29 protein-coding genes (1 of these 29 running past the window's edge) are annotated in these 57671 nt (G+C 45.3%); 4 read left to right on the top strand and 25 right to left on the bottom strand.

The annotated features are described in order from the left end of the window. The 10 genes from ACLI09_RS07805 to ACLI09_RS07850 all read right to left on the bottom strand — a co-directional run. The coding region (locus ACLI09_RS07805; RefSeq protein ID WP_411419044.1) for a beta strand repeat-containing protein at positions 1–5535 on the bottom strand (5535 nt) is incomplete at its 3' end. Between the two features lie 507 nt (positions 5536–6042). Next, a complete protein-coding gene (locus tag ACLI09_RS07810; protein ID WP_411419045.1) occupies positions 6043–11874 on the bottom strand; it encodes a T9SS type B sorting domain-containing protein in 5832 nt (1943 codons plus the stop codon). Positions 11875–12048: 174 nt separating this feature from the next. Next, a complete protein-coding gene (locus tag ACLI09_RS07815; protein ID WP_411419046.1) occupies positions 12049–16056 on the bottom strand; it encodes a gliding motility-associated C-terminal domain-containing protein in 4008 nt (1335 codons plus the stop codon). Between the two features lie 350 nt (positions 16057–16406). Further along, positions 16407–17843: a TolC family protein gene (locus tag ACLI09_RS07820; protein ID WP_411419047.1), complete on the bottom strand. Its 1437-nt coding sequence runs from the start codon at positions 17841–17843 to the stop codon at positions 16407–16409. After that, positions 17833–21033, bottom strand: a complete 3201-nt coding sequence (locus tag ACLI09_RS07825; RefSeq protein ID WP_411419048.1) for an efflux RND transporter permease subunit — start codon at positions 21031–21033, stop codon at positions 17833–17835. Before ACLI09_RS07825 ends, ACLI09_RS07820 begins: the two co-directional genes overlap by 11 nt. A gap of 23 nt (positions 21034–21056) precedes the next feature. Continuing rightward, the gene (locus ACLI09_RS07830; RefSeq protein WP_411419049.1) at positions 21057–22139 is read right to left on the bottom strand and encodes an efflux RND transporter periplasmic adaptor subunit; all 1083 of its coding nucleotides are present in this window, start codon (positions 22137–22139) and stop codon (positions 21057–21059) included. 168 nt (positions 22140–22307) lie between these two features. Then, positions 22308–22751: a hypothetical protein gene (locus ACLI09_RS07835; protein WP_411419050.1), complete on the bottom strand. Its 444-nt coding sequence runs from the start codon at positions 22749–22751 to the stop codon at positions 22308–22310. A gap of 191 nt (positions 22752–22942) precedes the next feature. Further along, the gene (locus tag ACLI09_RS07840) at positions 22943–24415 is read right to left on the bottom strand and encodes a carboxypeptidase-like regulatory domain-containing protein (RefSeq protein WP_411419051.1); all 1473 of its coding nucleotides are present in this window, start codon (positions 24413–24415) and stop codon (positions 22943–22945) included. A gap of 138 nt (positions 24416–24553) precedes the next feature. Then, entirely contained in the window at positions 24554–25405 is an 852-nt protein-coding gene (locus tag ACLI09_RS07845) for a fumarylacetoacetate hydrolase family protein (protein ID WP_411419052.1), read from the bottom strand. 181 nt (positions 25406–25586) lie between these two features. After that, positions 25587–27503, bottom strand: coding sequence for an SPFH domain-containing protein (locus ACLI09_RS07850; RefSeq protein WP_411419053.1), 1917 nt, complete (start codon positions 27501–27503; stop codon positions 25587–25589). A 349-nt stretch (positions 27504–27852) separates the two neighbouring features. Here ACLI09_RS07850 and ACLI09_RS07855 point away from each other — a divergent pair, with 349 nt between their 5' ends. Continuing rightward, positions 27853–29235, top strand: coding sequence for an exonuclease domain-containing protein (locus ACLI09_RS07855; protein ID WP_411419054.1), 1383 nt, complete (start codon positions 27853–27855; stop codon positions 29233–29235). A gap of 5 nt (positions 29236–29240) precedes the next feature. Here the strand turns inward: ACLI09_RS07855 and ACLI09_RS07860 are convergent, their stop codons facing one another. Beyond that, positions 29241–29639: a VOC family protein gene (locus tag ACLI09_RS07860; RefSeq protein WP_411419055.1), complete on the bottom strand. Its 399-nt coding sequence runs from the start codon at positions 29637–29639 to the stop codon at positions 29241–29243. Between the two features lie 213 nt (positions 29640–29852). Here ACLI09_RS07860 and ACLI09_RS07865 point away from each other — a divergent pair, with 213 nt between their 5' ends. After that, entirely contained in the window at positions 29853–30215 is a 363-nt protein-coding gene (locus ACLI09_RS07865; protein ID WP_411419056.1) for a hypothetical protein, read from the top strand. Between the two features lie 58 nt (positions 30216–30273). Here the strand turns inward: ACLI09_RS07865 and ACLI09_RS07870 are convergent, their stop codons facing one another. The 14 genes from ACLI09_RS07870 to ACLI09_RS07935 all read right to left on the bottom strand — a co-directional run bounded on the left by ACLI09_RS07870 (position 30274) and on the right by ACLI09_RS07935 (position 54420). Further along, on the bottom strand, positions 30274–32937 hold the full coding sequence (locus ACLI09_RS07870) for a T9SS type A sorting domain-containing protein (protein ID WP_411419057.1): 2664 nt from the start codon (positions 32935–32937) through the stop codon (positions 30274–30276). Positions 32938–33157: 220 nt separating this feature from the next. After that, entirely contained in the window at positions 33158–35515 is a 2358-nt protein-coding gene (locus ACLI09_RS07875) for a beta-L-arabinofuranosidase domain-containing protein (protein ID WP_411419058.1), read from the bottom strand. A gap of 29 nt (positions 35516–35544) precedes the next feature. After that, the gene (locus ACLI09_RS07880) at positions 35545–37578 is read right to left on the bottom strand and encodes an NPCBM/NEW2 domain-containing protein (protein WP_411419059.1); all 2034 of its coding nucleotides are present in this window, start codon (positions 37576–37578) and stop codon (positions 35545–35547) included. Positions 37579–37642: 64 nt separating this feature from the next. Then, positions 37643–39004: a glycoside hydrolase family 43 protein gene (locus ACLI09_RS07885; protein ID WP_411419060.1), complete on the bottom strand. Its 1362-nt coding sequence runs from the start codon at positions 39002–39004 to the stop codon at positions 37643–37645. Between the two features lie 87 nt (positions 39005–39091). Beyond that, entirely contained in the window at positions 39092–39847 is a 756-nt protein-coding gene (locus ACLI09_RS07890; RefSeq protein WP_411419061.1) for an alpha/beta fold hydrolase, read from the bottom strand. Positions 39848–39885: 38 nt separating this feature from the next. After that, the gene (locus tag ACLI09_RS07895) at positions 39886–40128 is read right to left on the bottom strand and encodes a DUF5110 domain-containing protein (protein ID WP_411419195.1); all 243 of its coding nucleotides are present in this window, start codon (positions 40126–40128) and stop codon (positions 39886–39888) included. 34 nt (positions 40129–40162) lie between these two features. Then, positions 40163–42778: a xylan 1,4-beta-xylosidase gene (gene xyl3A / locus ACLI09_RS07900; RefSeq protein WP_411419062.1), complete on the bottom strand. Its 2616-nt coding sequence runs from the start codon at positions 42776–42778 to the stop codon at positions 40163–40165. A 48-nt stretch (positions 42779–42826) separates the two neighbouring features. After that, positions 42827–43690 (bottom strand): sialate O-acetylesterase, encoded by an 864-nt coding sequence (locus ACLI09_RS07905; protein WP_411419063.1) that lies wholly within the window; start codon positions 43688–43690, stop codon positions 42827–42829. 13 nt (positions 43691–43703) lie between these two features. Next, positions 43704–45617 carry an alpha/beta hydrolase-fold protein gene (locus ACLI09_RS07910; protein ID WP_411419064.1) on the bottom strand — a complete coding sequence of 638 codons (1914 nt, stop codon included), beginning with the start codon at positions 45615–45617 and terminating at the stop codon, positions 43704–43706. Between the two features lie 9 nt (positions 45618–45626). Then, positions 45627–47267, bottom strand: coding sequence for a DUF5597 domain-containing protein (locus ACLI09_RS07915; RefSeq protein WP_411419065.1), 1641 nt, complete (start codon positions 47265–47267; stop codon positions 45627–45629). Positions 47268–47274: 7 nt separating this feature from the next. Then, on the bottom strand, positions 47275–48624 hold the full coding sequence (locus ACLI09_RS07920; RefSeq protein ID WP_411419066.1) for a family 43 glycosylhydrolase: 1350 nt from the start codon (positions 48622–48624) through the stop codon (positions 47275–47277). A gap of 3 nt (positions 48625–48627) precedes the next feature. Further along, positions 48628–50202, bottom strand: coding sequence for a glycoside hydrolase 43 family protein (locus ACLI09_RS07925; RefSeq protein WP_411419067.1), 1575 nt, complete (start codon positions 50200–50202; stop codon positions 48628–48630). 3 nt (positions 50203–50205) lie between these two features. Next, entirely contained in the window at positions 50206–51915 is a 1710-nt protein-coding gene (locus tag ACLI09_RS07930; RefSeq protein WP_411419068.1) for a glycoside hydrolase family 43 protein, read from the bottom strand. A 36-nt stretch (positions 51916–51951) separates the two neighbouring features. Continuing rightward, positions 51952–54420 (bottom strand): glycosyl hydrolase family 95 catalytic domain-containing protein, encoded by a 2469-nt coding sequence (locus tag ACLI09_RS07935; protein WP_411419069.1) that lies wholly within the window; start codon positions 54418–54420, stop codon positions 51952–51954. A gap of 394 nt (positions 54421–54814) precedes the next feature. On the opposite strand from ACLI09_RS07935, the gene ACLI09_RS07940 reads away from it, so the two are divergent. Together ACLI09_RS07940 and ACLI09_RS07945 are read left to right on the top strand one after the other, a co-directional pair. Beyond that, on the top strand, positions 54815–57340 hold the full coding sequence (locus tag ACLI09_RS07940) for a glycosyl hydrolase 115 family protein (protein WP_411419070.1): 2526 nt from the start codon (positions 54815–54817) through the stop codon (positions 57338–57340). Between the two features lie 47 nt (positions 57341–57387). Continuing rightward, positions 57388–57671 carry the start of an alpha-glucuronidase gene (locus tag ACLI09_RS07945; RefSeq protein ID WP_411419071.1) on the top strand. It continues 1789 nt past the right edge of the window, so only the first 284 of its 2073 coding nucleotides appear in the window; the start codon lies at positions 57388–57390; its stop codon lies off the right edge, out of view.

Genomic DNA, 57671 nt, shown 5'->3' on the forward strand with positions numbered 1-57671 from the left:
GTAGCCCTGTACATACGCGGTGCCGTTGAAGGCATAGTCATATATATAAAAACGGTTGTTAGAGGTACCCATAGAGAACGTGCGAAGCGTTTGGCCCGTTATTGGCGCAGACCACAGGGTGTAGTCCAGCCTGTAAAGCGGGTTGCTCAGCTTATGGAACTCTATTTTACCGGTGTTATTATTTGCGGTAGCAGCGGTGCCCTGTACTATGGCGCCGTTGTTTTGTACTGTAAGTGTAGCAGTATCATCTACATGAAGGTTTCCTTCTACACTAAGGGTTGCGCCCGTATTTACAGTTAATTGCGCGTTCGCGTTTAACGTAAGGTTATTGGCATGTGCCATACCAGCGCTGATAACCGGGTTATGGCTGCCAGGGTTAATAATGACTTCGCTATCGGCAAACGGCACAATCCCATTACACCAGTTAGCAGGGTTGTTCCAGTTACTATCGTTTGTACCCAGCCAGGTAAAGCAAGGCGCGCCAACGGTAATATTTATAGTTTGAGTAACGGGGTTATAAACATCATTACCATCATTCGATGCTGTAATAACAGACGTACCCTCGCTTACAGCAGTTATAATACCGCTGGCACTTATTGTTGCCACACTCTCGCTAGAACTTGCCCACACTATAGGTAACGGGGCACTGTTGTTGTATTCAAGTAATAGTGGTTCATTACCTACGTATTGTAAAGGTATAGGATCGGGGTCAAAGGTTATAACCTGATTTAGCTTGTTAACTGTGTATACAAGGGTTTTACTATCAGAGCCATAATAGCTCGTTACGCCTATTGTTATTGGATAAATACCGGCAGGTGTAGTTCCGTCAAAACTTATAAGCCCTGTGTTACCAATAGTGGCGCCTGTAGGCAGGTTAGTAGCGCTATAATTAAGCTGTGGTGTACCTGTAGCAGTAATCTGGTACGTATCGGTACTCAATATATCAGAGCTATCGGTAAGCGAACTGGTTATTACAGGCTTGTCAGATAAAGTACCATTAACTACGAAAGTTGATGGAGAACCGGCACCATTTATATAAAAAGTACCTGTGGTAGCTGCTGTTCCAGGATTAAGCCTGATTTTTACAGTATAGCCCCCCTGTATGTTTTGCAGTCCCGCTGCACTTGCAAGGTTAAGGGTAACTGAGTTACCATTAGCAGCAGTTGAAGGCACTGTTAATCCTGCTTGAGAGGCCGCAAGGCTGAACGTTGAAGGTACAGCGCTGCCTGTAGGATATACAGCATAATAGACATATATATCTGAAGGGCCAGTATTAGACCTCCTAAAATTTCCAACAATACCTGATAAACTTAAAGACTTTCCAGCGGGTACAGCAAGTTCAAAGTTAAAGCTGTTGTTATCGGTAGTGGCGCCGTTATTTATCCAGCTGTTACCACCGCCATTGCCACCGCCCCAGGCACTGCCTGCGGCAGTACCGCCTGATAAGATACTGCTGCCCTTTATCATTTGTGTGTTAAGGCCTGCGGCTATAGTAGTGGGCGCCCACGGGCTCACACCGAAACCGCTTTGCTGAGCAGGGCTCCATGTTATAAGTGCTGTACTGGCAGGATTAACACTAAGCCAGCCATTGTTTAAAGCAGAAAAAGTATAGTTTGTTGCCGAACCACCACTTAGTGTTATAGGATAAGCACCTACTGGTGATGCCGTTATAGCGGTTGTGGCAATTGAAGGGGCAACAAAATTGAGTGCGCTTGCAGCGGTTTGGCTTCCTGCAAAACCTGAATATGTAATGGTTAAAGCCGGGTTAGCCGCGCCTTGTACTTTGGTTTTATTATCTGCGGTAGCAGTAAGCGCTTTTTTATTAATAATACCTGTAACAGGCGTTTCAGGCTGGGTTAACGTATAGTTACCGGCATCGGTTCCTGTAAGCAGTATCGTTACGGCATTGTCAATGCCTGCATTAGCTGAAGCAAATGTACCTGTTGTGGCAATTACGTTATCACCGGGAAGGATTCCGCTAAGAACCGCACCAGTAATTGCAGCTGTAGTAGTGGCATCATACGTTTTTGTTGTAACCGCAGCATTGGTTACATCTACTGTAAGGGTAACCGGTGTAATGTTTGCCGGGTAGGTTTGTACTATCACAGTATAATTAGCTGCTTTTTCTCCCGTAAGGGTAAACGTAGCCGATACCGGTTTGTTAGTACCTACCGTGGCGTTATTGAAGGTACCCGGTACCGTGGTAGCTTCAAGCAATACCTCATCATCGCCTAATACACCAGCTGTAATAGCAGCATCGGTAACTGTAGTGGTTGTTGTATCGTCATATAATTTAGATTGTGCTGTGGCAGTAACTGTAACACCTTTTGGTGTTATATTAGCAGTAAGGCCTGTAGGCTGTGTGAGTACATAGTTACCCGCGCCGGCGCCTGTAAGTACTATGGCCGGGGTAACGGCAATGCCGTTAGCTACAAATATGCTTTCAAATGTACCCGTACCGGTATAGCTAACCGCAGGGGCACCTGCTATAACGCCGGCAAGGGTACCGGTAATGTTGGCGGCATCAGTACCGTCGTATACTTTATTTTGTGCAGCCGCACTGTTCAGCGTAAGCGTAGCAGGCACAATATTGCCCAGTAGCGTATCTACAGGCTGAGTAAGGGTATAATTGGCTGCAGCAGTGCCGGAAAGTACAAAATTGCTTACCACAATATCATTGCCTGCTGCGGCCTGTGCAAATGAGGCGGTGGTTACCACTACATCGGCTTCATCTCCGGCTAACACGTCGTTAAGTACCACACCGTTTACTACCGCGGTAGTGGTGTTGTTATATGTTTTATCTGCAACTGTTGCAGCGCTAATATCGGCAGTAATGGCCTTTTGGGTAATATTGGCTACTAAGCCTGTTGGCTGTGTAATGCTGTAGTTGTCAGCCTGTGCACCACTTAATATAAGGGCAGTGGTTACCGGTTTGTTATTACCGGCTGCGTACGTATTAAAAGTACCACTTCCAGCTACCGTTACTTCATCCGGCGAAATTACCCCGTTTATGCCTGTTACAGTAATCTCGGCAAGGGTTGTACGGTCATATACTTTACTTGTGGCTGTAGCTGTAACGCTAATACCCTTAGTGGTAATATTAGCGCTAAGGCCTGTAGGTTGTGTAAGCGCATAATTAGCTGCATCAGCGCCACCAAGTGTAGCAGTGGCCGTAACCGCAATACCGGTATCTGCATTTACATCGGCAAACGTACCTGTACCTATTAGGGTGACTACATCACCGCTAACCACACCGGTAAGGGTACCTGTAACTGTAGCAGCATTTGTAGTATCATAAACTTTATTTGTAGCAGCGGCACCGCTTACCGTTAATTCTTTAGGGTTTATAGTACCTGTTAGTGAAATAAGGTCTACCGGCAGCGTGTAGTTATAAGCTCTTGTACCGGTAAGGTTAAATTCGGCAACGGCATCTTTATCTACACCTACATTTTTATCTTCATATATAGCTTCGTAGGTGTAGGTAACATCATCGCTACCTACTACACCATCCAGTGTAGCGGTAACGGTTGCCACATCTGTGCCGTCATATATCTTTGTTACTACAGCAGCATCGGCTACAGTTAGCGCTTTAGGCATTACGGTAAGGTTTTGGGTTACCGGTATGGCCGGGCTGTGGGTTGCGTCTCCATCCTGGCTGGCTATTATGGTTGTAGTACCTACACCGGTTATGGTAACAGTGTTGCCACTTACTGTGGCTACGTTTTCATTAGACGAAGTGTAGGTTATCGTTAAGGGGGCATCGGTAGTTGCTGTAAGTGCAAACGATGCATCGCCATATACCACATTGCTTAACGGGTTAAATGTAATGGTCTGGTCTGTCAGGCCATCATCGTTTATCGTTGCCGTAAGCCCTGTAGGCTGCGCTAGTGTATAGTTGCCCGAATCAGTACCGCTAAGGCTATAGCCTGATACTGTAACCGGTATATTTTCTCCGGGTTCAACTTGTATAAACATTGCTGAAGCACTGGTGCTGTTAAGTGTCGCATCGTCGCCGGAAATAATGCCGTTTAAAACCGGTGTGCCTGATATAGTTGCAGTTGTATTACTGTCAAAATCTTTATCATCTATAGTAATACCGGTAATTGTTGCCGTAATGGGGGTAATATCTGCTGTAAGATCTGTGGGTTCTTGTGGGTATATTAGGGTATAGTTACTATTGTCTACAGCATACCCGCCCGTAAAACGTACCTGGCGTGTACCTGCATTTTTAGTAACAAATTCAGCAACAGGGGTTCCTGTAAGGTTAACCACATCGCCATTTATGATGCCTGATAATAGTGGTTCTGTAAGAAATGTCACTGTAGTAGTACCGTCATATATTTTATCGTTAGCGTCACCGCCCGTAAGTGTTAGCGGCTTAGCGGTGCGGGTATATGCCAGGGTTTGGGCAGTACCCGGGCCACCTCCGGCATTAGAAGCGTTTATTTCAATATTGTATATGCCTACAGCTACCGTTGCCGCAACGCTTATAAGCCCGGTAGATGCATTAAATGTTATTCCTTCCGGTAATGCACCACCATCATAGGTAGCTGTATAAGCATTCGGAGAGTTAGATGCGGCTATCTGATAGGTATCGGTTGCACCATACGTGGAAGTGTCGGTTAAACTGCTTGTTACTGAAGGAGGATTTACCGCTACCCCGTTACCATTAACATTTACCGTACGGTTAGTTACCGTGCCGCCATTAGTTTCTTTACTCACTACTATCTGCCCGGAAGCCGCTCCTGCTGTGGTAGGGGCAAACTTAGCATATATGGTTTTTGCGGTTGTATTGTTTGCAAACGCTATGGTCTGGGTATAGGTACCTCCGGATGTCTGGCTAACAAGGAATCCTGCCGGAGCGGTTACTAAAATGTTACTTCCGGCTATGGCACTAGGCTGTAAAACAAATGATGATGCATTACTGGTGCTGGCCACATTTACATTACCAAAGTTAATCGAGGTTGGCGCTACAGTACCTATACCGGTTATTGTACCCGTTATGGTAAGTTCCTTTACCGCAGTATATCCGTTACCGGAGGGGGTATTACCGTTAGTACAAATGTTACGTACAACATTTACTGTTGAGCCTGCAGCTACAACAGTTTGATTTGTAGATATTGTGGGTATTGTTGTAGTACCATTACAACTACTTGAAGAAGGTATGCAGGCTGTACTACCATTTAGGGTTGTGCCACCGTTTACTAATTGCCAGTTAATTTGGTTCTTACCGGCACTACTTCTCGTAGCATTTCCGGAAACGCTTGTTATTGTTATAACATAACCCGCTTGCGGCGTAATTGTCATGTAATAGTTTTGTGAAGCATTATCCCCGGTAGGGCATGAACTGGGAATATTTTCTGTAACGGCAATTCCGGGAACAGCTGAAATATTTGCCCCTCCTAGGGTGTTACTGTCACCGCTTGAGCCACGTGTAATGGTAAATGTTGCCTGCCCCCATGCAAAAGCAAATGGCATGAGCAGCGTTAGTATTAAAATGCACCGTCGCATTTTTTGCAGTGTAGATTTCTTCATAGAAATTGGTTTAGATTACTTTTTAATTGATTTTTTTAAATTTTATGTTCATAATTTTAGGGCACAAGAGGGTATTAATAGCTTGTGGATAAGCTATTTTTACCGGTTTTATATTTTTGTTTTTTATCCTGTTATGTTAGCGACAGAAAGCCCACAAACCAATATTGCAGCAGGTATCCGGGCGTTTAAGAATTATAATAGGGCTATTCAAAGGTATTGCTGCTTTGCGTGCAGCCATTTATTGACTTTACTTGTGTTTTAGTTATTTGTTTTCTGAATATTTGGACATTGCAAATATTGTAATCTATTGTTAATTAGATATTTGTTATTAATGAAGTATTGATTAAGGCTGTGTTAACGTGTAAACATAATGCAAAGCCCTCCGCTATGGGAGGGCTCTGCATTATAAGAAATTTTATATTAAAATATGAATTTTAAGAATTTAACTCATTTTAAAATATTCATTTTTTTAATAAATGATAATTCAATCATTTTCAGTGGTTAACATTAGCGTAATAGAGAAAAGTGGGCTTTAAATTCTTTTTTATCTCCTGAAGATGCGGTATATAAAAGTGTAAACCAATAATCTGTGGCAGGAAGCGGGTAACCGTTAAGCGTGCCATCCCATCCGCGGCCCGAAGGGTATACCGATGTGATGATTTTCCCAAACCTGTCAAATATAAATATCACAGCATCACGCTGGCCTGCAAGGTCCTTAATGTTCCATGTGTCGTATGTGCCATCGCTGTTTGGTGTAAAGAAACGCGGGTAATTTAATGCAAATACGCTTAGTTCTATAAAACCGCATGCGTGCCTGTCTCGCACCCTAACGGTGTATTCGCCCGGGCTTACCCCACGGAATACCGGTTCATCCTGGTAGGGCATACCTGACAGGCTGTACTCATAATCGCCCGAACCGCCGGTTACCGTTACGGTAATGGTTTGGCTGTTCGTAAAATCAGTACCTACTACAACATCGGCAACAGCAAGTGATGATATACCTACGTTAACTGTGGCACTATTGCTGCATCCGGATATATTATTAGTTACGGTAACAGTATAGGTGCCTGTTTCATCCACATCGAGTGTTGATGAGGTATCGGGCAACACTGTGCTCCCTTTGCTCCATACAAAAGTGTAGTCGGTAGCAGATAAACCTGTATTTAGTTCTTTAGAGGCAATGATAAGGCCGGTGGCAGGGTCTTCGCACAGCCATATATTTGTAAGGTTAAGCTGGGGCAGGTTATAAACCGTTACCGTGTGTTGCGGGGCACTTGCGGTACACTGTGTACCTACGGTATATGTAATTTGTACCGTACCCGTACTAACAGGGGTTACCACGCCTGTAGCATCAACCGTGGCAATAGCATCATTACTGCTGGACCATATGCCTCCGGTAACCGATTCTGTAAGCGATATCGTATCGCCCATGCATACAAGGCCATTACCCGTTATGACACCCGGGCTTGGCGCGGGTGCCGGGGGTGCATCTATCAAAATGAATGTTGAGGTGGCAGTGCATCCGGCTGCATTTTTAACGGTAATATAGTACGTACCTCCGCCAAGGCCGTCGAATACCGGGCTGGTTTGGTATGAAGTGCCGCCATCTATGCTGTAGGTGTAGCCTGGGCCAACCGGATTTATAACTGTTATTTTACCCGCTGGCGCGCTGCACGTAGGCTGTACAGGGGTAACCGTTGGCACAGCAGGTTGTGCCGGCGCAGGGCTTATAACAACTGTAGTGGTTAGCGAAATACATCCGGAACCATTTTTTGCAATAACCTGGTAGGTGCCCGGCGCAAGCGTGGTATATGTGGTGGCTGCCTGGTAAGGCGCACCGTTAATACTGTAGGTAATATCGCCCGCAACGGGAGAGTTAATGATAAAGCTCCCTGTTGCTGTGGTGCAATCCGGTTGCGTAGGTGTAACTACCGGCTTCGTGGGTGCGCCGGCAAAAGCGCTGATAACTTCTGTTTTGGGCGTAGAAACGCATCCGGCAGTGTTTTTAACGAGTATGCTGTAAGTGCCGGGTTCAAGGCTTGCGAATGTAACGCCGGTTTGGTAGGTTAAACCTCCATCAATACTATAGGACAGCCCTGTGCCGGTGGGCGATGTTACAGTGATGCTCCCCAGCGGATGTGTGCAATCCGGTTGTATGCCAGACAATGTTGGCTCGGCGGGAGCGCCATTGCTACCGTCTATAACTTTTATATTGGCTACAGAAACACAGCCTGCCGTATTTTTAACCGTAACAGGATACGAGCCCGCCGGAAGGCCGGTAAACAGGGTGCCTGCCTGGTAGTTTACACCATCAATACTATAAGTAAGGCCATTGCCTGTGGGCGATAAAATGGTCAGGCTACCTGTAGATGAAGAACAATCGGCAGGGCTTTCGGCTATCACCGATGGTGCCGTAGGCCCTGTAGGCGCAGCGTTTATTACCCTTACAATAGCCGGGGAAACACAGCCAGAGCTATTACGCACAGTAATATTATAACTTCCGGCAGCAAGGCCGCTAAATACGTTTGATGTTTGGTAATTACTACCGTTAACGCTGTACATAAAACCGGTTCCGGCGGGTGTTACTGTAATAGTACCGGTGGGCAGGCTGCAGTCGGGCTGTTGCGTAACAGAGGCGTCCGGTGCGGGCGGTGTTGACGGTTGCGAAACAATAAGCTGCACTGTAGCTAAGGATATACAGCCCGTGCTGTATTTTGTAGTAACGCTGTACGTGCCGGGCGTGAGGCCTGTAAAAACAGTTCCTGCCTGGTAATTAGACCCGTCTATACTGTAACTAAGCCCTGCCCCGGTGGGTGAAAGTACGGTTATTGTACCCAATGCGGTATCGCAGTCGGGCTGCTCAATATCAAGGTCAGGCGGTAAAAATGTTGGTGCAGATGCATTAATAAAAAATGGCCCGGCTACCGATGTGCACCCGTCGGCGTTTTTTGTAGTTATCGAATAGCTTCCGGCAGGAAGCCCTGTAAAAGCAGTTGCGGTCTGGTACGTTCCGCCGTTAAGGCTGTATTGGTATCCCGTGCCTGTGGGTGCGGTAATGGTAAGGCTTCCGGTTGGGGTATTGCAATCGGGTTGGGTAGGTACAACAGTGGCTATTGCCGGGGCGGCAGGCGCAGGGTTAATGGTTACCGATGTAGCGGGAGATACACACCCTGCTGCATTTTTGGCTGTAACGCTGTAGGTGCCGGGAGTAAGGGTAAAGGTGGTACCTGCCTGGTAATTCGTTCCGTTTGTGCTGTATGTAATACCTGTTCCGGTAGGGGCTGTTATGGTGATGCTGCCCGTAGGCGTGGCGCAGGTAGGCTGTGTTGTCGTACCAATTAGCGGTGCGGTGGGGGCACTTGGTGCAGGGTTAATGGTTACCGATGTAGCTGGAGATACACACCCTGCCGCGTTTTTGGCGGTAACGCTGTAGGTGCCGGGAGTAAGGGTAAAAGTGGTACCCGCCTGGTAATTCGTTCCGTCTGTGCTGTAGGTAATGCCTGTGCCTGTAGGGGATGTTATGGTAATGCTGCCCGTAGGCGTGGCGCAGGTAGGCTGCGTTGGCGTGCCAAATACAGGTGCGGTAGGGGCACTTGGGGCAGGGTTAATGGTTACCGATGTAGCGGGAGATACACACCCTGCCGCATTTTTAGCGGTAACACTGTACGTGCCTGGCGTTAGGGTAAAGGTGGTACCTGCCTGGTAATTCGTTCCGTCTGTGCTGTAGGTAATACCTGTGCCTGTAGGCGCTGTTATGGTGATGCTGCCCGTGGGCGTGGCGCAGGTAGGCTGCGTTGGCGTACCAACTACCGGTGCCGTAGGTGCACTTGGTGCAGGGTTAATGGTTACCGATGTAGCAGGAGATACACACCCGGCGGCATTTTTGGCGGTAACGCTGTAGGTGCCGGGAGTAAGGGTAAAGGTGGTACCTGCCTGGTAATTCGTTCCGTCTGTGCTGTATGTAATACCTGTTCCGGTAGGGGCTGTTATAGTAATGCTGCCTGTAGGCGTGGCGCAGGTAGGCTGTGTTGGCGTACCAACTACCGGTGCCGTAGGTGCACTTGGTGCAGGGTTAATGGTTACCGATGTAGCGGGAGATACACACCCTGCCGCGTTTTTGGCGGTAACGCTGTAGGTGCCGGGAGTAAGGGTAAAAGTGGTACCTGACTGGTAATTCGTTCCGTCTGTGCTGTAGGTAATGCCTGTGCCTGTAGGGGATGTTATGGTAATGCTGCCCGTAGGCGTGGCGCAGGTAGGCTGCGTTGGCGTGCCGACTACCGGTGCAGTAGGTGCACTTGGTGCAGGGTTAATAGTTACTGATGTAGCGGGAGATACACACCCTGCCGCGTTTTTGGCGGTAACGCTGTAGGTGCCGGGAGTAAGGGTAAAGGTGGTACCCGCCTGGTAATTCGTTCCGTCTGTGCTGTAGGTAATGCCTGTGCCTGTAGGGGATGTTATGGTAATGCTGCCCGTAGGCGTGGCACAGGTAGGCTGCGTTGGCGTACCAAATACCGGTGCCGCGGGAGCACCTGCACCTGGCTGTATGGTAAAGTTAAGCGGTGCTGAGGTACACCCGGCGGCGTTTTTAGCAATAATACTATAATTTCCCGCAGTAAGATTTGGGAATGTAACTGATGACTGATAGGTTCCTCCGTTTATGTTGTAGGTTATTCCCGCGCCAAGCGGGCTGGTTACAATGGCCTGGCCTAATGCGGCACAGGTGGCGTCGGTAACAATAGCCTGTGGGGCGGCCAGTACACCACCCACGGTAAGCAGGGCTGCATTGGTAACAATATCGCAGGTGGTAGAAGTAATTACGCAGTAATACTGGTTGCCGTTAAAAGTAGCAGGGATATTGGCAACGCTAAGTGTAGCCGTTGTAGCACCGGAATAGTTAGCGTTATTAGTAACGTTATTCCAGGTGCTGCCTCCATTAACTAATACTTTCCATTGATAGGTATATCCCGTTCCTGTTGCCACAGCCGTTGTAAAAGTGGCGGTTCCGCCTTCGCATACCGTTTGAGGCTGCGGTTGGGTCACGGCCGGGACAGGGCTTATTGCGGGGTGTATTCCTAAATTAGAGCAATCCGGGTTTGAGTTATTGTTCCAGTCGTTTATATTATATACCGGTACCGGCGCAACTGCATTTAGGTTTCTTATAAGTGTGAACCCCGCTGCCGAATAAGGAACATCTACACGGTCTATTACCACATTGTTCTTTAACAGGTCAATCCTGTCGTCTCCGTTAAATCCGGCGCCTAACGTTACAGAGGATATAGGGGTAACGCACTGTGATTGGTCTGGAGGTCCGCAATTAACCAAATAAGTAGAATGCGCGGCGATAGACCCGGGAAGCGTGAGTGTATAAGATAACGGCCCGCCAACATCGCCATAACGGTTCATAACATATTCGGCGTTAAACGTAACTGTATTATTTGATGGGTTGTACAGCTCTATCATGCCGCCGCTGCCGGGAGTTTGGTCGTATAGTTCTGATATATAAATTTCGCCTGAACCACATTGCGATTCAAATGTGGTAAAACCACTATCTGCTATACTTTGGCAGCCATCGGTAGCCTGTACCGATGGTATACCTGATGTAATGCCAGGCGGTACTATGGCTTTAATCTCTGTATTAGAAACAGCAGTAAAGGGGGTGGTTATACCGTCAAATTTTACTGTAGCTGCATTAGTAAACCCGGAGCCTATAATGGTAACCTGGGTATTTTCGGGCCCGCTTGCAGGGCTAAAAGACGTTACCGAAACCGTATTACAGTTTGAATACACGCTGCCGTTCAGCGTAAAATCATCGAGGCGGATATTTCCGCCATTCGCGTTAGATAAGGATAGCGTAACCGTTACTGTACCTGTAAGCCCGGTTATGGGCGTGCTTACGGGGGTAGTGCCCAGTGCTGTGCCGCTCCCTGAAGTCAGGCCGCTGCCTACGGTAGTGCCGTTAATGGCCAGTTGCCAGTTTTGCGGGCCGGAGTTACTGCGCCTGGTCCAAAAGTCAAACGATGTAATATCGGCTGCAAAGCCTGCCGCTACATTAAAAGTTAATGTTATGCCGGAAGAACCCGCGGGAGTGGTCATCTGTATGGCCTGCCCCGTGGCACCGGTATTACTGCTCCAGGCGCCTGCGCTGTTTATCCATGACGATCCGCTGAGGTTAGCATTTAACACAGGTGGTGCAACGGTGTATGGGTGCGTGGTTATGGTAGTGTTGCCAAAATCGTGCTTGTAAATTTGTGATAGTGCTCTTAGAGGCAGGCCTATGGCTGCCAGCACCAGCAATAAAAATTTTAAAGCAGTGAAACTTAAAGGGGATTTATTTCGCATTAGTTAACAAAAGTTTAGGACAAGTTTAACAAAGCAAATTTATATGTAATTATTATTCAATGTTTTTTCCGGTCGTTAAATAATAGTAACCAATACATTTTTTAACTATCGGAATTCTGTTTCGCAATATAAGCCGCTCGTGGCGGCTTATAAAAATTTATTTACTGCTGTTTATCAGTTCGTTTGCCTGTTAATGTATACCCATCCGGTCTTGGTAGTGTCGGCAAGGTCTATTACATAAAAGTAGCTTCCCGTAGGCAGCTCGTCACCACCATTTGTCTGGCCAAACCACTCGTTGCTGTAGCCGGGTTTACTATACACTTCAAGTCCGTAACGGTTAAATATTTTAAGATTACGGACATTAAGCCCGGTAAGGTCAAAATTATCGTTCATAGTGTCGTTATTTGGCGATATACCCCTTGGGATATCGCAAAAGATGCCATCAACGGTAAAATTAAGTAACGCTTCGCAACCTCCCGTGGTTGTTACGGTAAGTTCAAACGTTACAGGAAACTCTAGGTTAAGGTTGCTTAACGCATATTGCGTAACATTAAGGGTAGCCTCGTCGCCTATAACAACCGGCGAACCTAATACCCTCCATTCATACGTAACCTGTGATGGGTCGAACGAATCATCAACAGGGAAGCCAGTAAGCAAATAATTACGGCCATTGATGGTAGGTTCGCATCCTTGTGTACCGGTAAGCTGCGGCAGGTCGGAAGGAGTATTAATAGCAATATCGGCAGTTGTTGATGTACATCCTCCGGTGGTTTGTACCGTTACGTTATATGTACCCGTTGAAAGGTTGCCGAATACAGGCGAGGTTTGGTAGGCCCCTCCGTTAATGCTGTAGCTGTATTCACTTCCTAACGGGGCAGTAACAGTAATGCTGCCCACTCCGGTGCTGCAATCAGGTTGTGTTTGCACAGTGTTAGCCACAGCCGGGTTAACAGGTGCCGGGTTTATGGTTATAACGCCGGTAACTGTGGTACACCCGCCCGAAGCGCTTTGTACCCTGATTGTATAGTCGCCGGGCACGAGGTTCAGGAACTCCGGCGCATCCTGGTAAAATCCGTTATTAATGCTGTACTTGTAATTGCCCAGCGGTGCTGTTACGGTAATGCTGCCAAATGCGTTGCTGCAATCGGGGTGCGTTTGCGTGGTTACAGGTACCGGCGGTACCGGCGGCGCGGCGTTTATAGTAAGCGGGCCGGTATCAGCTGTACATCCGCCGCTGTTTTGCACTGTAATGGTATAATTTCCTGCGGCAAGTCCGTCAAAAGTAGTGTTTGTAACAAAAGGCCCGTTATTAAGGCTGTAGGTATACCCTGCGCCCAGAGGTGCTGTTATGGTAATACTTCCTGACGGAATATCGCAGTCGGGCTGTACTAAAATAGTGGTAGCTGCATCCGGCGCAGATGGCCCGGCGTTAATAGTTATAGGCGCGGTAACCGATGTACATCCCACCGTGCTTTGTACGGTAATGGTATATAAGCCACCTTCAAGCCCGGTGAATACAGGGGTAGTAACATATGTGTTTCCACCGTCTATGCTATAGGTGTATGCTCCGCCAAGAGGGGAGGTAACTGTTATGGTCCCACCCAGGGTGCTGCTGCAGCTTGGGTCTGTAGCTATTACGGTAGCAACAGCAGGTGCGGTAGGAACAGGGTTAACGGTTACAGTAACAATCGAGGTACATCCTGCAATATTTTGCACGGTTATAGTGTGGTCGCCGGGTGCAACACCGGTAAACACTGTCCCTGCCTGAAAGGTGCCACCGTCGATGCTGTAAAGGTAGGCTGCTTCCACCGGCCCGGTAACGGTTATAGTGCCTGTGGTAACCGTACAGTCAGGATGTATTATATCAGTAGTTGCCAGTGCAGGGGCGTTAGGCACATCTGCTATGGTTATTGGGGCAGTGGTTGCCATACAACCGTCAGCATTCTGTACGGTTATAGTATAATCTCCCGCTACCGTAGTAGAAAAAACAGGTGAATCCTGTAAGGTGCCACCGTTAATGCTATATTGGTATCCTGTCCCTACCGGGGCTGTTACAGTAATAGTAGCAACGGGGTTAGTACAATCCGGCTGTACAACCGTAGTGGTTATGGCCGGTACCGGTAACGGTGCAGCGTTTATAATAATAGGCGGGGTAACCGATGTACACCCGGCGGCATTTTGTACGGTTATAGTATAGCTTCCGGCTGTAAGGTTAGGGTAGGTAAGGTCCGGGCCAAACGGGCCGCCGTTAATGCTGTAGTTTGTGCCAACGCCCGGTTCTGTCGTCGGTGTTATGGTTATGCTTCCGGTAGGTGTGTTACAATCCGGCTGGGTTACCGTGGTAATTGCTATTGCAGGGGCACCCGGCGCGGGGTTTATGGTGATGACAGGCGTAACCGAAGTACATCCGGCAGCATTTATGGTAGTTATGGTATACGTGCCCGGGATTAGGCCTGAAAATACGGTTTCCGGCTGGAAAGGACCTCCGTTAATACTATAGCCATAACCAATAGTAATCATACCAGATATTGTAATGGTACCCGTGGGCGTGGTACAGTCCGGCTGTGTTACTATAGTTGTAGCTACCTCCGGCGCTGCCGGGGCAGGATTTATTACTATAGTAGGAGTAACCGATGTACAGCCCAGGGCATTTGTTACCGTTACAGTGTAGTTGCCCGGCGCAAGGCCCGAAAACACAGAGCTTGACTGTGCAGTACCGCCGGGAAGGAGCGTATACGTATACTCAGCTCCTAATGGCGAAGTTACCGTAATTGTGCCTGTAGGGGTAGCACATGTGGGATGTATAACAGCTGTTTCGGCTACATCGGGCGTTCCCGGTGGATCATTTACAACTATGCTGAGTGTCGCGGTACATCCGCCGTCTGTTTTTATCGTTACGTTATACGTTCCCGGGTTGAGGGTACTAAATACAGGGTTGCTTACAAAAGGCCCTCCGTTAAGGCTGTAGGTAAGTGTAAGGCCCGCGCCGGGTATAAGCGTAATAATGCCGGTAGGTAACAGGCAGGTAGGCTGTACTATGGTAAATGTGGCGGTAGGCAGAGGTGTTACGGTAAGCTGTACGGCCTCGGTAAGCAGGGTACAGGCAGGCGATACCGTTACTTCACAATAATATTGTGTGTTGTTTTGCAAAAGGGTAGCGCCTGTTACCGTAAGTGTGGCCGAGTTTGCACCGCTATAATTACCACCTGATACATTTACCCATATTCCGGCTACAAGGGTTTTCCATTGGTAGGTAACACCGGTGGTGTTGCTTAATCCCACAGTAAAGGTTGCATTTTCACCCAGGCAGGCAACATCGTCCTGCGGCTGCGCTGTAATGGTTACTGCCGGAGGCGTAGGGGCGGCATTATGGCTGCCCAGGTCGGCACAGCTTTGAGTATTGAAAAAATTCCAGTCAGATGCGCTGTACGATACATTTGGGGCTATTGCATTTGGTTTGCGGATTACACTATATCCTATGTCACCGGGAGCGCGGGCTTCATCAATTACCGCTCCGTTTTTTTTCAGAAGAAACTGGTCGTTATCATTAATACCGCTACCCATAGATGCATTAGTTACTACGCTACATCCCATTTCACCGGTACCGTAAGACAATACAAGATACGTTTCTTCTGGGCCAATTGAACCGGATAATGTAAGCGTATACGATAATGACCCATTTACATCGCCATAACGTTCCAGCACATATTCTCCGTTAAAGGTAATAGTATTGGTTGGGGACGGATTATAAAGCTCAATAACCCCATAGCTTCCGGGAGTATGATCGTATAATTCAGAAATATAAATTTCGGGCTCATTGTTGCTGCAGTCGTTTTGCAGGTAGGTAAATACCGGCCCGGATGCCTGGCAGCCATTTGTAATAATGGTAACGATACCATTTGTACCCGTAGCCGGAGCTACCGCTGTTATTTGCGTATTAGAAACCACAGTAAACGCTGCTGCCTCTACACCGTTAAATTTAACAGATGTAGTACCTGCGCCAATGTTAAAGCCGATGCCGGTTAAGGTTACTACCGTTCCAGACGGGCCTGTAATGGGCGAAATGCTGCCAATTGCGGTACTTACACAGGGTGGCTGCGCGTAAGCACTGATAAAAGATAAAAAGAAAACTACGATGAGGCTCAGTGTAAATTCCTGACGGGTATTATTTTTTTGCATCATTTTTTTTGTTTGATTTTCGCATTCAAAATGCCGCGCAATCTACATTAAAATAACGATATGCACGTTATGCGGGTTTTAATAAATGGTTATTCTCAATGTATTTTTACGGGCAATTATTATTAAAGCTAAAATACTGAAAATTATACTGTTAATTATGTTTTTAAATGAAGTAAATGCACCGTATTGCTTAAAGTAACGAGCCAAAAATTCCTATTAATCTTTTAAAATTCATAAGAATTACCGGCTATTTTAGTTTTTAAAGCCGTTTCCCAAATAAAAATCCCCCAAAAATATATCACTTTTGAGGGACTTAAAGTTATTTTTATGTACTTTTTAGCAAGTTTAGTTGCTTAATTCCATCCGCCGCCCAGCGCACGGTATATTTGCACCATGGCACTCATCTGCTGCATTTTTGCTTCCACAAGGTCAAATTTAGATTCCAGTGCGTCGCGCTGCGTTAGCAATACTTCCATATAATCGGCCCTTGCCGAACGGAAAAGGTTATTAGAAATATCAACCGACTCGTTTAGCGCGTTAACCTGTTGCGCCTTAAGGTCGTAGGTTTTTTGCATGTTGTCTATCTTCGCCATCTGGTTTGCCACTTCTATATAAGCGTTCAATATGGTACGCTCATAGTCGTAAACCGCCTGTATCTGCCTGGCATTAGCCGTGTAATAGGCTGCTTTAATAGCATTCCTGTTCACTAACGGCGCAGCAAGGTCGCCCGCAAGCGAATAGATTAGCGACTCGGGCTTTACAAGGTAGCTCGGGTTAAAGGCCTGGTAGCCCACACCTGTTGAAATACCCAACGAAGGGTAAAAACGTGCTTTAGCTACTTTTACATCAAGTTTAGATGCGGCAAGGTCAAGTTCGGCCTGTTTTACATCAGGCCTGTTTTCCAGTAATTGTGCCGGTATACCTGCCTGTACCGCGTTTGGCACCATATCTACAAGGGGCTCGCTGCTGCGCACTACCTTTTGCGGGAACCTGCCCACCAGGTAATTAATGTGGTTTTCCGCCTCAACAATCTGCTGCTGTATGCCATACTGCATGGCCTGTGTGTGCAGCACCTGTGCCTGGAACCTGCGTACCGCAAGTTCTGTAACACGGGCCGACTCCTTTTGCAGCTTTACAATTTCAAGCGCGTTGTTTTGTATGCTTATGTTTTGCTGTACTATGGCCAGCTGGTTATCAAGCGCCAGCAGTTCGTAGTAGGTGTCGGCAATTTCAGATATCAGGTTAGTAACCATAAAGTTCCTGCCTTCAACCGAAGAGAGGTAGCGTTGCACCGCAGCCTTTTTAGCATTGTGCAGTTTGCCCCATATATCGGCTTCCCAGCTTGCAGAAATTCCCAGCCTGTAATCCTGTAACGGCTCCGGGTTTTCTTTACCGGGAACGATATCTATATTATGTTCCAGCGCGCCTATGTTTGTATTGCGCGAAACTTTATCAAAACCTGCACCTGCCTTAACATCGGCAAACGGAAGGTATTCCCCTTTGCGGGCCCTTATTTCGTTTTGCGCCACCCTTATTTCCTGTAAGGTTATGTTCAGCTCCTGGTTGTTTACCAGCGCGGTATCTATAAGGGCAATAAGGTTAGGGTCGGTAAAATATTCCTTCCACTTTGTTTTAGCCGAGTTAGCATCGCTGGTGCTGCCGTTGTTATAGGCAGCAGGCACGTTTTTGTTTTCGTCCCTCTTAACGGTTTCCGGCAGTTTGCAGGCCGTAACGCTTAATGCGATTACGGCTGCTACTGCTGTATATTTTATACTCTGTTTACGCATCATGGTGTTCGTCATTATGTGAGAAATTATCTATTTGATGCACAAACTCTTCTGATAATGAGCTGTCATCTTCAAACTGAATCAGCTTCCTGCCACCGGCAAGTGTACCGAATATATAATACAATCCGGGCACAATAATTACCCCGAAAACAGTACCGAAAAGCATACCGCCAAGCGCCGCAGAACCCAGCGTTTTGTTACCGATGGCTCCCGCGCCCGACGCAAGCATAAGCGGGATAAGGCCGGCGATAAAGGCAAACGAAGTCATTAAAATCGGACGGAAACGTACTTTGGCACCTTCAATAGCGGCTTCGAGTATGGTAGAACCCTCATGGCGCTTCTGCACCGCAAACTCTACTATAAGTACCGCGTTCTTACCGAGTAGCCCCACGAGCATGATGAGCCCTATCTGTGCATAGATGTTATTTTGAAGCCCCATTAGCTCAAGCAATAAGAACGAACCAAAGATACCTACAGGCAGCGACAGCACCACGGAAAGCGGGATGATAAAACTCTCATACTGCGCTGCAAGCACAAAGTACACAAATGCTAGTACGATAAGGAATATGTATATCGACTCATTACCACGGTTAGACTCATCATAAGATAGGCCTTCCCATGCTATGTCGTACCCCCTAGGCAGTGTTTTAACGGCCACTTCCTTAACTGCGGCAATAGCATCGGCAGTGGTATAGCCCTCTGCAGGTAAGCCCTGTATGGCCGCCGAGTTGTACATGTTGTAACGGGTAATCTCGTTAGGCCCCTGTGTTTTTACAAGCTTCATAAACGCTGAGTACGGCACCATTTCGCCCTGGTCGTTTTTAATAAACAGGTTAAGCACGTCAGACGGCAGCCTCCTGTATTTAGGGTCAGACTGCACATATACTTTAAAGAAGCGGTTAAACTTGATAAAGCCCTGCTCGTAGGTACTACCTATTAATATATCAAGGTTATCCATGGCTTTACCTATAGAAACACCTTTTTGCATGGCCAGGTTATTATCAATAACCAATTCATATTGAGGGTAGTTTGCGGCAAAGAAGGTAAACAGGCCGGTAAGCTCTTTGCGCTTGCCCAGTTCTGCCATAAAGTTTTTATTAATCTTGTCAAAATCCTGGTAATCAGTGGTGGTGTTTTTATCAAGCAAACGCATAGAAAAACCACCTGATGAACCAAAGCCGGGGATTGCAGGCGGCTCAAAGAATTCAATTTTGGCACCAAGCGCCCTTGATTTTTCCTCAAGCTCTTTCATAATCTCGGTAACGGTTTGTTTCCTTTCGTCCCACGGTTTAAGGTTGATAAGGCAGGTACCGGCATTGGAGCCACGGCCTTCGGTCATGATCTCATAGCCCGCAAGCGACGAAACCGATTCTACGCCTTCTGTTTTCTCACATATTTTCTGGAGCCTTTGTGCTACCTGGTTGGTAGTTTCCAGCGTAGAACCCGGCGGCGTCTGGATGATACCGTAAATAGTACCCTGGTCTTCACCCGGTATAAAGCCTGAAGGCAGTATGGTATTTACAAAATATGTACCGGCACAAAATGCTATAAGCACCCCAAACGTAACCACCCTGCGGCTTACAATGACTTTTAATATAGCCACATACCAGCCGGTAAGCTTGTCGAAGCTGCGGTTAAAACGGTCCAGTCCCTTAGTAAGTAGGTTCTTTTTACGTTCCTGCCCATGGGTGTTTTTAAGCAGCATGGCACACAATACCGGCGTAAGGGTAAGCGCGATGATGGCCGAAATTACAATAGAACTTGCCATGGTTATAGAGAACTGGCGGTAGAAGGTACCTACCGGGCCGCTCATAAATGATATAGGTACGAATACCGAAACCATTACCGCTGTAATAGCGATGATAGCGCCGCTGATTTCGCCCAATACTTTTTTAACAGCCATGTATGGCGATATGTGCGGGAACTCTTCAAACTTGGCATGCACCGCCTCGACGACGACGATGGCGTCATCTACCACGATACCAATAGCAAGTACAAGCGCGAAAAGTGTAACAATGTTTATGGTAATACCAAAGAACTGGATTACAAAGAACGCCCCGATGAGCGAAACCGGTACCGCAAGGATAGGGATGAGTGTAGAGCGCCAGTCGCCCAGGAAGATGAATACTACCAGCGCCACCAGTATAAAGGCATCCCGTAGGGTATCTATAACCTGCTCTATAGAGGCATCAAGAAACTTAGAAACGTCGTAACTTACCTTATAGTCAAGGCCTGGAGGGAAGGTTTTTTTCATTTCCTCCAGCTTAGATTTTACGTCGGCAATTACATCGCTGGCGTTACTGCCGTAGTTCTGTTTTAATACAATAGAGGCAGACGGGTGCCCATCGAGGTTTGAGTAGATATCGAAGAACTCACTGCCCAACTCGGCACGGCCTATGTCTTTAAGGCGTATCGCCTCACCATTAGCATTGGCACGGATGATAACATTATTGTATTCCGCAGGTTCGCTGAAACGGCCTTTGTAGGTTAACACATATTCTAACGACTGCGCCGCAATACCGGAACTCTGGCCTATACGGCCCGGGCGGCCCACTATACTCTGTTCGCCCAGGGCTTTCATTACCTCTTCGGTAGAAACGTTGTATGCCCTCATACGGTCGGGGTTTAGCCATATACGCATGGCATAGGTACGGCTACCCAATATCTGCGAACGGGCAACACCCTTAATCCTGCTAATTTCAGGCAGCATTTTTACGCTGGCGTAGTTGTACAGGAATTTCTCATCCATGTCCTTCCCTTTGGCATAAAGGTTAACATACATAAGCATACTGGGCTGTATGGGGGTAATAACCACGCCCTCGCGCTGCACAAGTTCGGGTAGTAGCGGCATTACCTGGTCTACCCTTGTTTTTACACGGATTACCGCCTGGTTAGGGTCGGTGCCCGGCTCAAAGATTATCCTTAATGTGGCTTCGCCGGCGCTGGTTGCATCGGTAGCCATGTAACGCATGTCCTGAACACCGTTTATGGAGTTCTCTAACGTAATAAGTGTTGATTTAACCAGTACGTCGGCACTGGCACCCGGGTAAGCAATAAATATGTTTACTGTGGTGGGGGCAATATCAGGGAACTGCGATGTAGGCAGCTGCACGATTGCCAGGGTACCCATAAATACGATCATAATAGAAATTACTATCGCAAATACAGGCCTTTGTATGAATTTACTAAACATTTTCGTTCTTTTTAGAGGTTTGGTTATTCGGCATAAAGCTCTAAATGCGAAAGCACTTTCTCAGGGTCTTCCATTTTGTATTTTACCTTCTCATTTTCCTGTACAAGGCGTATACCTTCAAGCAGTACCTTATCGCCTGTAGATAATCCTTTGCTTATAATAAACAGGTGGGGCAGTTCTGCCGCTATGGTTATCTCCCTGGATTTTATCTCGCTGTTTTTGTCTATAACATATACATACTTTTTCTCCAGTACCTCAAAAGTGGTTTTTTGCGGAATGATAAGCGCGTTTTTATACGGCACCTTCATTTCGATATTACCGGTTTCACCATGCCTTAACAGCCCATCCGGATTAGGGAAGGTGGCCCTGAAAGCAATATTGCCGGTTTCGTTATTAAAGTCGGCCTCAATGGTAGATACTACACCGGGATACTTAAACAGCTGGTTGTTTGCCATTAGCAGGTTTACATTTACCGGGCCTTCTTTATGCACGCGGGCTTTATAATCAAGGTATTCGGCCTCAGGTACATTATAGTATACCCACATTTTGCTGTTGTCAGAAAGTTCGGTAAGCAGTTCGCCCTCATCTACAAGGCTGCCCAGCCTCACGTGGAAACGGTCTATAATGCCGTCAAAAGGCGCGCGAATTTCAGTAAATTGCAGGTGTACCTTAGTTAATTGAAGGTCGGCTTTGGCTTTGTCCCATTTGGCTTTTGCCATAGCGAGCTCACTGGGTGAAACCACGTTACCGTCAGCCAGTTTTTTTGTGGTATTATATTCTATCTGGGCAAAGTTAGCTTCAGCCTGTGCTTTTTGCATTTCTGCCTCATACAGGTTAGGCATAATCTGGAACAGCAGCTGGCCTTTTTTTACTGCCTGGCCTTCGTCTACATATATTTTTTGCAGGTAACCGCGCTCCTGGGCCCTAAGTTCAATGTGCTGAATAGAGCGTATCTGGCTTACATATTCTTTAGTAGTTGTGGTATCCATTTTTACCGGATTTGTAGCCAAAAATTCTATTTGCTCTTCTTTTTCTTCTTTTTTAGAATTGCAGCTTGCAATGGTTAACATGGCGCACAGGCCCATTAACATGAAAATTCTCTTCATAATAATTTACGTTTTAAAGCACTACAACGTCTTTGATTAACTCTTGTTTAGTGGGATAGGGAAATAATAAAGGCAGGGCCGTAAATAGCGCTACGGCTATACAGTTGCTGTTTTAAAAAATCAATAAACGGGAAAAGGGGCAAGATAAACTGCCCTGAGAATTTTAAATCAAATCCTGATTACACGGAATATTATATAACGCCTGCACGCGGTAAAGTAAAAAAAGTGCTTGCACTGCGGCAGGCCTTTTTTTAGCGGCTGGTATATAAATTCGGTGTTTTGTAGGCTAAAAACAGATGTAAGGTATTTTTTTACATCAACAAGTTTTTTTGAGGAAACATCATCATCTTCGTTTTCGCTGTCGGTGCTGTCTATACGGTCATTCAGTTCTTCAAGGTCTGTCTGCGTATATTTTACATGCTGGGCCGGAACGGTCTGCACCTTGCAATGGTTAAGGTGCTCCGGGGTATCAATAATTTTGGATTGAGAAATACAGATACAGTCGTCAAATGCCGTAGCATGCGCCTTGCCGTATCCGCCTGATAGCAGGATAAAAAGGGGTAAGAATATTTTTATCAGCAACTTCCTCATTTCGGGTGCAAACTTACACAAAGTTGGTTATACAGGCAAATAGTTCATGCTTAAATAATTTGCAGGGGTTTGGTTCACAAAACTCCCTGCTTTACAAAACGCGAACTGTTGCGTCGGTGCAAAGATGAAGCCATTTTCCTTTTAAAATTTCACCATTAACAACTCATTTGCAAAAATGGCGTACTACTACGTTTGCAGTATTTCGTTTTTGTTTACTTATAATTTTTAATAGCATCTACCGGAGCGAGCACGTTATAATTTTCCCATTCCGAAGCATCATATTTGCTTATCGTTTTAATTTCGTAATTCGTATTTTCTTTGACAGAAGCAAACGATTCGGGTTTGATTTTTTCGCGGTCGATGATAAACAGTTCAGATACCTTGTGGTTATCACCCTCAATAAGTAAGTCGATTTTCATCATTTTATCTTCTTCGTCTTTATCCACTTTATTTTTGGTGAATTTTAGCGGCCGGCTGATATAATAATAAGTGTTAGACTCTTTTTTAACAAAGTTTACAGCATACTGCCCCGCTTCGTTTTTTGTGTAAGTTGCCGATACCTTAACCCGGTCTTCTACTGCTTTTATGCCCAGCAGGAATTTCAGGTTTACATTGTGCTCGGTTTTACCGTCTATCATCGCATAGTCAAGCTTTACTACAGCAAAATCTATAGCGTTTACATATATTTTACCGGAATATTTTGCCGCGTTCTTTTTGGGCTGAAAATCTATTATATAAATGGTTTCGTCGTTAAACGTAGAAAAGCCTTCAAGGGTATAGGTATACCGCTTAAATTCTGTAAGGAAATCCAGCGCTTCATCGGTATAAAATTTATTTAATGAAAGGCTGAGTTCTGTAATACGGCCTTTAATGTCTGCCGTTTCAGGGCCTGTTTCTTTTTCTTTCTGGGGCTTTTCCAGGGAGAGTGAATCGTCAAGAGTAAGCAATCCCGTTTTGAGCTTATAGGTGGCGCCGGGTTCTAAGTGTTTTTTAATTACGGCAATAAGTTTATTGTTCATCTGTTCTCCGGAGATGTCATTTTCCTTGTTAATAAGCTTTATGGCTTTTTCTACGGCTACTTTTGTAGCGGTATTTTGCTGGTACAGAAACCCGTAATATTCAGAAAAATCAAGAGACTTCCGGCCTTTGTTTTTAGATATTAACTCTTCAATTTCATTGTTCAGTTCTTTAAGTTTTGATTTTTTTTCCAGTGACGATTTTAATAGTTCAAACTTGGTATCAATCATTTTATTTTCTGATGAGGAGCGTAAAAAGAAAGTTTGTTTGGTATCCTGTGCAGCATAATTTTTAGGTGCGTTTTGTACCGCCAGGGTTAAAATCTCGGTAGGGGTATATTTTTTATTGGTAATAAACACATTGTCGAGCTCGTTTACCTTTTCTTTTAGGGTAAAAGTCCCCCCTTTAAAATTATCCAGTGGCACCTCCAGGTTTTCAAATCCGATGGATGAAAATGTTACTTTATCGGCCTCAGGATTTTCGGGCACGGCTATTATAAAGGCACCTTCCTCATTGCTTACCACGCCATAAGTAGGGCCTATCATTACGCTTACATAAGGTATGGGCTCTTTGTTTGCGTCTACTATAGTGCCCGTAACAGACTGTGCTGTAAGTGTAAAAGCAAACAGTAAAAATGCAAAGAGGCTAAGTAAAAGTTTTGGTTTCATTGCTTTGTGTGTTTAAGAGTAAAACGACCGGATAAGGTATTTGTAACACAAAAGAAATAAAAAAATAACAAGTATAACCGAATACGTATATTAATCTGTCCCGTTAGGTTTTATTTTCCTGTAAAATGCCTGCCCGCATTACTGTTTGTATGCCTTTACATGCTGTTTGCTTGTGCCCAAACCTTCAATACCCAGTGCTACCACATCACCTTCTTTAAGATACCATGGCTCAGGCTTCATACCCAGGCCTACACCTGCAGGTGTACCTGTAGTAATAACATCGCCGGGCAATAATGTCATAAACTGGCTTATGTAACTTACAATAAAATAAACGTTAAAAATAAGGTTTGCCGTGCTGCCGTCCTGTACTTTTTTGCCGTTTACGGTAAGCCATAGGTTTAGGTTATGAATGTCTTCAATTTCATCCGGGGTGGCAATAAAGGGTCCAAGCGGCGCAAAGGTATCGCAGCTTTTTCCCTTAACCCACTGGCCGCCGCGCTCCAGCTGAAAGGCCCGCTCACTATAATCATTATGCAGCACATAGCCCGCTATATGCTCAGGTGCCTGTTCTTCGCTAACATAACTGGCTTTTTTGCCTATGACGATGGCCAGCTCCACCTCCCAGTCGGTTTTTGTACTGTTTTTCGGGAGTATTAAGTCGTCGTTTGGCCCTACAATAGCAGATGTAGCCTTAAAAAACAGTATCGGTTCGGCAGGCAGGGGCGCTCCGGTTTCGTATGCGTGGTCCTTATAATTAAGCCCCACACATATCAGTTTGCCAGGGCGGGCAAGTGGCGGGCCCAAACGGGTATCTTTACTCACCTCTTCAAGGCCCCCTTTACTTATTTCTTCCTTTAAGGTTTCAAGTGCATCCCCGGCAAAAAAACTCTCATTATAGTCGCTTACCAGGTGCGATACATCATACCACACATCATTTATAATAACCCCGGGCTTTTCCTGTCCTGCGGTGCCAAATCGTATTAGTTTCATAGTCAGCCTTATTTTAGATTAGTTTTTTAAATTCAGTGATATGCAAAATGCGCGTAGTTATCAAAACCGTACAAATGCAAATTAAATATAAATAATGGTTTTAAAAGTAAACTATAGTGCGGGATTATTTAGTTATGTTGCTTATTGCCGGTAAAAAAAAGCTGCCCTAAGGCAGCTAATGTTATTTTGTTTCTATCTCCGGCAATGGTGCTTTTTTATCAGCATCCATCATTTCCATGAGCTTTAGGCCCAGGATGCCGCTTATGGGGCTTTCGGCCCCGCCGCCGGATATCAATACATCAGGTATAACCTTGATTTTACCTTTTGCGATCTCTTCGGTAATTTTATAGCGGGTAAAGTTATCGCCGCCCATAGCCGAAACCTGTAATTGATACGCTTCCGCGGTAGATTTACCTATGGCCATAATTTTCTCGGCTTCGGCCAAACCGGTTTTGCTAATGCGCTCTGCTTCGGCGCTGGCAGTAAGCCTTGTTGCTTCGGCCTGGGCACCTGCGCGGGCTTTGGTAGCCTCAGCTTCGGCACCTGCGCGCATCTTGGTGGCTTCCGCCTCGGCGTTTACATTCAGTTTTAAGCTGGTTGCGTCACCCTCTGCTTTTTTTACAGTGGCATCGGCGGTGCGCTGCGCTATCTCTACACTTTGCGAGGCACGTACTATCTCTTTCTGCATATCGGCAATGGCCGTTTCCTTTTCCACGCCCTGGCGCTGTTCCTGTGCCATCTTCTGGGTCTGGTAGGTTTTTTGTTCCTCTTCTGCAATCTTACGGTCGGTAAGCGTTTTCATTAGCGATTCCGGTGGCACGATGTCGCCTATAAGTGTGTCTACCGCGTTTACGTTATATTCGTCTAATACCTCACGGATATGGTTCTTAGCCGATTCCTGGCGCTCCTTACGGGTGCTCAGGAAGGAGATTACATCGCTGTCCTGCGCCGAGTTACGGAAATAGTTGCCTATGGTAGGTTCCAGCACCTGGCTTACCAGGTTGTTCATACTGCCAAAGCGGCGTATAACCTTAGGGGCCTCATTTGCAGGTACGTGTATTATCTGTGCCACATCGAGGTTAAAAGGGAAACCGTCTTTAGAGCGCACGGTAATAGTACTCAGGTTTTTATCAAGGTTGTGCGACTCGCTGCGGGCATTGGCCCAGTTAAGCACCAGGTTAGTGGTAGGCACGGCCTCCAGCTTGGTAGTATATTTGTTAATGGCATACTTACCGGGACCCAGTGGCTCCATCCAAACGCCGCGGCTGCCTTTTGCCACGATGTTACCGTGCTTAAAGTTTTCGCCGGTTACGTCTTCGCCGTCTTCCCCAATATAGGATATTACTACACCTACTGAGCCGATGGGCACTTCGGTCATGGGTATTTGCTCTACCTGCACACCCCAGGTATTAAGATAGTAGGTACCCGCAAGTATTACCTGTGGCTGCAGGCCGCGGTTACCGCCATTGTTAAGGAACTCATCAAAATCCTGGAAGTTATTGTGCCCTTCGGCAAATTTTCCGGCTATCTGGCCTATGGGTATGGGTTCGCCATCCAGCGCCGTTACTATACCCACCATGTTCTCAAAAATTTTTGTCTGCTCTGTAATTACCACTTCAAACAAAAATGTGTTTATCCTGTAAGAGCCTGTGGTGATGAACGCCGTTTGGCGGCCTTTTTGCCCACCGTGCTCTAAGAACGCCGACGCATCCTGAAAGTTATCGCACGGCACCTTCCGGGCTAAGATACGCCCTGTGGGAATTTCCATACCGTCTTTGCTCAATACAAGGCCTATGCGCCCTTCCGGGATAATGGTAAACGGGGTCATGTCAATACTGTACTGCCATATCCATTTCATCCAGTACAGGCCGGGAGCCAGCGTTTGCGCCTGGAAACCCGCTTCGCCTTTTGTGGCGATGATCCTGCTATCGGGCAATGACCTGTCTGCCCCGAAAAGCACAAATTTTTTGGTAACCAGCCCTATCCTGTCCTCGGGCACTATTACCATTCCGAAAAAAACGCGGAGTACAAATTTATACCCCAAAACACCTGCTACTACCAGTATAATCCACCAGTAATTTGTAACGATTGTTGTCATAATTATTAAAAATTAGACTACAAAATTACCGAGCCGTTTTGAGATGGATTAGCACTTTAACAATTAACATTTTTGTTAATAAAGTGTGAAAATCACCCACTTGCAGAGGCCTCAAATTAGCAGTTTACGACACGATTTTTTGTAAAACAAACTATGGTTTGCATTTTGGGCTTTAACAAATTTACAACGTTGTAAATTATGTGCTGGAGGTATATGTTTTAAATATCAGGTATTGCATATTTTGTAATGATAAAAATAGTGTAGCCCGTATTAAATAAATCATATAAGATATGAAAATATTCATATAAAAATGTACTTTTGCTTTCAGCAAGTACTACAGGTTAGAAAGATGAAGAAAGAGTATGCGATAGTAGATATAGAGACTACAGGCGGTAATGCCAGTGGCAGCCGCATTACCGAGATTGCCATTATTATACATGATGGTACTGCTATTACCGAACGTTTTGAAACGCTTGTAAACCCCCAGAAGGAAATTCCACTGCCTATTTTTGCCCTTACCGGAATTAATAACGAAATGGTGCAGTATGCGCCAATATTTGATGACATTGCCGAAAAAGTTTTCGGGCTGCTTAATGGGCGAATTTTTGTAGCACACAATGTAAACTTTGACTACTCGTTTGTGCGCCATCAGCTGGAACAATCAGGCTTTAAATGGACGGCTACAAAACTGTGTACCGTGCGTGCTGCCCGTAAGATAAAGCCCGGGTTGCCCTCTTATAGTTTAGGCAAGTTGTGCCGTTCGCTGGAAATTCCTTTGGAGAACCAGCACCGCGCCGGAGGCGATGCTGACGCTACGGTTATATTATTCAGCCGCCTGCTGGAGTGCGACACCACCGGCGAAATAGACAAAATGGTTAAGAAAACCTCGACGGACCAAAGGTTGCCGCCCAACCTTCCGCCTGCGGATTTTGAGCAGCTGCCTGATAAACCGGGTGTGTATTATTTTTATAACCAGGCGCACAAGGTGGTGTATGTAGGTAAGGCTGTGAACCTTAAGAAACGTGTTGCCTCCCACTTTAGCGGACACACCATAACACCGCAGCGGCAGCATTTTTTACGGGATATATACAGTATTTCCTTTGAAGTTTGCGCTACCGAGCTCATGGCGCTGTTGTTAGAATGTACCGAAATTAAAAAGCTATGGCCGGTATATAATTCGGCACTCAAGCGCTTCGATGCCAGGTTTGGTTTATATGAATATGAAGCCCGCAGCGGCTACCGCTACCTGGCGGTAGGCAAGCTGGGCAAGCACCAAACATCTATAGAAGTTTTTAACAGCCTTAACGATGGCATATCGCTGCTGCGCACCCTGGCCGCCCAGTTTGATATTGACCACCGCTTTTGTAAATACTGCATACCCGGCGAGGATGAAGCGCCCGTGCGGCAGGACCTTACCAATTTACCCAATGTTGCCACACACAACGAGCAGGTACAGAATGTGATAGATTTTGTAGCCCACAACAGGCCTAGTTTTGCCATTATAGACAAAGGGCGGTATGCTGATGAGCGCAGCTGCATCTGGGTAGAGAACGGGCATTTTTATGGGATGGGCTATATACCTACTGATGTGGGTGTAATTGAAACTGCTGAATTAAAGGAGCATGTTATCAGGTACAAAAGCAACCACTATATTATGCAACTGCTGCACAGCTATGCGGAGAAACATCCGGCTAAGGTATTTTTTAAAGAAGAACTGGTAAAGACGGGGTAGGGGAATTACATACCCTCCATCCAAAAGAAATTAAACCGGTGCCCATCGGGGTCAGCAAATACAAAACCGTAATAATTATAGCCGAATTTCTCCGGCCTTGAGATGAGCGCCCCACCTGCCGATTCCACCTTTTTTGCCCATTCGTCTATTTCGTCTCTGGAATTTGGGCTAAGGCTAAACAGTACTTCATTACCCTCAAGGGCATCTGCTAACTGGCCCTTTAGTGCACCTTCAAGCGGTATTTTTAAAAAGAAGTTTATCACAAAATTATTATTGCCAACTGAAAAACTGGTAAGTTCAGCATTGTGCACCCCGTTTTTCCTGAACCCAAGGGATTCATAAAATTTAGTGGTGTGGTTTAAATCTTTTACGCCAAGATTGGCCCATATTTGTTTCACTTCCATGGTTTCGGTTTTAAATATTAAACTTAAAGTTAGCGATTATCTCAAAACAGTTACTGTATATTAACGCGGCCTTTGCATTTACTGAGCAGTCCTCTTGATAAATGTCAATACTATTTCTTAATCCAGGTCATTGTATCCCGGGTATTGCTGCCTTAATTTTACACTTATAATCTTATAATACACAAATTTAAAATTAAACTAAAACATTTAATCATGGATTCGTCATCAACACTTTTACAGGATAGCTTATTATTAATTTGGAACAACCGCAATGCCGCCGAAAGGCTACACATTATGGGAAAAATATACGCGCCCAGCATAACTTTTTTTGAAAGCGATAACAGCGCACCTTTTATAGGCTTTGAATCTATAAACACCCTTATTGAAAAACTCCAGCAGGACTGGCCCGCCGATTTTGAATTTACCCTTACAAGACCTGTAAAAATTAACCACAACATTCAGCATATCAACTGGGAACTTGGTATTCCCGGGCAGCAGGCCGTAGCCAAGGGCAGTGATATAGCGATTATTGAAGATAATAAAATTAAGGCCCTGTATTTGTTCCTGGATATATAATAAAAAGCCTGCTTAACGATAGTTAGCAGGCTTTTTTAACTCAAATATGTATTGTTTGTTATTCTTTCACAATCTTACTGCGGTGCACTACCTGCCCGCTTTCGTTTGTAAGCAGTATAAAGTAAATACCTGCAGCTTGCCCGGAAAGGTCGAGCATACTTGCATTTTTTATATTGGCTAGCAGTTGCCCTGTTACGCTGTACAATTGCGCATCCATAGGTGCAGAAAAATGTACAACATCCTTAGTAGGGTTAGGGTACAGGCTAAAGGGCACGTTGGCAGTAATTTCGCCAAGTGACAGGGCGTAACAATCTTCGGTAAAGTTCACGCCGTTATCAAATACAAAGTCGGGCGCGGCCCAGTTTTCGTTACTAAAGGCCACATCGTCTACCTGCACACATTCAAGCGCCGGGTTGTTATTTGCAGTTACTTGTATTGCACTGGTATTGTAACCATTGGCAAGGTTAAGCCCTATTAGCTGGTTATTATCGCACATAAGCAGTATGCAGTGTGTGTTGCTTACATTTAACATGGTTAGCTGGTTGTGGGAGCAAACCATCTGGTATAAATTTGGACAGGCCAATACACTTAATCCTGTAAGGCTGTTATGGCTGCAATCAAGGAGTACTAAAGCGTGGTTACTGTTTAAATTTAACCCTGTTAGCTGGTTGTTGGTACAGGCAAGTCCGGATAAAGAAGGATTGCTGCCTGTGTTTAATGCTGTAAGGAGGTTATAGCTGCAATCCAGCTGTAGCAGTGCGGGGCAGCTGCCCAGGTTGAGCGCCGGCAGCTGGTTATGCGAGCAGCCGAAATATTTTAGGGCCGTATTATTGCTTACATCTATGGCTGTTAAATTGTTGTAATCGCAGAAAAAAGAGGTAAGGGCCGTATTAAGGCTTACGTTTTGTGTACTTATATTGTTGTGGGCGCAGTTAAAACTTATCAGGGCAATATTGGCATTTACATTCTGCAAACTTATATTATTATAGCTGCAGTTTAATGCGGCTAAATTAAGGTTGTTGCTCACATCTAAATAGGTAATGTTATTATGGCTGCAATCCAGTTGTGTTAACCCCGGGTTGTTACTGGTTATAAGGTAGGGCAGGTGGTTTTCAAAACAGGTTATTACGTTAAGGGCGGGGTTGTCTAACACGTTTAATGAAACCAGTTCGTTATTACCGCAATTTAAATTAGTTAAAAGCGGGAGGTTGCTAACGGTTAGTGCTGTAATTTCGTTAACGGCACAATTTAAGGTAGTAAGCGCGCTACAGCCTGTTAAACTTAGCGCCTCCAGGTGGTTGTTGCTGCACACCAGGCTGGTTAGGGCGCTGCAATTGGTAATGTCTAACGCGTACAGGTTTTTAGCGTCTAGCTCGAGCGCGGTTAAGGCCGTGCAGCCGCTCAGGCTGAGGTAGTTGTTAGAGTATGCAGGAAAAGCAAAACCGGTTAACGCGGTACACCCACTGGCATCAATGTGCAAATCAGTACCGCCGCTGTTTCCGGTATCTACGGTAAAAGTAGTAAGTGCTGTACACCCGCTCACATCTAAGTCGCTAAAATGGTTGTTGCCGGTACAGCTTAGCGTGGTAAGTGCCGTAAACCCGCTTACATTCAGCGTGCTAAAATTCCAGATGTTGAGGTTATTGCACGATAGCGCTGTAATGTTTACAAAAGCTTCTATGCCCATCATGTCTGATATGTCAATGTTGTCTACATTTATGGCGCCTGTGTAGGCTGTAGCCTCTTCGCACTCTATCTGGGCGTTGCCGTTTGTGTTAATAGCAGTGTTGTTTATTAGCCAGGTTTTAAAATTAGCATCGGGAATGTTAACAACGCAAGGGCTTGCCGGGGTGCAGTCTAAGCTAAAGTTTGCCCATTCATCAAACTCATAAAAACCTCCACCCCATAAAAACTCACTAACTACAACATTATCAACTTTTATACAGGTAAGGCCGGGATTTCCGGTTGCCATAATGTGTTCAAAACTTTGGGGGTTACCGTTTGCAAGGTTTAATGATGTTAAATTGTTATTAGTAAAAAGTGCCCATTCTAAGGTGGGGCAGCCGCTAAAATCGAGTGATGTTATCTCGCAATCAATACTTTGAAAAAATGATAATTGACCATGATATCCCATTGATACTGTGGTTAGCATTGGGTTCATATTTAGTCTTAGTTCTTCTAAAATTTCGCAGCCGTTTACATTTACACTGGTAATAAGCGAATTATTAGAACAGTTAATATTTTTCATACCCGGGCAGCCACTCACGTTTACCGATGTTAGTGTAGCGCTGTTAGTAAGCTCTAATATTTCTAAAGAGGGATTGCTTATGTTTACAGCGGTAAATGAATTGTTAGACGACCTTAACCTTTTTAACGACTGGCAGCCATTTACATTGATTGTGGTTAAAAGTGCAGAATCAACACTAAGGTATTCAATACTGTCAAAAGCTTCAATTCCAGTAAGGTCGCTAATATCTAATCCTGATAAAATAAAACCGTGGTTATAACCATTTGACGGATAGGTTGCCGCTTCACTGACCTGAATTTCACCATCCTGATTAATGTCCAAAGGGATATTGATGCCGCTACCGCCGGGATTGTTGTGATAAGAATGGTTGACCAGGAAGTTTTTAAAAACAGGGTCGGGTATGTTTACAATCTGGGCAGTTGCGGAAAAAATAGCAGACAGCGTTATTATTCCGGAGAGTAGGATTTTCTTCATATTGGTTAGGTTAAATGTTATTGATACAGACTGAGTCTATAACAGCCAATATGTAATTTTCCCTACAAAAAAAATGGCTTTCAAAACAAACTATATTTCCCCGGAAACAACCCTCTGAAAAAAGGCAATCATTACTACCTGATTTACTCAAAAAAATACCGCGATAACCAGGTTAAGGATTATCGCGGCATTTCTATAATGATATAGCTACCCTAAAAGTTTAGCGCAAGAGGCGCACATCATATATTGAAGCCGTTTTACTTCCCGGGGAGGCAACAAATTTTACGGTTATGGTTCCTTTTTCGGCTTTAACGTTCTCTGGCAGTGCATATTCTTTAGTTATAAGCGCATCCGCATCGATACCTTGCAGTGTTACATGGATTAGTTTTGTATCATTTATAAAAATGTCAAACTCGCGCCCGCTCTCTTTACCATAGTAGGTTACGCCCAGTGTTTTTGCCTGTGGGTTTATCCGCAGGCGGTAGCTAAAGTAGGCTGCCGAACTGCGCCAGTGTGTATTTTTAAATATCCCTGTTTCTGATTGTTCTGCCACCATACCGTGGTCGTTTTCAGGCTGCTGTTCACCCGGTGCTACCGCATCAACGGTGCGTGCAGCCAGTTTGATATAGCGCTCATCAAGCTGTGCCAGTTCTTCCTGCCGCTGCTTTACGCCATCTTTTTTTGCTACGGGCCAGTAGAGCATATACCGGCTGTCGTGCACCTTATAAAAAGGCACCAGTTCAAGGTTTTTAAAGCCGGGCTGCACTATAAGGCTGCTTATTTCATAAGTTAACGGTTGTGCAGTACTTACCTTGTGCATTGCAGTGCTAAGGTCGTTATCATTGCTGGCAAGCAGCGGTGCGTCGGGTAGCGGATACATAGGCCCCCCGGCAATGTGCCCCCAGCGGCTGTCGTCTGCCCGCAGGCCTGTGAGGTCCTTAGTGCCGGTGGGCGCGGCCATTACTATAGGGCCGTGAAGGAATGATACCCACGCCGAGTTGTCCGGAAGGTATTCTACCGAATTGTTCATCGGCAGGGAAACGGATATGTTATCGCCCGATTTCCAGGTACGGTCTATTTGCACATAACCTTCGGTATTTTGGGTATAGCTAACCGTTTTACCATTTACCTTTATGCCAAATCCTTCTGTAACCCAATGCGGCTTACGGATAAAGACTGAAAATTTGCCCTTGCGCTTAAGTTTCAGTGTTAAATCGGTACTTTCTGCTTCCGGGAAATTTGTCTTCTGGGTAATTTCTATGCCTTTCTCTTTCCAGTCCAATACAGAGGGAATAAATAAATTTACATAAAGGTTATCATCTTTATGCGAATAAATCAGTTCCCCATACTTGCCATGGTTTTCTATACCCGTACCTACGCAACACCAAAAACTCTGGTCGGCAGTAGAGTATACCCGGTAATGCTGCGGGTGTATGGGCGTAAAATATACAAACCCTCCGGTATCAGGGTGCTGTGATGATAAAATGTGGTTGTACAGCAGGCGTTCGTAATAATCAATATATTCCGGGCGCGTTTCATCTGTAAACAGCATTTTGCTTAATTTAAGCATGTTATTGCTGTTGCAGGTTTCGGGCCCCTGGTCAGACTCAAGCATGGTGGAAAAATTATCAACCGGGTTAAAGTGCTCGCGAACACTGTTGCCGCCAATGGATATGCTGCGGTTGTTTACTACCGTATTCCAAAAGAATTTTGCCGCGTCAGTATAGGCGGCATCATTATTTAGTTGCGCTATACGCTCAAAACCAATGATTTTAGGTATCTGTGTATTGGCGTGAATGCCCGTTAGGTTGTCCTCTTGTTTAGACAGCGGTAGCAGCAGTGCCTGGTGCGAAAATTTCTGGGCCAGCGCCAGGTATTTTTTGTTGCCGGTCAGGGCATAGGCATCCGCTATAACTTCATTCATTCCGCCATGCTCGGTATCAAGCATACGCTGCATTTGCGCTGTGCTTAGCCCGGCCACTACGTCATCGGCCCAGTCGCATAATTTAATAAAGGCATCTTTAGCCCTGGCATTGCCACCCAGTATATAGGCATCCCTTAGGCCGGCGTATACCTTGTGCAAATTATACCAGGGCACCCATAACTTATTAAGTTCGGTAAAATCGCCTGCTTTTACCGCTGCCCATGTTTTGTTACTGCCGGGAACCCCGCCTACATAACCATTATTGTTTTTTGCCTGGCAGCGCGCCAGTTCGTCTACCATATAATCCATACGGCGTTTACATTCGGTATTACCGGTTGCGGCATACATTTGGGCCAGGGCCGTTAAATAGTGCCCGCCGGTGTGCCCGTCAAGGCCTGAACTTTCCCAGTTACCGTAACTTTCGGCCTTAGGCGGAAGCCCGGCTTCCCGAAGGTAGGGCGCCAATAGCCTGTCGGGCTCCAGCTTTAGCATATATGCCAGGTCTACTTCTTCGGCATTTTTAAACGGGCTGTCGGTTAAGCGTACGTCGCTTAACTTAAACAGCTGCATTTTACCCTCCTGCGCATACACCGTTGCGGACAGCGTTAATGATACTGTAAGTAATTGTATGGTTTTAAACATGTTCTTTCTCATAAATGTAATATTGTGGTACTACTAGTGGACTATTTTTTAGGACTAAATTTATAAAGCACTACGCCATGCGCCGGTATAATAAGTGGGAGAGCATCTTTATCGCTATTAATTGAAGCAATATCCTTTTGCCTCCACAGGTCGCGTACTGAGGTGAGCCCCTGTATGCCAAGCTTACTAAAATCGTCGTAATTAAGTTCTGCAATTTCGAGGCCAAAATTGCAAAATCCTACCGCGCGGCTGCCGTCTTCCAGCTCTTTAACATACACCCTTACATCGCCAATGGTTTGCAAACAGGTAGCCTGTTTGCCAAGCGGGTCCTGGTCTATGGCTATTACTTCGTCGTTTGATAATAAATTTAATGTAAAGGCATCCAGTTTTTCCATATCGCAACCTATAAGCAAAGGTGAAGAAAAAAGGCACCACAGGCTAAAGTGCAGGTATTGTTCATCGGGCCTTAGTTTACTCGGGTGTGGGTTTCCCCAGCCCACCGTGCCTAAAACCAGCATATCAGGGTCGTTCCAGTTGCCCGGTTTAGCCCATGCCGCAGCCGGGTCCTGCATCAGCGCGATGTTTTTTACGCTGGTCCAGGTATCGGTTATATCGTTTGTGGTCCTCCAGGCAGATCCGCCCACGGCATCGCCCCATTTCCACACGTCAGACATCCCGTACTGGCAAAGGCTGTACACAATATCGCGCGGCTGTGCTTTAAGCGCGTCGCCCATTACCTGAAAAGGCTTAATTGCGGTAGTTAGTTCATCTCCACCTTTATAAGAGAGTGATGATACTTTATACGGGTCGTTATCCGGGAGGCCGTCAATCACGTTTCCGTAGCTGCACCAGTCGTATTTAAGGTAGTCAAAGCCCCAGCCTGCGTAAGCCTGCGCATCTTGTTTTTCATATCCGTAACTGCCCGCGCAGCCACCGCAGGTCCATGGGCCCGGGCTGGAATACAGGCCGGCTTTAAGGCCCAGGCCATGAATATAGTCGGCCACGGCTTTCATATCGCCAAAGCGTGAATTTGCTATTATATTTCCCACATCATCACGAAACGGGCCCCGTATCGACTCATCTTTTGAGTCCCGGTTATTCTGCCAGAAATCATCAATGTTTATATACGTCCATCCGTGGTTAACAAGGCCGCTTTTTACCATTGCATCGGCAGCACGCATTACCTTTTCTGCAGAGACCTGGTCGGCAAAACAGTTCCAGCTGTTCCAGCCCATGGGCGGTGTTAGCGCTATTTTATCGCCACAAACTATACGCATGTTTTTTGTTGCCTTGCCTTTAGCATTTGTAGCGGTTAAAGCCACATTAAATGTACCGGATTTACTGATACTGCCTGTAATAAGCCCGGTTTTGGCATCTATTTTTAAACTTTTAGGCAAACCTTTAGCCGAAAATTTCATAGGCCTGTCTCCGGTTGCAGCTACCATAAACTGGAAGGGCGAACCCGGGCGCACGCCAAAAACAGCGGCACTGTTAATCTTAGGCAAAGGCGATGGGGGAGGCGTGAGGATGTATGGGATACCGGGGATGGGGTTAATTGTGCTGAAGGTAGTTACACCCGTTGCTTCAAACCTTGCATCTGCCCAGTCGGCATGGTCATAATAATTGCCGTTACCGCCATCGGTTACCACAAGTTCAAGCTTTTGCACACCTGTGAGCGATACCTTACATGGTTTAGCCGCGTCTCCCAGCCGCATTATCCCGCTGGACCAGATGTTTTTACCATCAGCTACAAGTTTAAACTCTACGGCAGGTTCATGCCCCTTAATTTCATCATCAATACCCACCTGTGCGGCAAACGTACTGGCTTTCCCATTGAGCAGGATAAGCAATGAACTTTCGGCATGGGTGCCAAAGCCGCGTTCAAAAGTTTTACCGGCAATAGTTATGGCCTTACCGTCTAACGATTTATTTTTACCGGGTATGCCGTAGCCCTGTGTGGCGGCGCTTAAATCTAATTCATCGAGCCAAACGGTTTTTGTTGCCGTCTGTGCGATGGATTGACTGTTGCAAACCAACAAAAGAAAGGCAAAAGTAAAAAGCTTAAAAGTATTCATTATAAGAAAATAGAAGATTATATTTTTAATAAAAGTGTATATTGAGGCAAAAGTTAACATGGGTTTATATGCCAAACTTCCACCAGTCAAAATTAAATAAACCATTACTGTTACCTTTAAATACAAGATAGACATCGTGAACGCCAGGCTGTTTTTTTACACGGCATGACTGCGTTTTCCATGTGTTATTTCCTGTACTTTTAATTTGTAGCGCACCCAGCAATATTCCTGTGGGGCTGTCGAGGCGTATTTCAATAGCTGCATCACCGGCCATACCGGCTATACTGGCTTCGAAATTTTTTGCACCTTTACCTAAGTCTACTGCCTTAACTTTGATATAATCACCATTATCAATGTCCGTAACATATATTCCGTTTGTACCCTTTGCAGTTTTAACGCCCTGTGCCCATGCAATTGTTTCGGCTTCGGTGCGCTTAAAAGGATTCAGCGTACCTACAGGGGCCACTCCGGTTTCAGACCACCACGGTAATTCTGGTATTGTACCGTCCAGATTATAATTAAATTCTTCTATACAAACAGAGCGCCTTTCGTGGTGCACATCGGTAAGCAAAAAATTTAAGCGGAAATTGAATCCAAAAACATAGGATTTACCTTTATAATCTATAATGCCGGGATGATTGCCCGACGATTTTTTATTTCCCTGCATAATATACCCCTTATATTCCCACGGGCCGGTTGGTGTAAGTGCCATAGCATAGCCAATACCTTCAGGGCAACAAGTAGAAGCATAAGCCATATAGTAATGGTTGTTACGTTTGTATCCCCATGGGCCTTCCTGATAATGGTAAGTATCAGAATCCTTTTGGTCTTTTTCTTTGCCTACCCCGGGTATTTTCATCACCTCGCCCGAGTAAGATATCATATCTTCATTTAATTTTACATACCAAAGGCTGGGATTGCCCCAGTAAAGATAAGCCTGCCCATCATCGTCAATAAACACAGTGGGATCTATATCGTTCCATATATGATCATCTTCAATCAGCTTTTTACCTAATGGGTCTTTAAATGGCCCGTAAGGGCTATCTGCCACCAGCACGCCGATGCCGCTGCCCTGTACAGGGCAATAAAGATAAAATTTTCCATTACGTTCAATACATTGGGGTGCCCATGCGCCGTTGTCCTGCCTTCCCCAGGTAAAGTCTTTCAAGGATGCCACAACCCCATGATCCGTCCAGTTAACCATATCTACAGATGTGTAAAGTAGCCAGTCTTTCATAAGGAATTTACCCATGCCGGGGCCGGCATCGTTTTCGTCATGGCTGGTATATAAAAATACAGTGTCTTTATACACCATAGGTGCCGGGTCGGCGGTATATTTAGTTTGTATAACAGGATTTTGAGCTTTGCATAAAACTGTAAAAAATATAAAGGCGGTAGCCAGGAAAAATTTGATTTTGACATTCATAAATGTAGTAGCTTAAAATTTGATTTTTTTTTTGAAGGCAATGCAATTGTAAGTTTTCGATATCAATGTTATGCGGCTTCGTATATTTCACTGCCAGGACTCTATTAATTTTTGAAGGTAAATTGTTGAATCAATATCATGGCTGGCATCCGGGATTACATGCAGCGTGGCATTTTTGTATTCTTTTAAAAACATTTCAGCGCTTTTAAAGGGAACATTCATATCATTTTCGCCATGCCACCAGTCAACATGTAAATTTTTATCTATATCAGCATATAGCGATTCCGATACAATATAATTCAGGTCATTATATGTTGCCTTAATAAACATTTCTTCAGATGCTGTTCCGGCTTGTTCGGCAATTTTATCCAGGTTTGGAAATTTTAAAACAGCTTCTTTAAAACTATCATACCCTAGCGTAAGGCTGGTAAACAGATTTTTAGTCACGGCTGCATCTGCAAACTTGAAATAAGCGTCTTTAGAAACCATGCCGCTAATGACGCCGCAATGTTTCAATTTAAATTTTGAAGACAGTAACATGGCAATGGGGCCTCCGCCACTTGTGCCAATCACAGCATAGCCATGTTTTTTTAGGCCCGCTTTTTTGGCAAGTTCATATAGTACATCTTCATCTGTCTCTTTGAATTCAGACCCGCCAAATCCGGGCCTGTTAAATGAAATGAAGTTATATTGAGCCTTTAGGCTATCAGGAATGTAGTTTAGTACATCTGTACTAGACGGCGTACCACCCACGATACAGATAGTTGGTTTTACACCTGATGTGTTAGTATGGGCGGTTTTACACGAAATGTTTAAAAAGACCATACATACAGGAAACCACATTGTTAAACTAAAATACCGCCTCATATCGCCTTAAAATTTTATTTCTGTTTTTTTCCATTGTAGTTTACGGTTTTCTTTTCGCCGGAAGGTAACACGACTGTGAATTTTCGGTTTGTAAGCATTCCGTTATAAGCACCTTTACGGTTAGCTATGGTAAGTTTTTTTGATGCGTCATTCCATGAAAAATCAATCTCAGTATACGCGCCTTTTTCATAATTGTAGTTGTCAAACTCATCTTCATATAAGGTAAATGAGCCATTGGCACCGGGATATACTTTTATTTCAAGATTATCCCATTTTTTCTGTGTGGCATAATTATTGAACCGTTACCTTTAAAACCTGAAGGTCTTTTTTAGCCGAACTTGTTCCGTACAATACTTCATAGGTTCCGGGCGCTACGGTAAGCTCCTGTTTTTGGTCGGCCTCATTGTAAAAAGCAAACGCCTGGTACGGTAATTCAACAGCCACTTTTTCGGTTTTACCGGCAGCTACTTCTATTTTTTTAAAGCCCCTTAAGGTTTTAATCGGGCCATAAGTATCGCCGGTTTTCCGTACATATACCTGTATTACCTCGTTACCCGCACGTTTTCCTTTATTAGTGGCAGAAAGGTTTAGGGTTACCGTTTCATCTTTGCTGATTACAGATTTTGAAAGCTGTCCTTTTCCAACGGCAAATGTTGTATAGCTAAGCCCGTAGCCAAAAGCAAACAACGGGTCGTCCATAAAGCGGTATGTTTTTCCTTTCATCGAGTAATCTTCAAAATCCTCGGGAAGCTGTTTCATGCTTTTATAGAAGGTAATGGGCAGTTTGCCCGACGGGTTATAATCGCCATACAATACATCGGCCACAGCCTGGCCGCCCGATTCGCCGCCGTACCATGCCTGTAAAATGGCATCGCAACTCTGGGTTTCGGGTACTAAAGCAATGGCAGAACCGGAACAGTTTACAAAAATCACCTTTTTACCGGCGGCCTTTAATGCTTTAAGGCAGTTGCGCTGTACTTCGGGTAATTCTATATCAGTACGGTCGCCGCCTTTAAACCCGGGATAAGAAACCGGCATTTCTTCGCCCTCAAGCAGTGTAGATAACCCACCTACAAAAACCACGGTATCAATGCCTTTTAGTTTGTTGATAAGGCCTGTGTAATCTATATCTACCTCTTTACCAAAATCTAATTCTAAATTTGCCTGCCAGTCGTTAAGCTGTGCATAGCGTATTTCTATTTTGTAGCTTTTTCCTTTTTCTACCTTGTATGCAATACGGCTGGGCAGTGTGCGCCAGTTGTTATATTTTGCAATAGAGGAGTCGTTTACCATCAATTCAAAATACCCTGTGGCACCCACTTTAAATACCACCTCTTCGGTTTGCTGCGCTACGAACTCCGTTTCATAAAGCGCCGAAAAGCCCTCTAATTTTACACCCGAAGCAAATTCATGCTGTCCGGCTGTGGTGAGTTTCATAGGGTCGGTAATTTGCGTCGTTATAACAGGGGCGCCGCTGCGTGTGGGGTTATTCCAGTAGGTTGCTTTAAAGCCCTGCCTGCCGTTTTGGGAGAGGATTTTAAAATAACTCTGCGTAATTTTATTCTCTACAAGGTCGCAGGCTTTGTCATACAGTATCTCTGACCCCGGTAGTTTTGATTTTATCCCGTCAAGGATTGTAATGGTACGCACGGGCTTGCCGTTATAATTTCCCCAAAGCATGGGTGCATTGTCGGCATTGGGGCCAACGATTGCTATTTTTTTATCCTTTTTCTTAAGCGGTAAAATGTTACCTTTATTTTGCAGCAGGGTCATAGATTGCCGTGCCATATCAAGAGCCAGCTGGCGGTGCGCCTCATTATTTACTATAGACATGGGAATTTGCGCATACGGCACCACGGAGTCGTCATCAAATTCGCCTAACTCAAATCGGGCTGTAAGCACGCGCATCAGGTGCTTGTTTACTTCCTCTTCCGTTAGTAAACCCCTTTCCACTGCTTCCGGCAGGTGTTCATAAGCGTAGCCCTGCCATACACACTCTACATCGGTCCCGGCAAGCGTTCCTTTTGCGGCCGCATGCACAGCGTCTGAAGATACTTTATGCGATGTAAAAAAGTCGGTTACGGCGCCGCAGTCCGATACCACCAGGTGTTTAAAACCCCACTGTTCGCGAAGTATGGTTTGTAACAGCCTGCTGCTGCTGCAACACGGTTCGTCGTCAAGGCGCTGGTACGCGCACATAACCTGGCGCACATCAGCATCCTGCACCAGCGATTTAAATGCGGGCAGGTAGGTTTCCCACATATCGCGGGGCGCTATGTTGTTAAGGTTAAGCTCGTGGCGGCTCCATTCCGGGCCCGAGTGTACTGCATAGTGCTTGGCACAGGCCAGCAGTTTGCGGTACTTTCCCTCTTCAGGCCCTTGCAGCCCTTTAACTACAGCCACTCCCATAAGCGAGGTAAGGTAAGGGTCTTCGCCATAGGTTTCCTGGCCGCGGCCCCAACGCGGGTCGCGGAATATGTTTACGTTGGGTGTCCATACCGAGAGGCTTAAAAAACGCCTGTTTTCTTTGCCGCTGCGTAAAGCATGGTGGTATTTAGCGCGTGTCTCGTCTGAAACAGCATCAAATATATTGTATACCAGGCTATTGTTAAATGACGCGGCCATACCGATAGGTTCCGGGAAAACGGTTACACTATCGTTATTGGCAAGGCCGTGCAGGGCTTCGCTCCACCAGTTAAATTTTTTAATGCCCAGGCGCGGTATGGCGGGGCTCTGGTCAAACATCAGCGATGCTTTTTCTTCAAGCGTTAACCTTGAAATAAGGTCGGCGGCGCGTGCTTCTATGCTAAGGGCCGGGTTTTGATAAGGTAATTGCTGTGCTGTACTTTTAAATAAAATAAAAGTAAAGGCAAGTACCACCAGCCGGTTGTTTTTGTTGAGGTTCATAGATAACAATTTATATAAGAGAATTTTAATTGCCCTAAATGCAATTAATTACTTTTTGGTTTTTTTGTTTGGCACTTTATTCCCCACAAGTGTAAGTGCTTTAGCTGCATAGCGCCGGCCTAATTCGCGGTAGCCCGCCGCGCTGAAATGCAGTTGGTCTGCAACGCCTTCGCAGCCATTAGACGGTATAATATAGCTGTTTGGTATGGTTTGCGGGAGTGTATTGATAATGGCATTCATGCTGGCGCATTTCCCTTTTTGATCTTCGCCTACCACCTCACCGGCTAAAAGGGGCACTGAGCCGGGTTTAAGGTTAAGGTCTTTAAGCAGGTTATCATACACTTTTTTTACTTTTTGCGGCCAAAGCGTATCGCCTGTATTAGATTCTCCCTGGTGTAGCAATATACCTTTTATCACACCCGATTTTTGGGCTATTTTTGCCATGGCAACAAGCCTGGCATAGGGGTCGTTATCATAGTTTTTTACGATATTTTTAAGCCAGTCCGGCGATGATGCAATATATTGCTCGCGGCTGTCTTTGTCAAACAGCTCAATTTTGCAGCCGCCTACCGCTACATTTATAACCCCAACGGTAACATTTTTAGGCAGGTTCTCCACCATGGTACGGCCAAAATAATCGGCAGGGGTAAGGCCGGTATCGCACCGCGACAAGGGGGGAACAGCGGTATACCATTCGCCCTTTTTGCGGTTTAAGGCCGGGCAATCTACAGCCGACATCATTTTGAAACGGCTGTTTATATTTACGGTGTCCTGCGGTTCAAATTTTGCATTACCCTCCATGTTAGACTGACCAAAACACAGGTATATATAAAAGTTAGGGTCCTGCGCCATGGCAATATTGCATGTAATCAGCAACAGGGCGCCCATAACCATCTGGTTTATTTTTTTCATCGGAAGCGTGATTTTATTTAAAAAGTATTTGTGCGAAATTATAGAGGTTGTTACGCCATACCGGCCATGTGTGGCCTCCCGGGTATTCGCTATAGGTGTATTTAATGCCCATATCGTCAAATTTGCCCAGCATAATTTTGCAATTCGCATATGCTATGTCTTCTTTACCACCCATTGATATCCAAAAACTCTTAAGGTTTTTATTAATGGTAGTGGCATTAGCCTTCATGTAGTCATACTGCGGGTTAGAGAGATCCGGCTGGTTAGCCCACCATCCTGAACTGAATACCCCCAGGTATGCAAAAAGGTCGGTGTTTTTAGCGCCGGCATACAGCGTTTGCAGCCCGCCCATAGACAACCCTGCCAACGCCCTGTTTTCAGGCCCGGCTGCTACACGGTAGTTGCTTTCTATAAAAGGTATTACGGTTTGCTTTACCTCGTTTTCAAAAGTTTGTAACGCACGCTCGTTAAAGCCGCTCAAGCCGGAGCTAAAGTTTCCGTCAATCATTACTATAAGCATAGGCTTCGCCTTTTTATCGGCAATAAGATTGTCTAAAATTGCATCGGCCTTGCCCTGTGTAGCCCAGCCACGCTCGTCTTCACCACCACCGTGCAGCAGGTACAATACCGGGTATTTACCAGTAGATGCGTCATATCCCGGTGGGCTATATATGTAGGCCTGCCTCCAGGTGTTAGTAGTTTTAGAAAGGTATTTTTTTATGCGGATGTCGCCGTGCGGCACATCTTTCAGGGCATAATAGCCATCTCCGGCGAAGGGTATCTCTATGCCGCTTGCCATACGGCTCATACCGTAAAAGGTTTCGCTTGCAGGGTCGGCCACAGCCACATCGTCAATAAGCAGCGAATAGTAATGCAGGCCTTCACTAATAGAATCGGTAGTTACCGTCCACGTTCCTTCGGCGTCTTTAACCATGTCGTATTTTTTGCCCAGGTCAACCTGTACTTTTTGGGCATTAGGCGCTTTTGTGCGGAATATTACCCTGCCATCAGGCAATACCTGAGGATATTTAGCCGACCTTACATTCGTAGCGGCAGGCATACCCAATACAGTATATTTGGCAAACGACGCTTTGTTGACCGGCTTAAATAAAAGCTGCGAGAACATATAAAGGTCGTTTTTCCACACTTTAAAGTCATGGCCACCGGGTTCGATATAAAATATATGGGGTACTTTATGCTCCTGTAGGTACTGGTGTGTGCGGGCACTAATATTCATTAGCCCGTCCGCATCCCCACACGAAATCCATAGTAGGTTCAGCTGTTTTGCCTGTTCCGGTTTTGGCAGCAATTGTGCAGGCATTTTAGTGTTGGGCGCCGATGAAAAGCCACCTACCCAGGCAAACTTATCAATATTGCCCAAGCCAAAATTAAGCGACTGCCCACCACCCATGGATAGCCCGGCAAGGGCGCGGTTTTCACGTTTTTTAAGTACGGGATATTTTTTTTCTATGTAAGGTATAAGGTCAGTAAGCAGGTCTTTTTCAAACGTTGCAAAGGCTTCTACCTTATCCGGAGCCATAATGTTACCTGTGGCGCGGTCATCTTTCATGGCCCGCCCGTTAGGGAGTACCACAATCATGGGCTGTAATTTGCCCTTTGCGTAGAGGTTGTCTAAAATAACATTGGGCGCGCCCTGGTTAAACCACTCTTTTTCATCGCCCCCTATACCATGCAGCAGATATAGAACCGGGTATTTTTTTTTCTTTGAATAACCGGGTGGGGTATATACCAACGCCTTACGGTTTGTGCCTACCGTTTTAGAGTTGTAGGTTATGGTATCAATAGTACCGTGCGCAATATTAGGCACGGCAATATCAAATCCGGTGGGTGCCAGCATATCGTTGTTTTGGGCGCTGGAGTACAGACTGATAAACAGTGTGAAAATGAAATAGTATTTTTTAATCATAATAAAAGGTTATTGATATTCATATAAGGTAAAGCGTTGTATGCAAACGTCGTCGGCAAATGAGCGGATATGGCGTCCCTGGTGTGTCTGGTCTCCATTTAAGTGTTGGAAAACAACCCATTTCCCATCTTTAAAATTGCCGCGTTCGGCCTTTAGAATACCGGTTTTCATATCGGGTTTGCTAAGATTTTTCATTTTTAAGGAAATGCCGAAGCCAACGTAGTAAAATTCATTTGTCCCTGACTGGATAATTATTGCCCCGGCATTTTCCCAATCATCTGCTTTTGAACCTGGTTCCCAGCCCAGGTTATAGGTATGTTCAGCCTCAAATAAGTAATCACCTAATGTAAACGTGGTAGTTTTAACCTCTTTGTCTAATAGTACACCCTCTATCCGGCCTTTTTTACGATTTTTATCCAGTAAAGGCTTAATTTCGGACAGAACGCTATAGGTCTTTGAGAGCTTCACTTCTTTAGGGCTTAGTGCTGCTAAAGGTGTTTGCTCTATAGCGAATGGTGAGAACCCTAACGCACTATAGTGTCCGAAGGCATATAACGCCTTTGCGGCTACAGTATCATCAAATACGTGTTCAGGCACAAACAGCGGGTTACCGTTTGTTGTATATTGATCGTTCCAGTGCTTGAATTGCGGATTGTAAAAATCAGGAGCATAAAAATCAAGGTTTGGTGAAACTGCTTTCCATATATCCAATATATGCGGAAGTGGCCCCGCACTAGGATAATCTCCCGGTTTAACCCCCGGCCTGTTAAGGGCTGCATTTACATAAGTGGGCAGGCTATAGGCTTCTTTGCCTGCAGCGGCAACCTTGTCGGTATAGCGTGCTAAGTAATAGGCCATAAAAATTTCATCTGTTTGCAGGCTGCTGCCAAAAATACTTTCCCAGTTACCCGTTGTCTTGAAGCCATTATCTTTCCATGCTTTAAAAATCGTGGGGTTTAGCTGGTTCTTGTTTTTTGTCAGGTATGCTATTAGGTCAGCAGGCACCTCTTCATTAAATTTAAGGTTTGCAGGAGCACTGTAGTCCCGTGCTGAGGGCAATATCCCAATTTCATTTTCTACCTGCATTAAAATAACGGTTTGGTTAGCAGCATCACTATCTTTAATGTGCTTTAGCAGCGTTTTATAGGCAGCCGCATCTGCGTTAAGATTGTTTTCAGAGAAAGGTGTAAGTATCTCCTGGCTGTTACCATGAGTATCTTTAACACGCGGGAAACGCTTGCTATCTGTTTTTACCCAGGCAGGCGCATGGCTCGACATGCTATTTTTCCATGCACCAAACCAAAGAAATACAATTTTAAGATTGTACTTACGAGCATTTTTTATTAAATCATCAACTAATTTTAAATCAAATTTTCCTTCTTCCGGTTCAAGCAATTCCCAGTACACAGGCATTAACACCGTGTTGAGGTTCAATTTTTGGAGTTTTGGCCACACATCCTGCATAGATGCTGTTGTGGTAGCTGTAGAGTTTCCTAATTCTCCCGCAAGCATTATAAAAGGCTTGTCATGTACCAATAATGTTACAATGCTGTCTTTAACCTGCAAATGCGGTATACTGTTCTGTTGGCCAAATGAATTATCAACGCCTATTAAAAAAAACAATAGTATGACGTATACTTTTCTCATCATTAGTATTTTACTCAAATGTTATCCAGTCTATTTCTACAGGTGTGCCCTGGGTAGAGATTATATATATGCTGTGTGTACCGGGTACATATTTTAAAAGCGCAGCCTCCGCCATTTTCCATTCTGTGCCGGAGGCAACCTTTACTTTAGCCAACAGAGGCCCATCAATCCTATCTATCCTGATTTCTATAGCGCCGCCTGTTGGCGCATTAGCCTGAACCAAAACCTTTTTCAGCTTTTTTGTACCAAAGTCTACACCATCGTAACTTACAAACGCTTTTGGGGCAGATAATATGGTTTTCCAGCCTTTAAACGCGTCGGCGGCATCTAAAAATGCTACAGAGGCACCCGCGGTGCTTAACGAGGTGTAACGGTCTGCCTGTATTTTTGCCTTAGCCGGCGTATTGCCCACACCCCTTAACGTAGGGATAACTTTCTTAATGGTTCCATCGCCGTTGAACGTAAGGCTGTCAATACGTACCGATCGGTTTTTGTCAAATGACGGAGAGAGGTCATTATTATGGTAAAATAAATACCATTGTTTTTTGAACTGTATAACAGAGTGGTGGTTTGTCCAGCAGCCGTTTGCGGCTTCGTCCATAATAACACCGGTTACTTTAAACGGCCCCAGTGGGTTATTGCCCATGGCATATTCCAGCCGCTCAATTTTATTTTCAACATGAGGATAGGTAAGGTAGTATGTGCCGTTCCTTTCAAAAAGGTAAGGGCCCTCTTTAAGGCCTTTTTCCGGAAGGTTATCAAATTTTACAGGTTCAGAGGCAAGCTCTGTCATGTTTTCTTTAAGCTTTGCACCGTAAATATTGCCCTGCGACCAGTAGAGGTAAGCCTGGCCATCTTTGTCTATAAAAACATTAGGGTCAATTCCCTTTACGCCCTTTATAGGATCGGGCTGCACCTTATAGGGGCCTTCGGGCTTATCGGCTATTGCCACACCAATGGTAAAGCCACGTGCTATGGTAGTGTCTTTTGGGGTAGAGGGGAAGTAAAAATAATATTTGCCGTTGCGTGCTATGCAGTCCGGCGCCCACATGCTAAAGCTATCGGGTTTTACCCAAGGCACTTTATTTTGGGTAACAATCATGCCGTGGTCGGTCCAGTCCGTAAGGTTATCTGACGAAAACACGTGGTAGTCTTCCATAGAAAACCAGTTCTCCTTGTTTTTATTGGTATACGGCGGAATGTCGTGCGAAGGGAACAGGTATATTCGGTCGTTAAATACCCTCGCCGATGGGTCGGCAGTGTACTGGTTCCTGATAATAGGGTTTTGTGCCAATGCATTTGCTGTACAGAATACAACCAGAAATGATATACCCCGTGCTATTATTGTCTTAATTTTCATAATCTATTCGTTTGAAATTGTTTCTTCAATCCTGTAGTAATCAAAATCAGCATAGCCCCCTGTGGCTTTGGTTGCATAGTTAAACAGGCCAAAACGGTAGCCCATAAAGTGGGGCAGGGTATAGGTCATTTTTAGTGGTGTGCCTATTTTATTCCAGTTTTTTCCATCGGTACTGTAATAAAAGTTAGCCATGTCTTTTCTTTCGGTAAAATCGCAGGCGGCTTTAAAATGCACCGTTTTTTCTGTTACCGGTATCCGGGCTGCTTCTACAGGTGTACCGTCGCCGGCATTTATCATCACAATAAAGCGGTTTTTTCCTTCTATTTTAATACCTACCTGGCCATAATTTTTTTGTAACAGGGTAAGTCCGGCAAAATCGCCGTCTTTCATATTAGATACATCAACCGAGGTATAGCCGGTACATACCGGGCCTACGGTGCGCTGCGTAAGTATATTTTTGGCACTTAAAATATCGGTTTCTACGCGCCCCGTGGTAAGCCTCAAAAAGCCTTTTCGCTTTTTAACCGACCACAGCGCGTTATCGGGGTTGTGGTTCCATTGCCATACAAGTGGCAAATCGCGCTGTCCTTTTTTACGGCTAAAGTCATCAGAATGTACGATACCGGGAATGAGTGTTTTATTAGCGGGAAGGTCGAGGGTTTGGGGTACTTTGCCGTCCGTGCCTAACACCGGCCATCCGTCTTTCCATTCGACCGGGACGAGGTAGGGTATACGCCCCACCGCGCCATTATCCCGAAAAAGGTAGGAAAACCATTTGCCGTCGGGTGTATCTATCAGGCCGCCCTGTGCCACGCCAAGATCCTGGAGGCCAAGTTTCCCTTCATAAGGCCCGCTTATCTTATCGGCACGGTGTATCACCACAGTACGCATACCGCCCCGGGGCCAGGTAATATTAAAGAGGTAATATTTGCCTTTAATTTTAAATAACTGTGAGCCTTCGGCCTTAAGCATGATGTTGTCTCCGGCAGGTGCGCTGGCGTTTTCAATAACCACTTTTTCACTTCCCTCAACGATACCGCTAAGGTCGGGTTTCAGCTGCACCAGGGTAAGGTTGCCTGCGCCGTAAAGCATGTAAATTTTACCGTCATCATCAAAAAAGAGTGAATGGTCGTGGAGGTCGGGCTTGAATTCGATGGTTGTCCAGGGGCCTTTCTCTATATCTTTTGTGGTGTAGATGTGCGTTTTACCGCTGGTTGCAGCAAATGTTGATACGTAATAGGTGCCATTATGGTACCGCAGGCTGCTTGCCCACGAACCCCTGCCGTAGGTGTTCTTACCGTTATCGAGGTTCATGGCATCGTTATCTACAAGCCTGTCGTAGGCATAACTTACGAGCTGCCAGTTTACTAAGTCGGCAGATTTCATGATAGGCAAACCGGGGCTCATGTGCATGGTAGTGCTGCTCATGTAATACGTATTACCCACCCGGATTATCGATTCATCCGGTACGTCAGCGTAAATGACCGGGTTATGCGCTTTCGCGTTTTCCTGCGCAAACGAATCTGCAAAGGAAAACGCGACTGTAACGCTTAACAATAGATGGTGTATAATTTTCATATTTTATGGCTGGATATCGTTGCCTGAAGTAGCATATAAACCTATCAGGCTACCTGTGAAACCTCCGGCTACATCTGTAGAAAGTATATCTCCCGAAACGGTACCGCCCAGGTTTTTATAGGCGCTGTTATCTGCAGTATAGCTAAAGGTATAGGCATCGCCCTGTGCGGCAACCTTTAATTTAACTGATTTGCCAGGGTTAATTTTTTCGCTTGCAATAACTTTTGAGGCACCTTTTTCGGTCCTTTCCAAAACCATGTAGTAATCTTTGCCTTTTTTAGTAAGCCCTAAAACATAATTAAACGTTTCGCTCTGGTAGCATACTATACCAGCCAGGTCTTTTTCTGATTTAGGGAGGTATTGCAATGTGGTCTCTGCAGTAAAAGTGGCATGCTGCTGCCTGTAAAATAACCCTGAAATAGGCGATTTTGCCTTAATATTCGCTTCAAGGGGATTTATCCGTACGCTGTTTTTTCCTTTTACTACAAAATTTTCGCGCCAGTTGCGCATCCCAATCCAACGGTAGTCCAGTTTAGCATCACTAAAATTGTCGGTAAATTTAAAGTTACCGTTTGGCATAAAGCCATTTTTGCCGGTTTGGTTCGTAGCGCCTTTTGGCATTTTTATTTTTGCTTTAAGCGGCACCAGCCCATTTTCAAACACGGGAAATTGTCCGCTCCAGTCTACAGGCAGCATAAAGGTTTCGCGACCGGTATTAACACGCAGTTTTTCGTTAGGGCGCACACCCAGGAACACCGCATAGTATTTTCCGTCCGGGGTATCTACTAAATCGGCATGGCCTGTCCAGTCTATTTTATTTGCCCTGTCTTTCACAAAGTAACGTTGTGTAAGTATAGGGTTGTTAGAGGCGGGTACAAAAGGCCCTGTAGGCTTGTCGCTCACAAAAATAACCTCGCTGTGCCAGTCGCCTGTGCCGCCTTCGGCACACATAAGGTAGTAGCGGCCGTCTTTTTTATAGAGGTGCGGCCCTTCAATCCAGATTGGTTTCTGGGTAATATCGGTACCGCCGTTTACAATAATCCTGTCAGAACCGGGTACAACCCTGTCGTTTTTTACATCATAATCCCACATTTTTATAACGCGGTGGCCGCTGTACTGCTCTGTGCCAGCCGGTGGTGCGTCATTATGTACAAGGTAGGCTTTTCCGTCAGTATCAAAAAACAGCGAAGGGTCTATACCGTCAAACTGTAGTTTAACCGGGTCGCTCCAGCCTTTTGCGGGGTCCTGGGTTTTAACCACTATGTTACCCATATTACCTGCAATCTGGGTAGTAATCATATAAAACGTATCGTTGTTAGGGTTGTATTTAATATCCGGTGCATATATACCGCCCGAAATACGCGACTCTTCCACCTTAAGCTGTGATGGCCTGTCTAAAACGTGGCCTATCTGTTTCCAGTTTACCAGGTCGGTTGAATGAAAAATCGGCACACCGGGCACCATTGCAAACGATGAATTTACAAGGTAGTAGTCATTGCCTTTGCGTGTAATGCTGGGGTCAGGGTAGCAGCCCTGTAATACAGGGGTATAAAATTCGCCTTCCTTTAGCGGGTTATCGTTATAAATGCGGTCGTTACCCGTATAGGTAAACTGCGTGAACGCGGGCATGTCTTTTTCTTTAATTTTTTTACTTCCCTGTGCATTTGCCGACATGGCTGTTAGCGCTGAAAGTAGGAATACAAGTCTTTTCATTATTTGTAAATTTGGTTATGCAATTATCGGTGTTACCTAATTTTTTATATCCAGTATATAGGTTTTTCCGGCCTGTGTATCAAAATCATAGGTAAATGTTTTATCAAGTTTAATATCATTAAGCGTAGCAAGTGGTGAAATTAACGGCTGTTTGATGTTTACGCCTTCAAAAAAAGGATTAGGGTTATTTCCCGAAGCTGTTTTTAGTGCAGCGCCTTTTAGTGTAACTTCATTAGGTAAGCGCAGACGGCAGTTACCTCCCAGTTTAGATGTAATGCTTACTTGTTTTGCCTTGTTATCCTTCCATACGATGCTAACCTCAAACCCCCCAAAAGCCCGCAGGCCACTAATAGCGCCGTCTTTCCAGTCGTCCGGGAGGGCAGGTAAAATGTCGATAGCCCCGGTTTGCGTTTGAAGCAGCATTTCGGTAATGCCCGATGTACAACCAAAGTTGCCGTCAATCTGGAAGGGCGGATGGGCATCAAACATATTAGGGTAGGTACCCCCGCTGTGCCCCGGTTTTACAGGGTCTACCAGTGTAAGCTGGTCTTTAATAAGTTTATTGGCATGGTTACCATCAAGCAGGTGCGCCCACAGGTTAACCTTCCAGCCCATAGACCAGCCCGTTGATACGTCGCCCCGGTGGACAAGCACCGTTTTAGCGGCATCAAAAAGCTGCGGGGTAGTGTAAGGGCTGATTTGATTACCGGGATATAAGCCGTAAAGGTGCGAAACGTGCCTGTGCGTATCTTCCGGATTATCCCAGTCGCCCATCCATTCCTGTAGCTGCCCGTAGCGGCCTATCTGCATAGGGGGGAGGCGGTCGGCCAGGCGTTGTAAATCAGCGGCTAACGCAGGGTCTTTCTTTAATAGTTGCGCTGCTTTTATTGTTTTTGTAAAAAGGTCAAACACAAGCTGGTTATCCATGGTAGTACCTGCGGCAAGCGCGCTTCCCTGGTGGTTTTGCGGTGTGTTTTCCGGAGATATGGAAGGGCTTACCACCAACCATTTATGTGTGGGTTCTTCTATAAGGAAATCCTTATAAAATTCGCTCGCTGATTTCAATACCGGGTAAACGGATTCTAAATATTTTGTGTCGCCGTTATACAGGTATTTTTCCCACAAGTGCTGGGATAGCCATGCCCCGCCCATGGGCCACTGTCCGGCATTGGCAAAATCTACCACGCCGCTTATGCGCCATATATCGGTGTTATGGTGTGCCACCCATCCGCCGCTTTTATACATAACCCTGGCGGTTTCACGCCCGCTTTCAGAAAGCTCTTTTATTAACTGTATCAGCGGTTCGTGCATTTCCGGCAGGTTGCATTTCTCTGCCGGCCAGTAGTTCATTTCGGTATTTATATTTATGGTATATTTACTGTCCCACGCCGGGTTGATGCTACCGTTCCAGATGCCCTGAAGGTTTGCCGGCTGGCCGCCCGGCTGCGAGGAACTGATAAGCAGGTAACGGCCAAACTGGTAGTACAAACTAATAAGTGAAGGGTCATACGTGCCTGCGAAATTTTTTATCCTTTCATCTGTGGGCCGTTTTGAAGCAGCAGAGCTGCCTAAATCAAACTTTACGCGGTTAAAATAGTTTTGGTACGCAGCAATATGGCTGTTTAGTAACTTTTTGTATGGTTTTTTTACAGCCGCGTTAAGGTAGCTGCTGCTTTTTTTATTTTCGTCTGTATCAAGCGTTTTATAGTCGGTAAAATTTGTAGCGACAGAAATAAGTAGTGTAACCTCATTTGCCCTGCTCACTTTTATTTTACCGGCTTCAACAGAGGTTTGGCCCCCGTTATTAATTATTTTTGCCTTTGCATCAAACTTTACTTTTCCTTCAACCCCATCGTGCGTGCCCGAAATTCCGGTCATGTGGAGTGTGGTGGCATCAATAGCGCCGGAGTATTGTTGCAGTTCGCCGTCAAACCCTGCTGTAAAACTAAGCATACCCGGCTTGCTGGCGGTCAGTTTTATAACTATAACGTTTTCGGGAAAAGACGTAAAAATTTCACGTTTATAGGTTGTCCCATTTACTTTAAAGGTGGTGGTAAAAACGGCTTTCTCTATGTCCAACTCCCGGTAATAATCGGTAAATCCACTGGCATTTTCAAAAGCCAGGTTAAGATTGCCTGCCGACTGGAACATAGAGCCGTGCAGTTTCTTAGCGGTAAGCCCTTTATCAGACAACACTTCTGCACGTTTATAATCGCCTTTAAAAATGTAATACCTAATGGAGTCCAGCACCTGTGGGCCATCAGGGTTATCATTCCTGGAAGGGCCGCCCGACCAAAATGTGCTTTCGTTTAGCTGTAGCTTTTCGTTAACCGGATTGCCAAATACCATTGCTCCCAGCCTGCCGTTACCCAGGGGTAAAGCTTCATTCCAAACGGTTGCGGGTTTGTTGTACCACAATTTTAAGTCGCCATTATCCTGGCTAAAGGCTACTGCAGAGAGCAGTGTGAACAATATGGCCTTATAAATCGGCATTTTTTTTTTCATAAAATTACTATAAATATTTAATAAGTATAAAAATTACACTTAAAAATTTCCACTAAAGTAAAATACCCCTATTAAATTGTACCTTTAATTGAATGTTTAATTGCTACAACGTATTCGTTAATTGTTAGTGTTCTATTTTATCTTATTGAAAGTTAGTGCTTTAAATTATTAATGAAATTTTTTTCTTTCGAAATGTCAGTTTTACTGGCGCCAAATATAGGAGTAAGTTTTTAGTTTTAAAACTATAATTAAAGTGTTTGCCTGACTTAACATTAAATATACGAATACGTTTTAGTTGAAAAAGATGGAAAAAACAGCGATAAAAAAATAAATAGGATTAATATTGGATTTTGTAATCTGAGCAGGATTACAGTTTTTAAAAAATATTCCAAAAATGAGAGATTACCTTTTGCACATAATTGTGTTAATTACCCTTTTGGGTATCAATTTTAATGCCAGCGCTACCGGGCCCTTTATTTCTACCGAAAAAAGCACAAACACGATAACATTAAAAGATAATACGGCAATCCCGGCACTTTTGCTTAAGGCGGGGGCAGATAAGGGCATAATGCGGGCAGCGCTTAACCTTCAGGCCGATTTAGGCAAGGTTACAGGGGTTCAGCCGCTTGCTCTTGACCAACTTGCTAAGGGCAGCCAGCCGTTACTTATTATAGGCACCCTTGGCACAGGTTCTTATGTAGACGACCTGGTAAAAAGTAAAAAGTTTGACGCTACAGCCCTTAAAGGAAAACGCGAAAAGTATATCATCCAAAACATTGCAAATCCTTTTAGCGGGGTGGTTGAAGCCATAGTAATTGCCGGAAGCGACAAACGCGGCACGATATACGGCATTTATGAATTTTCGAAGCAAATAGGTGTTTCGCCCTGGTATTACTGGGCTGATGTTCCGGTGGCACATCAGGACAACCTGTATTTTATAAAGGGCACCTATACCGATGGCGAACCCGCCGTGGAGTACCGAGGTATATTTTTAAATGATGAAGCCCCCGCGCTAAGTGGTTGGTCTAAAGAAACATTTGGCGGCTTTAACAGTAAGTTTTATGAGAAGGTTTTTGAACTGCTGCTCCGCCTGAAGGCAAACTATATGTGGCCTGCCATGTGGGGCAACGCTTTTTATGACGACGACCCTGCAAGCGGCCCACTGGCAAACGAAATGGGTATAATTATGGGTACCTCGCACCACGAGCCTATGGCTATGGCACAGTCGGATTGGCACCGGTACATTAAAAAGAACAACCTGCCTAACGTTTGGGATTATTCTAAGAATGCCACTGTGCTTAAGGAATTCTGGAAAGCGGGCATAGAACGCAGCAAAGACTGGGAGAAGCTGGTTACCGTGGGCATGCGCGGCGATGGCGACGAGGCTATGAGCGAGGGCACTAACATAGGCCTGCTGGAAAATATAGTGAAAGACCAGCGAAAAATTATAGAGGACGTAACCGGTAAAAAAGCAGAGAAGACGCCGCAGGTGTGGGCGCTGTATAAAGAAGTACAGGACTATTATGACCGCGGTATGCGCGTTCCTGACGATGTAATTCTATTGTTTTGCGATGATAACTGGGGCAATGTACGTAAGCTGCCGGACCCGGCAAAGAAACTGCACAAAGGGGGCTACGGCATTTATTACCACTTTGACTACGTGGGCGGGCCAAGGAACTCTAAATGGATAAACATAAGCCCGATACAGCGCGTGTGGGAACAAATGAACCTAAGCTATGAGCATGGTGTAGATAAGGTATGGGTAGTTAACGTGGGCGACCTTAAGCCGATGGAGTACCCCATTAGCTTCTTTCTCGATATAGCATGGAACCCAAAACAGTTCAATGCTAACAACCTGCTAAGCCATACCGAAAAATGGGCGGAAGCGCAATTTGGCAAAGAACATGCTGCCGAAATAGCACGCATGATAAACTTATATTCAAAGTATAACAGGCGCGTTACACCCGAATCCCTAAACAGCAAAACCTACAGTTTAGAAAACTACAACGAGTTTGAAACGGTGCTTAATGATTACCGCGCGCTGGCGCTCGATGCCTTGAGGCTGTACAACCGTATGCCGCAAAACTATCGCGATGCGTATTATCAGCTGGTGCTCTACCCTATAAACGCGTGCAGCAATTTATATGAAATGTATTATGCCGCAGCAATGAACAAACAGCTTGCCGAAAAAAATGATATGGAAGCGAATTATTATGCGGATAAGGTAAAAGAATGCTTTGAGCGTGATGCTGTGTTGCAAAACGAGTACAATAACGAGATTGCAGGGGGCAAATGGGCGCACATGATGGACCAGATACGCATAGGATATTCCACCTGGCATGAACCTAAAACCAATATAATGCCCGAAGTAAAATATGTATCGGAGAGCGATGTGCCGGCGGCAAAAATATTTGTTGAAAAAGACGGTTACGTAGCGATAGAAGCTGAAAATTACGCGAGAGCCAACAATTCAAAAAAAATACATTGGGAAGTGATACCTGACTTTGGCAAGACAAAATCGGGCGTTACCACTTTCCCTCAAAATGCAGCCCCAAAAGAGGGTGACCCGGTTTACCTGGAGTATGATGTTGAGTTTACCTCTACGGGCGAATTTGACGTACAGTTGCTGCTTGCGCCCACCTTAAACTTTAATGATAATAAGGGCCTGCGCTACGAAATATCTTTTGATGGCAATGCCCCGCAAATTGTTAACTTTAACGGACATTACCGAGGCGAATTAGGCAGGTGGCAGGCAGAGCACATCATCAGGTCGTCTACAAAACACACCATTGCCGCGGCAGGTACCCACAAGCTTCGCTTCCGGGTGTTAGACCAGGGCATTGTACTCGAAAAAATACTTATTAATACCGGCGGTTTAAAACCTTCTTATTTGGGAGCACCCGAAAGCGATAAAAAATAATCCATGCCATATATAAGGCACTATAAATAGTCCATAAACATTTAATCATGAAAAAAATCTTCAGGATACCATTATGCATTATCCTCTTTTCCCTTGCATATCTTACCGCTAATGCTACCGATGGCCACGAGCTCTGGCTGCGTTCGGTAAAACCAAACCCCGTTAAAATTGTCGCAGCTTCAAAATCGAATGCCGTTGCTATAGCTGTTAAAGAACTGGAGCAGGGGTGGACCGGCCAAAGCGGCGCAACCGTTACCCTGAGCCTTGTAAAAGATGCCGCCCTGAAAGGGGATGGCTTCAGGATTACACAAACCAGCATTGAAGCAAAAAC

The organism is Flavobacterium sp. RHBU_24, from assembly GCF_046613695.1.
Lineage (GTDB): Bacteria > Bacteroidota > Bacteroidia > Flavobacteriales > Flavobacteriaceae > Flavobacterium.

What these genes read in the sequence shown, in the direction of transcription:
- ACLI09_RS07810 (WP_411419045.1), bottom strand. Translation starts at nt 11,874, where the DNA reads ATGCGAAATAAATCCCCTTTAAGTTTCACTGCTTTAAAATTTTTATTG.
- ACLI09_RS07815 (WP_411419046.1), bottom strand. Translation starts at nt 16,056, where the DNA reads ATGATGCAAAAAAATAATACCCGTCAGGAATTTACACTGAGCCTCATC.
- ACLI09_RS07820 (WP_411419047.1), bottom strand. Translation starts at nt 17,843, where the DNA reads ATGATGCGTAAACAGAGTATAAAATATACAGCAGTAGCAGCCGTAATC.
- ACLI09_RS07825 (WP_411419048.1), bottom strand. Translation starts at nt 21,033, where the DNA reads ATGTTTAGTAAATTCATACAAAGGCCTGTATTTGCGATAGTAATTTCT.
- ACLI09_RS07830 (WP_411419049.1), bottom strand. Translation starts at nt 22,139, where the DNA reads ATGAAGAGAATTTTCATGTTAATGGGCCTGTGCGCCATGTTAACCATT.
- ACLI09_RS07840 (WP_411419051.1), bottom strand. Translation starts at nt 24,415, where the DNA reads ATGAAACCAAAACTTTTACTTAGCCTCTTTGCATTTTTACTGTTTGCT.
- ACLI09_RS07845 (WP_411419052.1), bottom strand. Translation starts at nt 25,405, where the DNA reads ATGAAACTAATACGATTTGGCACCGCAGGACAGGAAAAGCCCGGGGTT.
- ACLI09_RS07850 (WP_411419053.1), bottom strand. Translation starts at nt 27,503, where the DNA reads ATGACAACAATCGTTACAAATTACTGGTGGATTATACTGGTAGTAGCA.
- ACLI09_RS07855 (WP_411419054.1), top strand. Translation starts at nt 27,853, where the DNA reads ATGAAGAAAGAGTATGCGATAGTAGATATAGAGACTACAGGCGGTAAT.
- ACLI09_RS07860 (WP_411419055.1), bottom strand. Translation starts at nt 29,639, where the DNA reads ATGGAAGTGAAACAAATATGGGCCAATCTTGGCGTAAAAGATTTAAAC.
- ACLI09_RS07865 (WP_411419056.1), top strand. Translation starts at nt 29,853, where the DNA reads ATGGATTCGTCATCAACACTTTTACAGGATAGCTTATTATTAATTTGG.
- ACLI09_RS07870 (WP_411419057.1), bottom strand. Translation starts at nt 32,937, where the DNA reads ATGAAGAAAATCCTACTCTCCGGAATAATAACGCTGTCTGCTATTTTT.
- ACLI09_RS07875 (WP_411419058.1), bottom strand. Translation starts at nt 35,515, where the DNA reads ATGAGAAAGAACATGTTTAAAACCATACAATTACTTACAGTATCATTA.
- ACLI09_RS07880 (WP_411419059.1), bottom strand. Translation starts at nt 37,578, where the DNA reads ATGAATACTTTTAAGCTTTTTACTTTTGCCTTTCTTTTGTTGGTTTGC.
- ACLI09_RS07885 (WP_411419060.1), bottom strand. Translation starts at nt 39,004, where the DNA reads ATGAATGTCAAAATCAAATTTTTCCTGGCTACCGCCTTTATATTTTTT.
- ACLI09_RS07890 (WP_411419061.1), bottom strand. Translation starts at nt 39,847, where the DNA reads ATGTGGTTTCCTGTATGTATGGTCTTTTTAAACATTTCGTGTAAAACC.
- xyl3A (WP_411419062.1), bottom strand. Translation starts at nt 42,778, where the DNA reads ATGAACCTCAACAAAAACAACCGGCTGGTGGTACTTGCCTTTACTTTT.
- ACLI09_RS07905 (WP_411419063.1), bottom strand. Translation starts at nt 43,690, where the DNA reads ATGAAAAAAATAAACCAGATGGTTATGGGCGCCCTGTTGCTGATTACA.
- ACLI09_RS07910 (WP_411419064.1), bottom strand. Translation starts at nt 45,617, where the DNA reads ATGATTAAAAAATACTATTTCATTTTCACACTGTTTATCAGTCTGTAC.
- ACLI09_RS07915 (WP_411419065.1), bottom strand. Translation starts at nt 47,267, where the DNA reads ATGATGAGAAAAGTATACGTCATACTATTGTTTTTTTTAATAGGCGTT.
- ACLI09_RS07920 (WP_411419066.1), bottom strand. Translation starts at nt 48,624, where the DNA reads ATGAAAATTAAGACAATAATAGCACGGGGTATATCATTTCTGGTTGTA.
- ACLI09_RS07925 (WP_411419067.1), bottom strand. Translation starts at nt 50,202, where the DNA reads ATGAAAATTATACACCATCTATTGTTAAGCGTTACAGTCGCGTTTTCC.
- ACLI09_RS07930 (WP_411419068.1), bottom strand. Translation starts at nt 51,915, where the DNA reads ATGAAAAGACTTGTATTCCTACTTTCAGCGCTAACAGCCATGTCGGCA.
- ACLI09_RS07935 (WP_411419069.1), bottom strand. Translation starts at nt 54,420, where the DNA reads ATGAAAAAAAAAATGCCGATTTATAAGGCCATATTGTTCACACTGCTC.
- ACLI09_RS07940 (WP_411419070.1), top strand. Translation starts at nt 54,815, where the DNA reads ATGAGAGATTACCTTTTGCACATAATTGTGTTAATTACCCTTTTGGGT.